The sequence below is a fragment of the Microbispora triticiradicis genome, assembly GCF_005864065.1.
Taxonomy (GTDB): domain Bacteria; phylum Actinomycetota; class Actinomycetes; order Streptosporangiales; family Streptosporangiaceae; genus Microbispora; species Microbispora triticiradicis.
The window spans coordinates 562,720-620,390 of record NZ_VANP01000001.1 but is presented as its reverse complement, the minus strand read 5'-3'; the positions used below and the strand labels follow the sequence as shown (position 1 = coordinate 620,390).

51 protein-coding genes and 2 tRNA genes are annotated in these 57,671 nt (G+C 68.5%); 22 read left to right on the top strand and 31 right to left on the bottom strand.

Annotated features, from left to right (window positions below; genetic code table 11):
* Positions 1–38 precede the first annotated feature (38 nt).
* A complete protein-coding gene (locus tag FED44_RS35590; RefSeq protein ID WP_167521372.1) occupies positions 39–2,357 on the bottom strand; it encodes a DUF2339 domain-containing protein in 2,319 nt (772 codons plus the stop codon).
* Positions 2,358–2,596: 239 nt separating this feature from the next.
* On the opposite strand from FED44_RS35590, the gene FED44_RS37050 reads away from it, so the two are divergent.
* From FED44_RS37050 to serS, 3 genes are all read left to right on the top strand, one after another.
* Positions 2,597–4,018, top strand: a complete 1,422-nt coding sequence (locus FED44_RS37050) for a glycosyltransferase 87 family protein (protein WP_244301675.1) — start codon at positions 2,597–2,599, stop codon at positions 4,016–4,018.
* Positions 4,019–4,154: 136 nt separating this feature from the next.
* Complete coding sequence (gene pheA, locus FED44_RS02960) at positions 4,155–5,075, top strand: prephenate dehydratase (protein ID WP_117409856.1); 921 nt, start codon at positions 4,155–4,157, stop codon at positions 5,073–5,075.
* Positions 5,076–5,113: 38 nt separating this feature from the next.
* Positions 5,114–6,379: a serine--tRNA ligase gene (gene serS / locus FED44_RS02955; RefSeq protein WP_138459641.1), complete on the top strand. Its 1,266-nt coding sequence runs from the start codon at positions 5,114–5,116 to the stop codon at positions 6,377–6,379.
* 261 nt (positions 6,380–6,640) lie between these two features.
* Here serS and FED44_RS02950 read toward each other — a convergent pair whose 3' ends face one another.
* On the bottom strand, positions 6,641–6,844 hold the full coding sequence (locus FED44_RS02950) for a cold-shock protein (RefSeq protein ID WP_041952879.1): 204 nt from the start codon (positions 6,842–6,844) through the stop codon (positions 6,641–6,643).
* Between the two features lie 239 nt (positions 6,845–7,083).
* Here FED44_RS02950 and FED44_RS02945 point away from each other — a divergent pair, with 239 nt between their 5' ends.
* Complete coding sequence (locus FED44_RS02945; RefSeq protein ID WP_117409854.1) at positions 7,084–7,902, top strand: HAD family hydrolase; 819 nt, start codon at positions 7,084–7,086, stop codon at positions 7,900–7,902.
* On the opposite strand, the gene FED44_RS02940 is transcribed toward FED44_RS02945, so the two are convergent.
* Positions 7,893–8,417: a bacterial proteasome activator family protein gene (locus FED44_RS02940; protein WP_117409853.1), complete on the bottom strand. Its 525-nt coding sequence runs from the start codon at positions 8,415–8,417 to the stop codon at positions 7,893–7,895. The two genes, FED44_RS02945 and FED44_RS02940, sit on opposite strands and share 10 nt — an antisense overlap.
* A 65-nt stretch (positions 8,418–8,482) precedes the next feature.
* Positions 8,483–9,445 carry an NAD(P)H-quinone oxidoreductase gene (locus FED44_RS02935; protein WP_138459640.1) on the bottom strand — a complete coding sequence of 321 codons (963 nt, stop codon included), beginning with the start codon at positions 9,443–9,445 and terminating at the stop codon, positions 8,483–8,485.
* Positions 9,446–9,560: 115 nt separating this feature from the next.
* Between FED44_RS02935 and FED44_RS02930 the strand changes: the two genes are divergently transcribed.
* The 3 genes from FED44_RS02930 to FED44_RS02920 all read left to right on the top strand — a co-directional run bounded on the left by FED44_RS02930 (position 9,561) and on the right by FED44_RS02920 (position 14,221).
* Positions 9,561–12,062, top strand: a complete 2,502-nt coding sequence (locus FED44_RS02930; RefSeq protein ID WP_244301674.1) for a nucleotide-binding protein — start codon at positions 9,561–9,563, stop codon at positions 12,060–12,062.
* A 93-nt stretch (positions 12,063–12,155) separates the two neighbouring features.
* A tRNA-Ser gene (locus FED44_RS02925) sits at positions 12,156–12,244 on the top strand.
* Positions 12,245–12,685: 441 nt separating this feature from the next.
* Positions 12,686–14,221, top strand: a complete 1,536-nt coding sequence (locus tag FED44_RS02920) for a pentapeptide repeat-containing protein (protein ID WP_167521371.1) — start codon at positions 12,686–12,688, stop codon at positions 14,219–14,221.
* Positions 14,222–14,373: 152 nt separating this feature from the next.
* Here the strand turns inward: FED44_RS02920 and FED44_RS02915 are convergent, their stop codons facing one another.
* The 8 genes from FED44_RS02915 to FED44_RS02885 form a co-directional block, all read right to left on the bottom strand.
* Complete coding sequence (locus FED44_RS02915) at positions 14,374–15,741, bottom strand: tyrosine-type recombinase/integrase (RefSeq protein ID WP_138459638.1); 1,368 nt, start codon at positions 15,739–15,741, stop codon at positions 14,374–14,376.
* The gene (locus tag FED44_RS02910) at positions 15,738–15,929 is read right to left on the bottom strand and encodes a helix-turn-helix transcriptional regulator (RefSeq protein ID WP_138459637.1); all 192 of its coding nucleotides are present in this window, start codon (positions 15,927–15,929) and stop codon (positions 15,738–15,740) included. The genes FED44_RS02915 and FED44_RS02910 overlap by 4 nt, the downstream gene beginning before the upstream one ends.
* Entirely contained in the window at positions 15,926–17,317 is a 1,392-nt protein-coding gene (locus FED44_RS02905) for a replication initiator (RefSeq protein WP_138459636.1), read from the bottom strand. Before FED44_RS02905 ends, FED44_RS02910 begins: the two co-directional genes overlap by 4 nt.
* A gap of 97 nt (positions 17,318–17,414) precedes the next feature.
* Positions 17,415–17,555 carry a hypothetical protein gene (locus FED44_RS35585; protein ID WP_167521370.1) on the bottom strand — a complete coding sequence of 47 codons (141 nt, stop codon included), beginning with the start codon at positions 17,553–17,555 and terminating at the stop codon, positions 17,415–17,417.
* 21 nt (positions 17,556–17,576) lie between these two features.
* Positions 17,577–17,939 (bottom strand): hypothetical protein, encoded by a 363-nt coding sequence (locus FED44_RS02900; protein WP_138459635.1) that lies wholly within the window; start codon positions 17,937–17,939, stop codon positions 17,577–17,579.
* Between the two features lie 17 nt (positions 17,940–17,956).
* Positions 17,957–18,616: a DUF2637 domain-containing protein gene (locus FED44_RS02895; RefSeq protein ID WP_138459634.1), complete on the bottom strand. Its 660-nt coding sequence runs from the start codon at positions 18,614–18,616 to the stop codon at positions 17,957–17,959.
* An 18-nt stretch (positions 18,617–18,634) separates the two neighbouring features.
* Positions 18,635–19,987, bottom strand: a complete 1,353-nt coding sequence (locus FED44_RS02890) for an FtsK/SpoIIIE domain-containing protein (RefSeq protein WP_138459633.1) — start codon at positions 19,985–19,987, stop codon at positions 18,635–18,637.
* Positions 19,980–20,321: an SCO3933 family regulatory protein gene (locus FED44_RS02885; RefSeq protein ID WP_138459632.1), complete on the bottom strand. Its 342-nt coding sequence runs from the start codon at positions 20,319–20,321 to the stop codon at positions 19,980–19,982. Before FED44_RS02885 ends, FED44_RS02890 begins: the two co-directional genes overlap by 8 nt.
* A gap of 134 nt (positions 20,322–20,455) precedes the next feature.
* Between FED44_RS02885 and FED44_RS02880 the strand changes: the two genes are divergently transcribed.
* Positions 20,456–20,812 carry a GntR family transcriptional regulator gene (locus FED44_RS02880; RefSeq protein WP_138459631.1) on the top strand — a complete coding sequence of 119 codons (357 nt, stop codon included), beginning with the start codon at positions 20,456–20,458 and terminating at the stop codon, positions 20,810–20,812.
* Positions 20,813–20,989: 177 nt separating this feature from the next.
* Here the strand turns inward: FED44_RS02880 and FED44_RS02870 are convergent, their stop codons facing one another.
* Positions 20,990–21,208: a hypothetical protein gene (locus FED44_RS02870; RefSeq protein ID WP_138459629.1), complete on the bottom strand. Its 219-nt coding sequence runs from the start codon at positions 21,206–21,208 to the stop codon at positions 20,990–20,992.
* Between the two features lie 150 nt (positions 21,209–21,358).
* Between FED44_RS02870 and FED44_RS02865 the strand changes: the two genes are divergently transcribed.
* The 3 genes from FED44_RS02865 to FED44_RS02855 are packed head-to-tail and all read left to right on the top strand — an operon-like array spanning position 21,359 to position 23,076.
* Complete coding sequence (locus tag FED44_RS02865; protein ID WP_138459628.1) at positions 21,359–22,099, top strand: XRE family transcriptional regulator; 741 nt, start codon at positions 21,359–21,361, stop codon at positions 22,097–22,099.
* 2 nt (positions 22,100–22,101) lie between these two features.
* Positions 22,102–22,578, top strand: coding sequence for an NUDIX hydrolase (locus FED44_RS02860; protein ID WP_138459627.1), 477 nt, complete (start codon positions 22,102–22,104; stop codon positions 22,576–22,578).
* Positions 22,579–22,581: 3 nt separating this feature from the next.
* Positions 22,582–23,076 (top strand): hypothetical protein, encoded by a 495-nt coding sequence (locus tag FED44_RS02855; RefSeq protein ID WP_138459626.1) that lies wholly within the window; start codon positions 22,582–22,584, stop codon positions 23,074–23,076.
* Positions 23,077–23,085: 9 nt separating this feature from the next.
* On the opposite strand, the gene FED44_RS02850 is transcribed toward FED44_RS02855, so the two are convergent.
* The 3 genes from FED44_RS02850 to FED44_RS02840 form a co-directional block, all read right to left on the bottom strand.
* Complete coding sequence (locus FED44_RS02850) at positions 23,086–23,643, bottom strand: HD domain-containing protein (protein WP_138459625.1); 558 nt, start codon at positions 23,641–23,643, stop codon at positions 23,086–23,088.
* A 64-nt stretch (positions 23,644–23,707) separates the two neighbouring features.
* Positions 23,708–24,187, bottom strand: coding sequence for a GntR family transcriptional regulator (locus FED44_RS02845; protein WP_138459624.1), 480 nt, complete (start codon positions 24,185–24,187; stop codon positions 23,708–23,710).
* A complete protein-coding gene (locus FED44_RS02840) occupies positions 24,171–24,524 on the bottom strand; it encodes a hypothetical protein (RefSeq protein ID WP_138459623.1) in 354 nt (117 codons plus the stop codon). Before FED44_RS02840 ends, FED44_RS02845 begins: the two co-directional genes overlap by 17 nt.
* 167 nt (positions 24,525–24,691) lie before the next feature.
* On the opposite strand from FED44_RS02840, the gene FED44_RS02835 reads away from it, so the two are divergent.
* Entirely contained in the window at positions 24,692–25,417 is a 726-nt protein-coding gene (locus tag FED44_RS02835; protein ID WP_138459622.1) for a phospholipase D-like domain-containing protein, read from the top strand.
* 417 nt (positions 25,418–25,834) lie between these two features.
* On the opposite strand, the gene FED44_RS02830 is transcribed toward FED44_RS02835, so the two are convergent.
* From FED44_RS02830 to FED44_RS02820, 3 genes are all read right to left on the bottom strand, one after another.
* Complete coding sequence (locus tag FED44_RS02830) at positions 25,835–26,794, bottom strand: hypothetical protein (protein ID WP_138459621.1); 960 nt, start codon at positions 26,792–26,794, stop codon at positions 25,835–25,837.
* A gap of 5 nt (positions 26,795–26,799) precedes the next feature.
* The gene (locus FED44_RS02825; protein WP_138459620.1) at positions 26,800–28,395 is read right to left on the bottom strand and encodes an HsdM family class I SAM-dependent methyltransferase; all 1,596 of its coding nucleotides are present in this window, start codon (positions 28,393–28,395) and stop codon (positions 26,800–26,802) included.
* 391 nt (positions 28,396–28,786) lie between these two features.
* Positions 28,787–28,860: transfer RNA gene (locus FED44_RS02820), tRNA-Ile, on the bottom strand.
* Between the two features lie 216 nt (positions 28,861–29,076).
* On the opposite strand from FED44_RS02820, the gene sepH reads away from it, so the two are divergent.
* Together sepH and FED44_RS37045 are read left to right on the top strand one after the other, a co-directional pair.
* A complete protein-coding gene (gene sepH, locus FED44_RS38370) occupies positions 29,077–30,030 on the top strand; it encodes a septation protein SepH (RefSeq protein WP_138459619.1) in 954 nt (317 codons plus the stop codon).
* Between the two features lie 322 nt (positions 30,031–30,352).
* Positions 30,353–30,700, top strand: a complete 348-nt coding sequence (locus tag FED44_RS37045; protein ID WP_244301673.1) for an HAD hydrolase-like protein — start codon at positions 30,353–30,355, stop codon at positions 30,698–30,700.
* A 307-nt stretch (positions 30,701–31,007) separates the two neighbouring features.
* Here FED44_RS37045 and FED44_RS38365 read toward each other — a convergent pair whose 3' ends face one another.
* Positions 31,008–31,859 (bottom strand): endonuclease domain-containing protein, encoded by an 852-nt coding sequence (locus tag FED44_RS38365; protein WP_396697112.1) that lies wholly within the window; start codon positions 31,857–31,859, stop codon positions 31,008–31,010.
* Between the two features lie 902 nt (positions 31,860–32,761).
* Between FED44_RS38365 and FED44_RS02800 the strand changes: the two genes are divergently transcribed.
* Both FED44_RS02800 and FED44_RS02795 read left to right on the top strand, forming a co-directional pair.
* A complete protein-coding gene (locus tag FED44_RS02800; protein ID WP_138459618.1) occupies positions 32,762–35,842 on the top strand; it encodes a tetratricopeptide repeat protein in 3,081 nt (1,026 codons plus the stop codon).
* A gap of 71 nt (positions 35,843–35,913) precedes the next feature.
* Entirely contained in the window at positions 35,914–36,183 is a 270-nt protein-coding gene (locus FED44_RS02795; RefSeq protein WP_208758802.1) for a hypothetical protein, read from the top strand.
* A gap of 282 nt (positions 36,184–36,465) precedes the next feature.
* On the opposite strand, the gene FED44_RS02790 is transcribed toward FED44_RS02795, so the two are convergent.
* Positions 36,466–37,635: an endo-1,4-beta-xylanase gene (locus FED44_RS02790; RefSeq protein WP_138459617.1), complete on the bottom strand. Its 1,170-nt coding sequence runs from the start codon at positions 37,633–37,635 to the stop codon at positions 36,466–36,468.
* 773 nt (positions 37,636–38,408) lie between these two features.
* Positions 38,409–38,879: a lamin tail domain-containing protein gene (locus FED44_RS37040; protein WP_244301672.1), complete on the bottom strand. Its 471-nt coding sequence runs from the start codon at positions 38,877–38,879 to the stop codon at positions 38,409–38,411.
* A 388-nt stretch (positions 38,880–39,267) separates the two neighbouring features.
* Between FED44_RS37040 and FED44_RS02780 the strand changes: the two genes are divergently transcribed.
* Positions 39,268–40,692: an MDR family MFS transporter gene (locus FED44_RS02780; RefSeq protein ID WP_244301671.1), complete on the top strand. Its 1,425-nt coding sequence runs from the start codon at positions 39,268–39,270 to the stop codon at positions 40,690–40,692.
* Positions 40,693–40,757: 65 nt separating this feature from the next.
* Here the strand turns inward: FED44_RS02780 and FED44_RS02775 are convergent, their stop codons facing one another.
* The gene (locus FED44_RS02775; RefSeq protein ID WP_138459615.1) at positions 40,758–41,753 is read right to left on the bottom strand and encodes a helix-turn-helix transcriptional regulator; all 996 of its coding nucleotides are present in this window, start codon (positions 41,751–41,753) and stop codon (positions 40,758–40,760) included.
* A 91-nt stretch (positions 41,754–41,844) separates the two neighbouring features.
* On the opposite strand from FED44_RS02775, the gene FED44_RS02770 reads away from it, so the two are divergent.
* Positions 41,845–42,243 carry a VOC family protein gene (locus tag FED44_RS02770; protein WP_138459614.1) on the top strand — a complete coding sequence of 133 codons (399 nt, stop codon included), beginning with the start codon at positions 41,845–41,847 and terminating at the stop codon, positions 42,241–42,243.
* Between the two features lie 167 nt (positions 42,244–42,410).
* Entirely contained in the window at positions 42,411–42,728 is a 318-nt protein-coding gene (locus FED44_RS02765; RefSeq protein ID WP_138459613.1) for a hypothetical protein, read from the top strand.
* Between the two features lie 127 nt (positions 42,729–42,855).
* Here the strand turns inward: FED44_RS02765 and FED44_RS02760 are convergent, their stop codons facing one another.
* Positions 42,856–43,050 (bottom strand): hypothetical protein, encoded by a 195-nt coding sequence (locus FED44_RS02760; RefSeq protein WP_133306150.1) that lies wholly within the window; start codon positions 43,048–43,050, stop codon positions 42,856–42,858.
* 866 nt (positions 43,051–43,916) lie between these two features.
* On the opposite strand from FED44_RS02760, the gene FED44_RS02755 reads away from it, so the two are divergent.
* The gene (locus FED44_RS02755; protein WP_138459612.1) at positions 43,917–44,822 is read left to right on the top strand and encodes a helix-turn-helix domain-containing protein; all 906 of its coding nucleotides are present in this window, start codon (positions 43,917–43,919) and stop codon (positions 44,820–44,822) included.
* Between the two features lie 382 nt (positions 44,823–45,204).
* Complete coding sequence (locus FED44_RS02750; RefSeq protein WP_138459611.1) at positions 45,205–47,085, top strand: adenylyl cyclase; 1,881 nt, start codon at positions 45,205–45,207, stop codon at positions 47,083–47,085.
* 134 nt (positions 47,086–47,219) lie between these two features.
* Here FED44_RS02750 and FED44_RS37975 read toward each other — a convergent pair whose 3' ends face one another.
* From FED44_RS37975 to FED44_RS02735, 3 genes are all read right to left on the bottom strand, one after another.
* Entirely contained in the window at positions 47,220–50,396 is a 3,177-nt protein-coding gene (locus FED44_RS37975; RefSeq protein ID WP_167521397.1) for an amidohydrolase family protein, read from the bottom strand.
* Between the two features lie 156 nt (positions 50,397–50,552).
* Positions 50,553–51,368, bottom strand: coding sequence for a PIG-L family deacetylase (locus tag FED44_RS02740; protein WP_117409840.1), 816 nt, complete (start codon positions 51,366–51,368; stop codon positions 50,553–50,555).
* Positions 51,369–51,408: 40 nt separating this feature from the next.
* Complete coding sequence (locus tag FED44_RS02735) at positions 51,409–52,650, bottom strand: MFS transporter (protein WP_208758800.1); 1,242 nt, start codon at positions 52,648–52,650, stop codon at positions 51,409–51,411.
* Positions 52,651–52,975: 325 nt separating this feature from the next.
* On the opposite strand from FED44_RS02735, the gene FED44_RS02730 reads away from it, so the two are divergent.
* Complete coding sequence (locus FED44_RS02730) at positions 52,976–53,845, top strand: MBL fold metallo-hydrolase (protein WP_138459610.1); 870 nt, start codon at positions 52,976–52,978, stop codon at positions 53,843–53,845.
* 10 nt (positions 53,846–53,855) lie between these two features.
* Here FED44_RS02730 and FED44_RS02725 read toward each other — a convergent pair whose 3' ends face one another.
* The 4 genes from FED44_RS02725 to FED44_RS02710 form a co-directional block, all read right to left on the bottom strand.
* Complete coding sequence (locus FED44_RS02725) at positions 53,856–54,935, bottom strand: MFS transporter (protein ID WP_138459609.1); 1,080 nt, start codon at positions 54,933–54,935, stop codon at positions 53,856–53,858.
* A 169-nt stretch (positions 54,936–55,104) separates the two neighbouring features.
* Positions 55,105–56,229 (bottom strand): calcium:cation antiporter, encoded by a 1,125-nt coding sequence (locus tag FED44_RS02720; protein ID WP_208758799.1) that lies wholly within the window; start codon positions 56,227–56,229, stop codon positions 55,105–55,107.
* Between the two features lie 217 nt (positions 56,230–56,446).
* Positions 56,447–57,322: an NUDIX hydrolase gene (locus FED44_RS02715; RefSeq protein WP_138459607.1), complete on the bottom strand. Its 876-nt coding sequence runs from the start codon at positions 57,320–57,322 to the stop codon at positions 56,447–56,449.
* A gap of 70 nt (positions 57,323–57,392) precedes the next feature.
* Positions 57,393–57,617, bottom strand: coding sequence for a hypothetical protein (locus FED44_RS02710; protein WP_117410251.1), 225 nt, complete (start codon positions 57,615–57,617; stop codon positions 57,393–57,395).
* Between the last annotated feature and the right edge of the window lie 54 nt (positions 57,618–57,671).

Below are 57,671 nucleotides of genomic sequence, written 5' to 3'. Positions count from 1 at the left end.
GCACCAGCCGGAGGACCTGTCGTGGCGCGTCGACGTGGTCAGGCAGTGGGTGGCGCCGTCGCTTCTGCTGGCGCTGACGATCGTGCTGCTGTGGTGGGCGGCGCGAGCTGGAGGGCGTGTACGGACGCCGCCAGCGCCAGCGGCACCGCGACCGTCAGGGCCATCGCCGGAATCGCGATCCCCGAGTCGTTGATCAGGAACCCGGCGAGGGCGGCGGTCAGCGCGCCGATCAGCCCTGCCCGCAGCTCGGGAGCCTGGGCGTAAGCCAGGCTGAGCGCCGCCGCGCCCCACCGCGAGGGCCTGGCCAGCACGAGGAACAGGAACGCCAGCGCGACCACCGACAGCAGCGTCAGCGGCAGGTTGCCCAGGGTGTGGAGCATCGCCCCGAGCTTGCGGCCGACGACCGAGCCGCCGTCGCCGCCGATGACCTGCTGGACGAACGCCCCGAGATGGGTGCGCTGATCGGCCGGGCGCAGCCAGTCGGCCACCGCGATCAGCGAGATGAGCGCCGCGCCCGCCAGCCCGATCACGCCGAGCCGGAGGACCGACACCCGCCTGCCCGCGGTCATCAGCACGCACACCGCCACGCCGAGGACGAACGACGGCACGCCGCCGAAGTCCGCGCCCCAGGTCGGCCAGCCGTCCCCGGCGATCGCGAGCAGGCCGTACGCCACGCACACGGCCACGGCGAGCCTCGGCCGGCGGCGCAGCGCGTGGGCGACGGCGGCCAGCAGCAGGATGGTGCCGGTCGAGTAGACGGCGAAGGCCATGTTGCCGAAGCCGTAGAACCGGCCGCCGGTCACGGGCTCGTACCCGGCCACGGCGTTCACCTGCAGCCGCGAGCCGGTGACCACGTCGGCGAGGAGCGCGAGCGAACTGACCCCGGCGACCACGGCGGGCGGCCCGAGCACCCGGCCGCGCCACGGCCCCGCGTACGCGAGCCCCGCCACGAGGGCGGCGAAGGCCACGATCGTGCCGAGCAGGGCGGGCATCGGGTGCCGGAGGCTCCACCACGGCACGAGCTGGGCCAGGAAGATCGACACCGGGAGCGCGGCGCTGACCGTGGCGACCACGCGGGTGGCGGTGAGCATGCGCCGGTGACGCCTGACCACGATCGCGGCGAGGGCGTAGAACAGCAGTTGCGCGCTGACCAGCGCGATGAAGAACGGCTCCCTGACCTCTCTGAGCACCTGGCTCGCCAGGTCGGCGTCGGCCAGCCCGCGGGCCGCCTCGGCCGCGGACGGAGCCGCGCCGCCCCCCGACCACGCCCTGCCGACCACGCCCTCGGGCGTGGGGATGCCGAGCAGGTGGGTGACCGTGGCCGTGATGTCGGTGATCGTGACCAGTGCCCGCTGCCGGGTCGAGGCGGCGGTCAGCCATCCGCGCCCGTACGGCCCGCCCGAGGCGATCGCCACGTGGAGATGAGCGACGGAGCCGGAGTCGGAGATCCCGGCCACCAGGACGGTGGCGCCCTGGGGGACCTTCGACAGCACCTCGCCCACGGTCCGGTCGGCCGCGCTCACGGCCTCCCGCCGCGCAGCCCCGTCCAGGTCGGCCGGCTCCCGCTCGGCCCCGGCCGTGGTCGTGGACGGCGCGGCCCGGGCTGGGAACGCGGTGGATTCCGGGGCCGATGCCGTGGGCCGCGCGGGCTGGGTCGTGGACGGCGTGGCCTGGGTTGTGGACGGCGCGGTCGGCGGTGTGGCCTGGGCTGTGGACGGTGTGGATTGCGCGGCCGGGGGGCTCGCCTGTCCGTCGCCGGTCCAGGCTCGGGTGATCTCCCCGGCCTCGGCGACGACCAGTGCGTACGGCGCGAGGTCGGGCAGCGCGGCGGGCGTGGCGGCGTACGCCGCGACCCGCCCGGATCCGTCGGCGGCGGCGAGGGCGGCTCCCGGGCCGATCGCCGCGACCTTCCCTCCGGCAGCGGTGACGGCGTCGGCGAGGAGCCCGAGCCGTGCCCTGAACGGACTCGACTGCTGCGCGGCGACCAGCGCGGGCCAGCCGGGCACCGACGCCGTACCGCCGTCGCCGGCGGCCACGGGTGCGGGGATCGCGCCGCAACCCGGGCCGGGGGAGGCCGCCCGCTGGCCCGCCGAGACGGTCAGCCATCCGGCGGCCGGGCAGGTGACGGGCAGGCCTTCCGGGGGCACCGCCCGCGTGGACAGCGACGCGGTGGAGCCCCTGTCCGCCAGAGCCCACAAGGTGGGCGTCCGCTCCGGATCGAGGTCCGCCCAGCGAAGCCCGGGCACCCCGATCACCACCACCCGCCCCGTCGGCGCGGTTTCGGCGGCGGCCGGGCCGGACGAGGCGGGCACGACGAGGGCCGCGACGAGGAGCGTGAGGAGAGCCGCCAGGAGCACCCGCGTCCCACGGGAACGCCGACCGCCACGGGCTGTCGCGCGCTCCCCGCGAGGACCCGGACCACCATGGGCCGCCACCGAGACCCGGCGAGGGCTTGGGCTCACGGGCACGCCGCCGCGGCCCGGCGGGGCGGCGGAAGGTCCCCGGCCCGGCGCCGGTGCTGGTGCGGATGGCACTGTTCCAGGCTCCCTCATGATCGACGATGGTGCGGCCACGGTCCACGGTAACCTGCCTGGTTGTGACGACTGGCCGCATCGCCGGGGCCCGCCGGCCCGCCTGGGCATGGGCGCTGGCCCTGGTGGCGGTGGCCGCCGCCGCGTCCCCGCTGATCGCCTACTGGCTCACCAATCCGGACGACCAGCGCCTCGTCGACCTCGACGTCTACCGTACGGGCGGCTGGGCACTCCTGCGGGGCCTGCCCGTCTACGACGTGATCACGCCGGCGCCCCAGTTGTTGCCGTTCACGTACCCGCCGGTCGCCGCGATGCTGGCGGTGCCGCTCGCCGCGATGTCCTGGCCGGTCGCGCAGTGGGTGTGGACGATCGCGGTCGTCGCCGTTCTCGCGGTGACGGTCCGGCACGCGTTCCGGGCCTTCCTGGACGGCGTACGCGGTGCCCTGGCCGCGCCCGCGATATTCGCCGTGCTGTGCGCCGCGTGCATGTACCTCATGCCGATCAGGGACCAGGTCAGGTTCGGCCAGGTGGATCTGTTCCTCCTCGCGCTGTGCCTGCTCGACTGCGTGGCGCGCCGCCCGTGGTGGCCGCGCGGGATGCTCATCGGGCTGGCGACGGCGGTGAAGCTGACCCCCGGCGTGTTCCTCGTCTACCTGGCCGTCACCGCGTTCGCCCCTAGCGACGCCGGCCCAGGCCGCAGCGGCACCGCCCCCAGCGGCCCGAGGCAGCGCCACGGGGACACCGCGCAGCATCATGGGGACACCGCACAGCGCCACGGGAGCACCGGGCAGCGCCACGGGAGCACTGGGCAGCGCCGCGGGGACGCCGTGCAGCGCCACGGGGACGCGGCGCAGCGGCGGGCTCTGTTCATGGCGGTGTTCACGGCGGCGGTGCTCACGCTGCTGCCGTTCCTGGTGATCGCCGACGACGCGCGGGACTTCTGGTTCAGGGCGCTGCTCGACTCCGAGCGGCTGGGCGCCAACGCCGCCACCACCAACCAGTCGCTGCGGGGCATGCTGCTGAGGCTCTACCTGCCCGACGCGCTGACCTCGGCCGTCTGGCTCGCCGCCGTCGCTGCCGTCGGCTGGTACGGCTTCCGCCAGGCCCGGCGGGCGTACCTGGACGGCGACACGATGACGGCGGTCGCGCTCACCGGGCTGATGGCGGTGCTGCTGTCCCCGGTGGCGTGGATCCATCACATCGCCTGGATCGTGGTGGTGGTCGCGGCCGTGGCCGGGTCCGGGCGCGATCCGGTCCGGCTGCTGGTCGCGGCCGCCGTGTGGCTGTACTACGTGCTGCCCATCCCCTGGTGGGGAGTGTCGATCAAGGCGCTGGAGATCCCGATCCTCAGCCCGGTCGCCGGGAAGATCGTGCAGAACGCCTTCGGGCTCGGGGCGATCGGCCTGGTCTGGCTGCTCGGGTCCTGGCTGCCGCGACGGCGGGCCGCCGTCACCACCGCTGCCGCGGTCCCCGCCGCGAAGGCATGACTCCGAGAACGCGTGCGCGACGGGCCGTGTGGAGGGCGCGCGCGGCAGCCGGGTGGGCAGCGCGATCGCCTCATGGTTTTCCACAGAAGGTGATTCGGCGCGCTCACGGCCGATACCTGCGGATACTCTGGACGGCATGTCGAAGCTCGCGTACCTGGGGCCGCAGGGCACCTTCTGTGAAGCGGCACTGCGACTCCTGGCGCCCGACGCCGAGCGCCTGCCCTGCGCCAACGTCGGAGCCGCGCTCGACGCCGCCCGCGACGGCGCGGCCGACGGCGCCGTCGTCCCGCTGGAGAACTCGGTTGAGGGGGCGATCACCCAGACCCTCGACGAGCTGGCCAAGGGCAGGTCGCTGCACATCACCGGCGAGGTGCTGCTCCCGGTCGAGTTCGCCCTGCTGGTCCGGCCCGGCACCGAGCTGGCCCAGATCAAGCGGATCATCACGCATCCCGCCGCGCACACGCAGTGCCGGGGGTTCATCGAGCGCGAGCTGCCCGGAGCCGTGGTGATCGCCGGATCCTCCACGGCCGCCGCCGCGCAGGAGGTCTCCCTCCCCGGCTCGCCGTACGACGCGGCCATCAGCCCGGCCATCGCCGGGGAGTACTACGGGCTCGACGCCGTCGCCTCGGACATCGGCGACCGCTCCGACACCGTGACGCGGTTCATCCAGGTGAGCCGGCCGGGGCCGCTGCCCGAGCCGACCGGCGCCGACCGCACCTCGCTCGTCGCCTTCCTGCGCGACGACCACCCGGGCGCCCTGCTGGAGATGCTGAGCGAGTTCGCCGTGCGCGGGGTGAACCTGACCCGGATCGAGTCGCGCCCCACCGGCGACGGCATCGGGCGTTACTTCTTCCACTTCGACCTGGAGGGTCACATCGCGGACGCCAGGGTCGGCGAGGCCGTCTCCGGGCTCCACCGGCTCTGCGGCGACCTGCGCTTCCTCGGCAGCTATCCCCGCGCCGACCGGGTCGCCACCCAGGTCAAGCCGGGTACGGCGGACGGCGACTTCGACGAGGCCGCGCAGTGGCTCGGAAAGATCCGCGCCGGTCTCGCTTGACACACGGGAGCCGCACCGGCTCCGGTAGCCTGTGAGCCGTGATTGACCTGCGAACCCTTCGTGAGGACCCGGACCGGCTCCGGGCGTCGCAGCGCGTCCGCGGCGAGGACGACTCGGTCGTGGAGACCCTGCTGTCGCTCGACGAGCGCCGCCGTGCCGCGCTCAACAACTTCGAGTCGCTGCGCGCCGAGCAGAAGAGCATCGGCAAGTCGGTGTCCCGCGCGTCCGGAGACGAGCGCCAGGCCCTGCTCGACCGCGCGAAGGAGCTGGCCGCGCAGGTGAAGACGGCCGAGGCCGAGGCCGCCGCGCTGGCGGGCGAGCTCGACGAGCTGCTCATGACCGTCCCGAACATCGTCGAGGAGGGCGCGCCCCCCGGCGGCGAGGACGACTACGTGGTCATCGAGGAGGTCGGCGAGAAGCCGGTCTTCGACTTCGAGCCGCGCGACCACGTCGAGCTGGGCGAGCTGCTCGGCGCGATCGACACCGAGCGCGGGGCCAAGGTGTCCGGCGCGCGGTTCTTCTTCCTGAAGGGCGCCGGCGCGCGGCTCCAGCTCGGGCTGCTGAACATGGCGATCCAGCAGGCGGTCGAGGCGGGCTTCACCCCGATGATCACCCCTGTGCTGGTGAAGCCGGAGTCGATGCAGGGCACCGGCTTCCTCGGCGCCCACGCGAGCGAGGTCTACCGGCTGGAGGCCGACGACCTCTACCTGGTCGGCACCAGCGAGGTGCCGCTGGCGGCGTACCACTCCGACGAGATCCTCGACCGGGCGGCGCTGCCGATGCGGTACGCCGGGTGGTCGTCCTGCTTCCGGCGCGAGGCGGGGTCGTACGGCAAGGACACCCGGGGGATCATCCGCGTCCACCAGTTCGACAAGGTGGAGATGTTCTCCTACTGCCGTCCCGAGGACGCGCACGAGGAGCACCTGCGGCTCCTCGCGTGGGAGAAGGAGATGCTGGAGAAGGTCGAGATCCCCTACCGCGTGATCGACGTGGCGGGCGGCGACCTCGGCTCGTCGGCGGCCCGCAAGTACGACTGCGAGGGCTGGGTGCCCACCCAGGGCCGCTACCGCGAGCTGACCTCGACCTCGAACTGCACCGACTTCCAGGCCCGCCGCCTGAAGGTGCGCTACCGCGACGAGGACGGCAGGCCGCAGCACGTGGCCACGCTCAACGGCACGCTCGCCACCACCCGGTGGATCGTGGCGATCCTGGAGAACCACCAGCAGGCGGACGGCTCCGTCGTGGTGCCCAAGGCGCTGCGGCCGTACGTCGGACTCGACGTTCTGGAGCCGGTGTCGCGTTAGGGACGCGCCGCCGGGCGGCCCTCTTCGGCGCCGGGTGAAGGTGCCGGGTGATTGGCCGAGTGGGGGCAGGCGTCAGGAGTGATGTAAATCTCTTCGCCGGATCGGCGATCGGACCCGAAAGAGGCCTCCGTGCGTGAAACTTTCACGCACGGAGGCCTCCTCATGTGAGCGGTACCAGACCTGGCGGCCGGGCCAGCGATTGGGCCCGGATATACGAAAGGCGGGGCTCGCAGGCGCGAGCCCCGCCTTCGTCACGTCAGGTCAGAGACCACGGACGTTCGACGCCTGCGGACCCTTCGGACCGGCGATGACCTCGAACTCGACCCGCTGGCCGTCCTCGAGGTTGCGGTAGCCGCTGCCAGTGATCGCGGAGAAGTGCACGAACACGTCGGGCTCGCCGCCGTCCGGTGCGATGAAGCCGAAGCCCTTCTCAGCGTTGAACCACTTGACGGTTCCCTGAGCCATTACTGCTCTCCCTAAGGAAGTGAATCTTGGGGACCACACCTCGTGGCCCCCGGTGTGTCGCACAGCTCCCCGGGTGGCTCATACAGTCAAACTGGTTTTCGCTACGGGAACAGCTAATACAACGCCTTCACATCTAACACTATGTAGCCCGTTGGTGTTCCACGTCTGGGGCAGATTTCTCGCACCAGGGGTGGTCGAGGGGTGGTCGTGCCGGGTCACGGTGCAGACTGGAACCTGCTATGACCTGCCCCCGCCTCATCGCCACGGATCTCGACGGCACCGCGCTGCGTACCGACGGAACGATCTCATCGCGTACGGCCGCCGCCTTCGCCCGGGTGGAGAAGTCCGGCGGCACCCTCGTCTTCGTCACCGGGCGGCCACCCCGGTGGATGCACAGCGTCGCCGGGACCGTGGGGCACTGCGGGCTCGCGATCTGCGCGAACGGCGCACTCGTGTACGACCTGCACACCGAGCGGATCGTCGAGTCGCATCTGATCGCCCCGGACATCCTGGAGGAGTGCGTCGCCCGCCTCCGGCGGGACGTGCCGGGCCTGACCTTCTCGGTCGAGTACGAGGGTGATTTCGCCCACGAGGCGGCGTACGCCCTCGGCGGCTGGGACTCCCGGGAGGTGTCGTGCGGACGCGAGGTGGGGACCGCCGCGCTGACCTCCCTGCCGTGCGCCAAGCTGCTCGCCCAGCATCCCGCGATGGACCCCGACGAACTGGTCCGCGTGGCCCTGGAGATCGTGGGCGACATCGTGACCCCGACGCACTCCAGTGGCCGGGCGCTGCTGGAGATGAGCGCGTACGGGGTGACGAAGGCGACGGCGCTGGCCACGCTGGCGGAGGAGCGGGGGATCAAGCCGGCGGAGGTGGTCGCCTTCGGCGACATGCCGAACGACCTGCCGATGCTGAGCTGGGCCGGCACGTCGTACGCGGTGGCGAACGCCCACCCGGACGTGCTGGCCGCCGTCGATCACGTGACGGCGGCCAACAACGACGACGGTGTCGCGGTGGTGCTGGAGAACCTCTTCCGGCCTCGCGGCCCTTACAGGTAGGGGCCGCCGGCGCGGTGGCCCTGCTCGTCCGCGGCCTGGCTCAGGCCGCCGGGGAGGGCGCGGCGCATCTGTTCGAGCTGGGCCCGCGCGGCCATCTGCTGGGCGAACAACGTGGTCTGGATGCCGTGGAACAGGCCCTCCAGCCAGCCGACGAGCTGGGCGTGCGCGACCCTCAGCTCGGCGTCGCTGGGCGGGGTGGGGCTCTCGTCGCTGAACGGCAGCGACAGCCGTTCCAGCTCCTCCACGAGCTCGGGGGCCAGACCCTCCTCCAGCTCCTTGATCGAGCTCTGGTGGATGTCCTTGAGCCGCTTGCGGCTGGCGTCGTCGAGGGGAGCGGCGCGCACCTCCTCCAGAAGCTGGCGGATCATGCTGCCGATCCGCATCACCTTGGCGGGCTGCTCCACCAGGTCGGCGACGGAGCGCTCCTCGTGCTCGCCGCCCTTACCGTCGCCGGAGACCGACAGGCCCTGCGGGCCCACGACCACGATCTGCGGCGTGCTCTCGTCTGCGTTCATCGATCGCTTACAACTCCTGACTCACTCCGCTGGGGCACACCGGTGCTCACCCGACCCAACCTAGCTCACCTGACCAGCAGCAGCTTTCCGACGTGGGCCCCCTCCTCGAGCAGGCGGTGCGCCCGTCCGGCCTGGCCGAGCGGAATCCGCTCGTGCACCACGGGCCGTACGGCCCCGGCGGTGACCAGCGGCCAGACGCTCTCCACGACGCCCCGGCAGATCACGCCCTTGTCGTCCACCGGGCGGTGGCGCAGCCCGGTCGCGTGGATCGCCGCCCGCTTGGCGAGCAGCGCCCCGAGGTCGAGCTCGCCCTTGGCGCCGCCCTGCATGCCGATGACCACCAGCCTGCCGCCGGTGGCGAGGGCCCGGAGGTTCCCGGCCAGGTACTTCGCGCCGATGATGTCGAGGATGACGTCGGCCCGGCCCTCGAACCGCTCGGCGAAGTCCTCCTCGCGGTAGTTCACCGCCTCGTCCGCGCCGAGGGTCCGGCAGCGCTCGATCTTCTCGGCCGAGCCCGCCGTCACCAGCACCCGGGAGCCGTACGCCTTGGCGAGCTGGATCGCCATCGTGCCGATGCCGCTCGCGCCGCCATGGACGAGAAGCGTCTCGCCCTTCCGCAGGCGGGCGGTCATGAAGACGTTCGACCAGACCGTGCAGGCGACCTCGGGCAGCGCGGCCGCCTCGTCGAGCGGGAGCCCCTCGGGCACCGGCATGACCTGCTGCCACGGGACGGCCACCCGCTCGGCGTACCCGCCACCCGCGAGCAGGGCGCAGACCCGGTCGCCGGGGGCGATACCCGGAACGTTCCCGCCGACCTCGGCGACCACTCCGGAGCACTCGAGACCGGGGATCTCCGAGGCGCCGGGCGGCGGCGGATAGAGGCCGCGCCGCTGGAGGAGGTCGGCCCGGTTGACGGCCGAGGCGGCGACGTCGATGACCACCTCACCTGGGGCGGGACGTGGATCGGGCACTTCCCGCCAGTCCAGAACCTCGGGTCCGCCGGGTTCGGAAATCACCATCGCGCGCATGTGACCTAAAGTAGCGTGACGGAGAACTAGGGCGGTTGCCCGCATTCACCGGATTACGTGGCGCTAATCTTCAATGTGATTGCTACCCCATAAGCCCATCCCGAGGGGGTACTCGGTGGCGAGACATGATCGTGAGGATCCCCATTCTCTGGAGGACCAGCTCGCGTGGCTGGACGCGATCAAGGAGATGCCCGACGAGGTCGAGATAGCGGTGAGCGCGGTCACGTCCGCGACCCTCGCCTCTCCACCACCCTCGCCCGCCGCCGAGCCCGAGCCCGCCTCGCCGTACCCCGCCGACCCCTGGAGCCTCGTCCCGGCCGAGCCCGCGTCCGGCGGGCTGTTCCGCGCCACGACCGAGTCCGCGTACGGCGCACCGGTCCAGGAGGACGCCGAGGCCCGGGAGGCGTCGTCCACCGGCCCGATCCGCGAGTCCGGTTTCGGCGGTTCCGCCGCGTACGGCTCGGGTGATCAGGGCGGCGACAATGCCGCAACCTCGGCGTACGACTACGGATACGGCACCGATTCGGGATATGGAACCGACTCGGGATACGGGAACGACACCGGATATGGCGAAACGGCCTTCGTCACGCCGCCGGAACGCTCCGATGAACCCTCAGCCGTGACTGAGGAGCGGGAAGAGGGCCCGTCGGTGGAGTCCTCCACCGGGCCCGTGCGGTTCTCCTCGTTCAGAAGTACGGAGACGGAGAGCGGGGAATCGTACAGTTCCTTCGGGACGCCGACCGCGTCCTTCGGCACGCCGCTGGGGACGTCGACCGGGCCCGTCAGCGCTCCGCAGCTCGGCGATGCGGTGGACGCGCCGGCGCCGGAGTCTCCGGCCGCGAGCCGGGACGAGGAGGAGGACGGCGACGACCACTCCAACCCGTCTGGAGGGGCCTTCGGGCGTGGCGCGTTCTCGTCGCCCGTGGACACCGACTCCTACAACATCGGGGCATTCTCGGACACCGAGACGCGCAAGCGTCACACGCCGGACTCGCCGTCCGCGTCGAAGGAGCCGCTGCGGGGCTGGCTGGAGCCGGCGGTGCCGGTCGAGGCCGTCAGGCAGGAGGACGCCACCGATGCCGAGCCGGAGGAGCCTCCGGCCCCTTCGGAGGCCTCGTCGTCGTTCGCACCCCCGCGGTCCGAGCGTACGGACGATCGCTTCACCGGCTCCCTGCGGTCCGAGCACACCGACGATCGCTTCACCGGCTCGCTACGGTCCGAGCGTACGGATGACCGCTTCACCGGCTCTCTGCGGTCGGAGCGTACGGATGACCGCTTCACCGGCTCGCTACGGGACGACCTGGCGGCCGAGGAGCGCAAGCCGTACGAGCCGGGCCCGGCGGCGGCCCTCGCGCCCGAGCAGGCCGTGGCGCCGGAGCCCGTCGTGGCTCCCGAACCGGCTCCGGAACGCCCCGCCGCCTCCGCCTACCCCACCGCCCCCGCTCGTTCCGCCGTCCCGCCTCGCTCCACCGCCGAGGCCGCTCCGGTCATCCCGGATGCTCCGGCTGTCCCGGAGCGGGACGCCTTCGCGGAGCGGGAGGCGTACCAGTCGCCGCGGCGGCCCGCTCCGCCCGTCTCCGCGTTCAACTCACCGGCGCGCGCCACAGGTCCCAAGACGGCGGGGTCCAAGACGGCGGGGTCCAAGCCGAACGCCGACAGTCTCGACCCGGTCGTCCTCCTGCGCGGCCGCAGGAACGCTCCCGCGACGGGCTGGCGGCGGTTGGTCTATAAGGCCTCCGCCGGGCTGATCAAGCCGGGAGAGGCCCCGGAGGTGCGGCGCCGCCGCGAACTCGTCCAGCGCGCCCGTACGCCGGTCGCGACGGGGCATCACCGGGTCGCGGTGCTCAGCCTCAAGGGCGGGGTGGGCAAGACCACGACGACCGTCGGCCTGGGCGCCACGCTCGCGCAGGTGCGCGGTGACCGCGTCATCGCCGTCGACGCCAACCCGGACCGTGGAACGCTTTCCGACAAGGTGGAGCTGGAGACGTCGGCGACCGTACGCGACCTGCTGAACGAACGCGCCCAGATCAATCGATATGTGGACATCCGGGCCTTCACCTCGCAGACGCCCTCGCGGCTGGAGATCCTGGCGTCCGACCGCGACCCGTCGGTGTCGGAGGCCTTCAGCGCCAAGGACTACCACTCGGTGGCGCAGGTGCTGGAGAACTTCTACTCCATCTGCATCACCGACTGCGGCACGGGGCTCCTCCACTCGGCCATGTCGGGCGTGCTGGGCATGGCCGACCAGATCGTGCTGGTCAGCTCGCCCTCGGTGGACGGCGCCCGCGCGGCCTCGGCCACGCTGGACTGGCTGGAGGCGCATCACTACGGCGACCTCGTCCGGTCCGCCACCGTGGTGCTCTGCAGCGTACGGCCGCGGTCGAAGTCGACGGTCGATCTCGACAAGCTGGAGGCCCACTTCGCCGCCCGCTGCCGTACGGTCGTCCGCGTGCCGTACGACCCGCACCTGGAGGAGGGAGCGGAGATCGACCTCGACCGGCTCCAGCAGGCCACCCGGGACGCCTACCTCCGCCTGGCCGCCTCCGTCGGCGACGGCTTCGCCGGCCCGCAGGCACTGGCGGAGCGCAAGTTCTCCGAGATCCCGGATCACCTGTAGCACCATCGACTGATCTTTTTCACCGGTCGCGGTCACGTCCGGGGCGGTGAGAGACTAGTCTGCGGCGTGGCGCCTCGAACGAGGCGCCGCCAGGGAGAGCTCGCCTAGTGGACGATGGCGGCGGTCTTGAAAACCGCTAGGCCGGGTGACCGGTCTCGTGGGTTCGAATCCCACGCTCTCCGCTCTGCCTCTTAAAACGGCGTCTGACCAGCGAATTCGCTCGGTTCAGACGCCGTTGATCGTTCCGGCCATGCGCAGCCGTACGCCACCCTGAGCAGCCCTCGGCCGCTGTCCACGTTATATTCACGGGATGATCTTGAGAGGGTCTGCCCAGGTCGCGCCCTAGTTGATCTGTGGCACGTAGAGGTCACCTCGCCGGGGACGCAACTTGCTCGTTGGGATGTTTCCATGCCGTCAGGCATGGTGGGGAACGATCCGCCAACAACCTTCCCGATCTCCTTCCGTCCCGGAACCGGCCCGGCATCGTAGGAAACATGCCGCGCCTCCCCCGCCAACTTCCGCGCCTGACGCGTCTACTCCCCCTGCCTCGCCGCACACCCCACCCCAAGGGCCTCGCTGAGCCCCGTGGGCTAATGGACTTCCGACGCGCTCTGGCTCTCACCTTGGTCGCCGCCACCCTCCTCGCCGGTGCCTTGCTGGCTGCCGCGCTGGCCTGGATCGGGCTGCCGTCCAAGGTCACGCTCGACACCACCAACCTGCTGGAGATCGTCAAGATCTCGCTGGCCGTGGTCGGCGGCATCGGCGGCGCCGTCGCCTTGGTCGTCGCTTACCGCAAACAATGGTTGGCAGAGGAAGAGAATCACCGTGCCCGGGAGCAAAACCAGCGCGCGAGAGAAGCGGCCCGGCGCGAGGACACGAAGCTGTATGCCGAACGCTTTGACAAGGCCACCGACAAACTCGGCTCCAACGCCTCTCCAGTCCGCCTGGCCGGCGTGCACGCCCTGGCTGCCCTCGCCGACGACTGGCAGGGCGGTCGCCAGATGTGCATCGACGTGCTGTGCGCCTACCTGCGCATGCCGCCCGAACCCGAACCTGTGGCCGATCAGGACCCCGCCGCGCATGCCGCCTGGCGAGCAATGCGGGAGGTACGCGCCACCATTCTCCGTCTGATCGCCGCCCACCTCCGCCGCGATGCCGCTGTCCCCTGGCACGGTCACGACTTCGACTTCACCGGAGTCGTCTTCGACGATGTCACCGACTTGTCCGGCGTGGTGTTCTCCGGAGGCCAGGTCTCGTTCGACCGCGCGAAGTTCTCTGGCGGTATGGTCTGCTTCGACGCCGCGAAGTTCTCGGGAGGCCAGGTCTCGTTCGACCGCGCGAAGTTCTCTGGCGGTATGGTCTGCTTCGACGCCGCGAAGTTCTCGGGAGGCCAGGTCTCGTTCGACCGCGCGAAGTTCTCTGACGGCACGATCTCCTTCGAGAAGGCGTGGTTCACTGGCAGTCAGGTCTCGTTCGGCTACGCGGAGTTCTCCGGCAGCATGGCCTCGTTCCAGCGCGCGAAACTCTCTGACGGCACTGTCTCGTTCCACAGCGCGAAACTCTCCGACGGCACTGTCTCGTTCCACGGCGCACGGTTCTCCGGAGGCACGCTCTCGTTCAAGGGCGCGAAGCTCTCCGGCGCCACCGTCGCCTTCGACCTCGCGAAGTTTTTCGGCGGCACCGTCTCCTTCGAGAATGCGAGATTCGCCGGCGGTGCGGTCTGGTTGCTATACGTACGGTTCTCTGGCGGCACCGTCTCGTTTCTCAGTGCGTGGTTCTCCGGCGGCACCGTTTCCTTCTCGGATGCCGAATTCTCCGGCGGTAGGGTCTGGTTTTTTGATGTGCGGTTCTGTGGCGCCAGCGTCTCCTTCGACCTCGCGGAGTTTTCCGGCGGCACCGTCTCTTTCGAGGATGCGAGTTTCTCCGGCGGCGCGGTTTCTTTCGACGATGCCGGGTTCTCCGGTGCCCAGGTCGACTTCAGCGAAGTTGCGCTCTGGTCTCAGCCGCCTACAGGATTGCCAGCTCAAGCACCAGGGCTACAGTTGCCACTCCAGCCCGCGCCACAAGCCGACTCGCAGCCTGCCGACGAGGATTCCGATCAGAACGAGACAAGCGAACCGGACGAAGAACCCGATAGTGATGCCATAGACCTTCCTTGATAGCAGGGCACGGTCCGTGGATCGTGAAAAGGGGATTGATTGCGCTTTCTATGCCGCCGCTGCGGGGATTGCGAAGGCAAGTGCGGGAGTATGCGGGAAAGAAAAACAAAATGGCCTTGGCATGAGCGAGGCCCTTCGATTCGCTATGATCGCTAGTTTAGAGCTTCCTCGATTCGGCGGTTGGCTACCTCAACCCCGCCATCGATGCACTTGGCGTAGACCCTGAGCAGCACATCCACGCCATGCCCGGCGCGTTCCGCGACCTCGGGAGCGGCTACCCCCGCGTTCAACCAAAGCGAGACCGCAGCGTGTCGTAGGTCGTATGGCCGGGCCGCCAGCGGGGAGGCGACCTGTTCCGGCGTGAAGGCAAGGGTTCGCGCCTTCTGCCACGTCGCGCAGTACGTTCCGATGGAGATCACACCGCCCCTCGATGTACGGAACAGGCGCCCGTCATCGTGGATCCCGAACTCTTCGATGTGCTCGCGGAGGATGGTCACCAGCTCAGGTGGAATAGGGACCGGACGACCCTCATCTTGTGCGCGGTGCTTCAGGCCGCGGTCGTCGTGTGCCTCACCACTGTCGGTCCATCGCTTGTTCGCCTGAGGCTTGGACTTCGCCAGGACCAGGCGCCCCCACCCCGACTTCGGCAAGTGACAGTCCTGCATGCGGAGGCCGAGCGCTTCAGCGGGTCGGAGGCCGGCGAAGTAGAGGCAGGCGAAGAAGGCTCGAAGGTGCCGACCACGGTCGAGGCGGCCCGCGTAGGTCACTGCGGTGAGTAGCTCCCGAGCCTGGGTCGGGTTGACTACTACCCGCCGATCGACAACCTCACGGACTTTCGGCGGCTTCCACGCCTTCACCTTGTCTATCGGGTTCGAGGGCAGCTCTTCCAGGTCCACGGCGTATTGGAGCACGTTGTAGAAGACTGAGCGCTTCCGGGCGATCGTGGTAGCCGCAGCCGCCCCGCCGTCGAGTCGAAGTGTCAGGGCATCGAGGCCGAGCCGCACGTTTCGAACCTTCGCCAAGTCGGCCACGGCGAGCGAGTGACGTTCGAGCCACGCGACAGCCACCGTGATGCCCGCAGGACGCTCCAGTTGCCGAGATGCTGGGGGAAGAACGTACTGGCGCAGCGCTTCCCTCAGGACCATCAGATCCGGCTTGCCAGGGGCTTCCTCGTCGACGAGGGCGGGCGTCACCGTCGCGAGAGCGTCAGTCAGGCTGTCTCGGGTTTTCGCCGCAGCGTGCGGCCACTTCATATCGATGTAGGCAAGGACGAAGGCGAACCAGGTGACGGCCTGCTTGACCTTCACCAGGGAGACGGGAAGCCCTGTTTCCAGGTCGAAGGTCTCACCGCGCTTAGATGCTTGGCGGAGGTCAGACAGGAAGCTCTCGGCCAGGGCCTTGGTCCGAAAGGCCTTGGACTTCTCCTTGGGGCCTACCTTCCAACGAACGATGTAGGAGGGCGCTTTGCTGGTCCGGTTCGGCCGGATGTCCCAGAGCTTCACGTCATAGGAGGTGTTCACGCCGCCTCCCGGAGGGATTCCAGCCAGGCTGCGAGATCGCTCCACCAGACGCGGAGCTCCCCATTGGGGAGCTTCACACACTTGGGCGCGTGGCCGAGCTCACGCCAGCGGTAGAAGGTCCGGCGGGAAACGCCGCCCAGCTCAGCAAGTACTTCAGGCACGGTCAGGAGTCGGTCGTTGCGCTTCATCGGGCGTCATTCCCGACTAGTGACTGCGATGGCAGCATCGGTGAACCCGTGAGCGCGGCGACGAGGGCGTCACCGGGGGAGTAGCCCTTTCCGGCGTACTCCCATTCGCTGATGACGAGGACGATGTCCTCGTCCAGGAGGGGCAGGCGGCCGGTGGTGATGTCCTCGTTGCGAGCGTGATTCTGCCGGTCGGTGCGGATGCCGCCGAGCGTGGTGGAGTAGCGGCGGGATCGGGTGGAGAAGTGGCCGCGGAAGCCGAGCATGTGCGCCCAGTGGATCAGTCGGAGTTCGGCCAGTTCCCCGATGGCGCCGAGGCGGAGGCATTCGGCGATGAGCCGTCGGGCGTGGTCTCGGACGGGCAGGGCGGCCAGGTCCTCGCTGGGGACGATGCGCCGGTCGAGGGTGCCGACGCATTCGGCGGCCTTAGTCGCGTACTTGGCGACATACCCGGCTACGGCCTGGTCGGTCAGCTCACCGTCAAGGGTGATCGGGCGGGCGTCGAGTTGCGTGCCCCAACGGAGTACCCGTTCCGGTTGGTAATCGTACGCGGGCACTTTGGCCGTGACCACGGAGGCGGCGTGCTGGACGGCTTGGGTGAGCAGGTCGAGCGTGGCCCAGGCTGGGGGCGGTGAGATGGGTCCGGCCGGTCCGTCGAGGCGGATCACGGCGTGCAGGTGGACGACGCCGCGCCGCTGGTATTCAGCGACCTTGGCGAAGGAGACGACGAGCTGGTCACGCATGTCGCGGAGGGTTAGGCCGCCGAGCTTGGCCAGGTGCCGGCGCAGGGCGTCGGCGAAGCGCTTCCACAGCAGCGGCGCGACCGCGTTGAACAGCACTGAGCCGGTGTAGTCGTAGCAGTCGGGGCATAGCGGCTCGCCGAGGCAGTCAGCCTCGGGCCCATGCAGAACCGTGCAGGACAGGACGCGCCCGTGTGGGCAGGTTTCGGCGTCGCGTCGGGGGTGGCAGGGCAGGACGCTCCCGTTGTGCTGCCTGCGGGTGTGGACCGGGCCGAAGGACGGCGCGGTGAGGGTGACGAACAGGCACGGGTGCGCGGTCACCGATGCGGGGACGCCTTTGCCGCCGATGAGGCCGGCGCGGATGAGGTGGTAGGTGTCGGCGCGGTAGGTCTCGGCGCAGGCGGGGCAGCGGGAGGCGCGGCGGGTCTTGCACGGTACGCGCAGGATGCCGTCGGGTTCGAGGCGGGTGCTGTAGCGGTGCAGCAGGGTCCCGGTGGCCCTGTCCCAATGTTCGACCTTGCCGCGCAAGTGGATCGGCTGTCGGCAGCCGCCCGTGTGGCGGATCTGGGAGGCGAAGCGGGAGCAGTTGGGGTCGTTGAGCCGGGCGATGGCACCGCGGATGGCGTGCGCATTGGCGGGGGTAACGGGCAAGATGGAGACCTCCTTTCGCTCGATGGGTGAAGGGATGGCCCCCGACCTGGCGGTTGTCTTGGCGGATGTACGGCCAGGCCGGGGGCGCTGACGGGGTTCAGCAGAAGCCGAGCCCGTCACAGTGGCCGCAGGTCTCGCCGTAGGAGTCCAGGCCGCCTCCGCCGCAGTGGCAGCACTGCCACCGACGCGGCGTGATCGGCACCGGAGTCGCGGGCGGGGCCTGCTCGGTGTCGGGCATGGGCGTCACCTCCTTTCGTGGTCAGGCGGCGTGCGCCGCGTTCTGGTCGGGGATGGGGTCGGGCTGGATGCAGCCCTCGTAGCTGCGTTCGGCCTCGTACTGGGCGCGCCGGGCCGCGAGGATGGCCACGGCCCGGTACTCGACGGGGCCGAAGCGGACCGAAGCGGCGTAGTGGCCGGACTCGCGCTCGCGCGGGTCGATCGATATGCCGAGCAGTTCGGCAATGTGGTCGACGTCGGCGCATATCTCGGCATCGGTGGCGCGGGGCGGGAAGTGCAGGACGTTGACCGAGTACGGGATGGGGACGGCCGGGTTGGCGTCCAGGAAGTCGGCCAGGGCGCGGAGTCCGGTGGTGAGGGCGGAACGGTGGTCGTCGTTGGTCATGTGGTGATCTCCTTTCGTCAGACGGGTTCGGATGCGGTGCGCAGGGTGCGCAGCAGGTCGGAGGCGAGCTGGTTGGACACGCCCAGACGTGCGCGCAGCAGGTCGCGGGTGATCGGCTTGCCGTGCTTGGCCTCGTGCTCGTCGGCGACGCGGCGGGCGTAGTCGACCAGTGCCGGGGACGGTCCCGGCTCGCCGTCCTGCCCGTCCTGCGTGGCCGGGACGAGCGCGGGGGAGGGGGACGGTGAGGACGGGACGGCATCGACGGTCAGGACGGGCGCGGACGGCGCGGGACGAAGGGCGGCGGCGCGGCGTTCGAGCATCGAGACGGCGATGAGGAACGCACCGGCAGGGGTGGCGGCCGTCAGCCAGCCCCACACGGTCGGTTCGGCCTGGTGCAGGTTGGCAGCCAGGGACAACACGATCCCGCCGGCCAGGACGAGCGTTGGCCAGGACACGAGGCCGGTCCGTTGGCGGCCGGTCTTCTTGTCCCGCTGGCGTTCGCGGGCGGCCATGACGCAGGTGAGGTCGACGCAGACGGCCACGGCCCACGACATCCAGCCGGTCTGTCCGTGGTCGGTGGCGGTGTCGCGGATGTGGGTGAACGATCCGGCACCCGCGATGGCGGCCAGGACGAGAACCGGCCCGGTGTCGAGCAGCCATGAGGCGAGGCGTCGCATCGTTACCCCCTTTCTCGGTCAGGCGAACAGCAGGTCAGACAGCTCGGCCTTGTCAAGGCTGGTGGCGCGGCCGGGCTGGGCGATCTCGGCCCACGCGGGTGTGAGCTGGGACCAGTGCCGGGCGGTGTGTTCTGCGGTCTGCTCGGAGACGTGGAAGGAGCGGGCGCGGTACCACTGGCCGTCCTGGGAGGCGACGATCGCGACGCCGGGGGTCTCGGCGGGGATGGCGCGGGCGGAGACCAGGGCGGCGGGGTCGAGGTCGCCGAGGGTCATGGTCGCCGTCTCGGGATCGTTGACTCGGTGGCAGATCCGCCCGGAGCACTGGGCGCGGAGGGCGGTGACGCCGGGGCCGAGGTCGGAGCCGATCCGCTGGCCGGACAGGAACAGGTAGATGCCGAATGCCCGCCCGAGCTGAGCGATGCGCAGCAGTACGGTGGAGATGTGGGCGATCTCGTCTTTCTCGGACTTGTCGGCCATCAGGTACAGCTCGGCCAGCTCATCCACGAGCACCACCACTGGGAGCGGACGGACTCCGGGCGGCAGCTGCCAGATGTTGCGGGCGCCGGCCGTACGGCACATCCCCATCCGGTCGACCATCACGGCCGTCAGGTCATCGAGCAAGGTGACGCTCTCGGCTCGCGTGGTGGCCAGGGCCGACAGGCGGGGTGCGTACGGGGTGAACTCGACGCCGCCTTTGAGGTCGATGCCGACCAGGGCGACCGGTTGCGGGGCGAGCCCGACCAGCAGGGCGTTGGCGAGGTTGGACTTGCCCGATTGAGTGGCTCCGGCGTTGATCCAGTGCGGGACAATCCGGAAGTCGATCGTCCACAGCCCACCGGTCTCCAGCCGCCCGACGTTGACGGTGAGGAGCTCGCCCGCGGCCGGGAGGTGGTCGAGCCGGACGAGTGGGTCCCGCACGGTGGAGGCCAGGACTACGCGACCGGGCCCAGGGGAGGAGACCCGTACGGCGTGGACCCCCCAGGAGTGCGCGAGCCGTTCGGCGGCCTGGGCGTAGTCGGCGGGGATCTGCCCTTCCAGGGTGTGGACGGTGACGCGCCAGCCGTGCCGGGTCGGGCGGGGTAGCCACATGAACGGTTTGGTGTCGACCGCGACCCGCTGGAAGCGCCGCCGTACCCTCACGATTCCGGTTGAGGCGATGGCGCCGGGGACGGTGGTGAACCACCAGCGTTGCCGCTTCTTGGTCAGGCCGCAGCCGAGGGCGACCTTGCGCCAGGTCGCCCAGATCGTGACGGCCATGAGCGGGAAACCGACGAGCAGCCAGTACGACCGGTAGTGCAGGTGCCGCCAGGCCCACAGGCCGGCCGCCGAAGCGGCCAGGCCCGCGAGCAGGATCAGCAGGGCGTCACGCATGGGCGGTCACCCCTGCCGGGACGATCGAGCTGGCCCGGTAGCTGATGCCCCAGCGGGCCTCGCCGCCCCGGGACATCTCCCAGACGTAGCCGACCAGGCCGACCGGGTTGACGTCCTGCCCGGCGGCCACCTGGGGCTCGCCGGAGGTGCCGACTTTGACGAGTTCGATCCGGCCGAACTCGTCCTCCACCGACAGGACGATCTCGTAGACGGTGTTGCCGTTCTTGTCGGTCTTGATCTCACCGGTGTCCTGGTTGAGGACGCGCGGGCGGGGTGCGCGGACGCAGACGAACTGCAGTTTGGTCACGTCGACCGGGATCGGAATGGTGCGCATGTGTGAACCTCCTTAGCTCGATGCCAACATAGTTAACTAGGTTGGCCTGGTTGTCAATGTTCTCTCGGTTGGCTTGGTCGTCTTCCTGTGCTGAGATGTCATGTGGGCACGTAGGCCCTCAGGGCAGGAGAGGGATGGTCAAGAAGACGGGACGGCCCGGTTACCTCCAGATCGCCGACGATCTGCGCGAGCAGATCCGCGGCGGATCTCTGCCGCCCGGCTCCCCGTTGCCGTCGACCACCCAGCTCGCCGCGCAGTACGACGCCTCACTCAGCGTCGTGAAGCTCGCGGTCGGGATCTTGCGGACCGAGGGCCTGGTCATCGGCCAGCAGGGCAAGGGCGTGTTCGTCCGGGAAGACGTCCCGGACACCGACCCAGGGCCGGCGGGCGACTTGGCGAGCGAGGTCATCGCGCTACGCACCGCCGTACAGGACCTGGCGGGACGCCTGGCACGAGTCGAAGCGACCTTGTCTCAGCGATCCGAGAGTTAGGACCGCCGTCCCGGACCGTTAAGCCGGTGACATGGCGGGCCAGCCGCGCGGACGCATCCCCGGAGGTGACCCCGCCGCGCATAGCCTTGTCCTCCCGCCGGATCCCAACCAGGACCGCCACGAAGCCGACGGCTACGACCGCGCTGAGCGCCAGGGCGATGATCAGAGGCAGCGCGCTCACGACCAGATCACCCCCAGGGCGGCGGCGCCGAGCGGACCACGCGGGGGACGGCGGGTGATGGCGCGACGCCGAGCGGCCCTACGCCGGGCCTTCTCGCGCCGCTCCCAGCGCTGACGGGCCAGGCACTTGCTGCAGTGGATCTGTCCGGGCTCCAGGAGCGCGCCGCAGACGCAGCCGGGGCTCTCCTCCGGTGGGGTAATCGTGCTCTCTGTCATGGTCTGTTCTCCTTCCGTCGCAGGTAGTGGTGCGTTGTGACACCGAGAGTGCGACGGAAGGGCAGGACGAGATCACTACACGACGGGACATGTTCAAGACGTCCCGTCTACGATTGCCACGTCCTTGGACGTCCCGACGCGGCAGGTGAAATGGCCAACGAGCGACTACGCGCGGCCCTTCTGGAACGCGGGGTGAGCATCGCCGAGCTGGCGACCGCGATCCAGGTGGACCCCAAGACCGTCGAACGCTGGATCACCAAAGGCCGCGCACCGTACCGAAAGCACCGGTACGCCGTCGCCACCCACCTGGGGATGGACGAGAGTTACCTGTGGCCCGAGGCCCTGACGCGGGAACAGGTGGCATCGGCGTCCGAGAGCGAAATCGTCACTGTCTACCCGCACCGCTGGGCCGTCCCTCGGGACGCCTGGGGACGTCTGTTCGCCCAGGCCCAAAACGAGATCGGTATCCTCGTCTACAGCGGGCTGTTCCTCGCTGACGACGCCGGCATCGTGCGCATGCTCGCCGAGAAGGCCGCAGCCGGAGTGAGGGTGCGGATTCTGCTCGGCGACCCCGACAGCCCCCAGGTCGCCCAGCGCGGCGCGGACGAAGGGGTCGACGACGGCATGGCCGCCAGGATTCGCAACGCCCTCGTGCTCTACCGACCCATCCGCGGCCTTGCCGGCGTGGAGATCCGGCTTCACTCCACGGTGCTGTACAACTCCATCTACCGCGGCGACGATCAACTGCTCGTCAACACCCACGTGTACGGCGTGCCCGCCGGCAACGCCCCCGTCCTGCACCTGCGCAAGGTGTTAGGCGGGGACATGGTCACCACCTACACGGAGAGTTTCGAGCGGGTGTGGGAGCAGGCCACGCCGGTAGGGTCGTGATCGTGGCCCGCCGGATTGACTATTACGACGACTCTGACGCACCCAAACCGAACAGCCTGGTCCCGTCCGTCAACGTCGTCGTCACCAACGACGCCGGAGACATCCTCATGATCCGCCGTAGCGACAACGGCAACTGGGCCGTCCCCGGTGGTGCCATCGACCTCGGCGAATCCCTCCCCCACGCCGCTGTACGCGAGACCCTCGAAGAGACCGGCATCGTTTGTGAGATCACCGGCCTCGTCGGCACCTACACCGACCCTCGCCACGTGATTCTCTACACCTCCAACGGTGAGGCCCGTCAGGAGTTCTCCATCGTCCTCACCGCCCGGGCCGTCAGCGGCGAGCCTACGCCGAGCAGCGAGTCAAGCGAGGTCCGATGGGTGCCCTGTGCCGAGGTCGAGACGCTGCCGATGGACCGCTCGATGGCCCTGCGCATCGGCCACTACCTCGCCGGCACCGCCCTGCCACACATCGGATAAGCCATGACCTTGCTCGTGCACCTCACCCCTGCCAAAAACATCCGCTCGATCCGGAGGGTGGGCATCCGCGCCGTCAGCGTGGGGTGGAGCGATGCCACAGGCGTCTATTGCTTGCCGGTGTTGCCCTCCTACCAGATCACCTATCAGTGGGGCCGTGAGCTGCGGCGTAGTGGTCACCGCACTCTTGTTGCCGTCCACTTCCGCATCCCTGACGACGAGCCGGTGTTGGTGGGCCACTACAACGCCCCGCCGGTCGAACTCGGCAGTGCCGCAGCCGCGGCCCTGATCGCCGAGCAACAGGACGCCCGCGGATACGAACTCCTGGTCCCGCGCCCGATCCAGGCCAGCGAGATTCACAGCATCAGGGGCGTGAATCAGGTCACCGGGTGGCGCTATATGCCCAACGCACACGGCATGCCGCCCTGCGGATGCCCGATCTGCAACCCTCGCGGAGCGTACGGCGCAGCCAAGATCCGAAAGGCATACATGGCTGAGTGAGCCTGTTGGTCAGCGGGCCGACAGTTCGCGCAGTTTCGTCTCAACTGCGTCAACAGCCGCCAGGATGCAAGGCGTAGACGTCGTAATTGATCGGCTCACCAGGTGGTCCGGGCCATAGCGGGAGTGGATCTCAGCCAGGCGCTCGTGTGCGTCAAGGTGCCGGCCGTCCGGGCCTGTGGTCATGTCGCAGTAGGTCAGCGCTTCCACCAGCTCCGGCCGTTCCTGGGCGAACTCGGCGTTAAGGATGTTAAGCAGGCCGCGTTCGGTGGCTTCGTTGACCGCGCAGGAGTGATGGGCGACCAGGCGGCACAGTCGCTCGTCGGCGCCCGCCACATCGCGCAGGTAGCGGGCGCCATCGAGGGGGTGAAACCCGGTGTCGATGAGCTTCGGAGAGTAGCCGATGTCGTGCAGGTAAGCGGCCGCGGTCAGGATGTCCGCCTCGTCGCCGAGGATCGGGGCCAACGATTCGGCTCGCGCTGCCACACCCTGAGTGTGTGCCCAGCGCCGAGGGAGCGGCTCGGCAAGGAGTCGTTCGGCCAGATCACGCGCGCACTCGGCTTGTCCCATGAGACAGACGATAAGCACTTCGCGGCCCCGACCTAGAGCTCCAACCCGGACGTCCCGAGACGTCTCACTCCTGATGCTGCACGAATCGGCCCTTGCCCTGTTGAGACACAATCAGCCCTTCCCGCTCCAGCTCCGCGAACGCCTGCCGCACCGTGTTGCGCGACGCCTCATACAGCCACCGGAGTTCGGCTTCGCTGGGCAGCAGGTCGCCAGGGCTGAGGTCGCCCCGCTCGATCCGCCGCCGTAGCTCCCGGGCGATGACCTGGTAACGGTAGGAGGCGTCGACAGGCTGATCAGCGCCTTGTACGAGCCGCGCCTTCGACGGGACTGTCACGATCAACCCCTCAGCCTCTAAGGCCCGCAACGCGCGACGCACTGTGTTGCGGGCAACACGGAATTCCGCGGTCAGGGCGATTTCCGAGGGCAGCGCTCGCCCTGCTGGATAGACACCCGCGCGAATCCGCTCGCGCAGCCGCTCGGCCAGCTTGCCCGAGACGCGCTGCCCGGTCAGCCACGCCTTGCGCCGCTCAGGAGCGGTGCGCATCGACGATCTTTGCCAGGTCGATGCCGAGTTCGCCCTGTTCGCCCTCGGGCCAGCCCTCGCGCGCCGCCTTCTCGATCCGGTCGGCCGCTGGCCCCAGCTTCAGGCATGACACCCGTTCGTCGTGTTGGTCGCCCCAGTAGAACCACAGGAACGCCAGGTGGACGTAGACCCGGCGGGGCCGAAGCCGGTTGTCGGTCACGTCCAGCGCGGGGCGATTCTTCTCATCCACTATCAGGACTGCTGTGATCCCCCGCTGCTCCAGCTCGTCCCGCAGCTCCGTCAAGAGCTGTTCTTGATACTCGCGCTGTCGCTGGCGAATCGGCCGCATCGGTTCCATGCCCGGATCGCGCTCCTTTCGGCGTTGACGGTGGGCGGTCAGTCACGCCCATGCCGAACGAGCTTCCGCCGAGGCAGGGGAACCTCTACACCGCGACTAAGGGACGTCTAGGGACGTCTCGTGTTAACGTCGCAGGCAGAGCCGCCGCCCCCAGGAGGTGCACCCCCGTGAGCGACACCCTGCGTCACGCCCTTGCCCGGGCAAGACTCGAGACCGTCGACGTCGCCGCCGCCCTCGAAGTGGACCCCAAGACCGTCGACCGCTGGCTCAAAGGCCGCATCCCCTACCCACGCCACCGCTGGGCACTCGCCGACATGCTGCAACTCGACGAGGGCGACCTCTGGCCTGACGTCGCCCACCCACGGCGAACCATCTCCCACGAAGTGAAGGCCGTCTATCCCCATCGCTGGGCCGTACCGCAGAACATCTGGCGGCGGCTCTTCCAGGGCGCAAGTCGCGAGATCGACATCCTGACCTACAGCAGCCTCTTCCTCGCCGAGGACACCGGCATGATCCGCCTGCTCGCCAGCCAAGCCCGCGCAGGCGTGAAGATCCGCATCCTTCTCGGCGACCCCGACAGTCCCGAGGTGGCCGCCCGAGGAGCCGAAGAAGGCATCGGAGCCGACGTCATGGCTGCCCGAGTACGCAACGCCCTCATGCTGTACCGGCCGCTGCGGAAGGTCGATGGGGTGGAGATCCGCCTCCACCGCACGACGCTCTACAACTCCATCTACCGGGCCGACAGCGAGCTGCTCGTGAACGTCCACGCCTACGGCACACCGGCAGCCCAAGCCCCGGTTCTGTACCTCACTGCCACCAAGGACGAAGACAGCACAGCCGTCTACCTCACCAGCCTCGAACGCGTCTGGGCCACAGCCGAACCACTTCGCTAACGACCGTCCTGCCGCGGGAAGCAACTTTTCTTCTCGCTATCAAGGGCGAGCCGCCTACGGCGGCCCGCCTCGCGCGCCGGTCGGCCAGCCGGCCGGGCTGCGGCTCTTCGGCCGGTCCCGGCCGGCGCCGCCCGCGCGCTGCCGGCCACCAAGACGAACGCCAGACAATAGAAGACCCACCGCGGCCAGGACGAAAACCAGGGCGACGCGATCCAGCTCGCGGAGGCGATCCGGAGGGAAGAGCCGCAATGGGCTCCGCCCCTTGCACCCCCGGCCCTCCTCGAAGATGAGCCGGGACGGGGGTAAGTTGCCGAACCCTCCGGTCTATGGGAGAGGTAGGGATACCGTCCCGCCAGCCACCGGCCCAGGCAAGCTGGCGACCAGGGCCAAGGGGACGGGATAGCGGAGGAGTGGAAGCTAAGCCTCAGAATCTTCTTCTGCGGCTTCCTCGACAGCTTCGACGCTCGACAGGAATACGTGGTGTCGATCGTCCTCGGCTAGGTACTTAAGAAAAGCATCCCTAATCTTCTGTGATTCGATGTAGTAGGTTCTGAACGCTTGAGATGCCGTTTCTGCGTCACCAGACGTAGGGGCAATTGGAATCTCTATTTCACGGTAGCGAGGCCCGACATCTTCCCGGTTCGTCTGCATGAAAATCACGCGGCCCCACTGACGGCGGACGGCCTTCAGCATCATGGCCCAAAGAAGATAGAAGTTGTCAAACGGGGCGTCCTCAGTGGCGCGAAGGACAAGCATCTCCTTCGTAAGAACCACCCGTTCTTGGCCGGGCATCAACACGGCGAATTCGCCGATGTTCTTTGAAGTTCGGATGGGGGTGATAAGATCCCAAGCTCGCAAGCCGGATTCCTGATCCCCCCAAAAGCGTTCCGCAACGACACTGGATACGCGGTTGCTCGGATTGATGTTGACCTGGCCAGCCCGAATATCGCTGACCTTGATATAGGGAACCTCACCAGTGCGGAGGTCAGCTGATGGGCTGCCATGGCCCGCGCTAGCCCTTACCCAGCCCTTATCAATTAGCTCACCCAGCGACGCGCTCGACCAGCCCTCAAAATCCTCGCCTTTGAGTAGGGCTTCAAACTCTCGTTGTGGCCGTTCGTCGAAGTAGACAGGCACGGCCAGGAAGGGTTCCTGGGGACCGCGGCTAATCCACCTAGCAGTGTCCTCGGTGCTGGGCGTGAGTCCCGAGAGAAGCCGGTCAATGTCGTCAGCCATGCGGTCGTCGATAACGTTCGTCCGCTGTCCCGTCTCAGAGTCAACAACGTACAGCTCCTCGCCGTCCTTGTTGATACCGCAGGTGGGGGCGTAGGAGACGAAGACCTGGTCATCGCGGAACCAAGCTGGCTTGTGTACCACCCCGCTTACCTCTTTTCTAGGACGTAGAAATTTGTTTTTGCCCGACAGAATCCCTGGAACGCCTCCATAGGGATATTTACAACGCCTCGCAGGATGAATCTTTCCTCTAACCAAGCCGTAAACCAACGGTACGAGGACGAGAAGAAGTAAGTCTCCGGTAGGATGATTCCTAGGCGTCCACCCGCCATAAGTAGCTGATGGGCCCGCTCTACGAACACCAACCCAATCTCTATGTCCTTGTGTTCGCGGCTCCCTGCCTTAGTTACCGTGTAGCCGTTGCGCTTGCCGTCATTCTTAGCGACTTTGAGGTTCTTGCCGAACGGTGGGTTCGTGATGACAACCGAGAAGGTGCCGTCCTGTACCGACGCGGGAAGGTGCGGGTAGTCTCGCTGCCAGCGATCTTTGAGAAGAGAATCACCAACATGTATGTGGGCTGAACCGTCGCCGAGGATAACCATCATAGCTCGTGTCAACTTGACGTTGATCGAGTCCTTGTCGACGCCAAATACATTGCGGTGAGCCCATGTCCTAGCGGCGCCGGGATTGGCACCGATTCCCATCTCGCTAATCTGTTTGAAGGCCTCGACCAAGAAACCGCCGGTTCCGCAGGCAGGGTCAATTATCTTGTCCCCTGGCCGAATATCCATCAGTCGCACAGCGCTCATGATTACCCTTTGAGGGGTGAAGTATTGCCCCTCGCCTGCCTTCAAGTTTGCTCTACGGAACACTTGAAAGGCCGAGGAAACTGCTTCGGTGCCGACCTCTAGAAGGTTTAAATTACTGAGCTCGTACACGGCCGCTTGGATTGTATGGTCATCCAGGTACAGGCCAGGCTCGTTGTCATTTGCGAAGACGTCCCCATACGTAGCGCGAAGCTGGTCGAATTGGCTTCGGATTCTTCGTGCGGTCGCCTCTTCCGATGCCGCCAGCTGGAATGCGAGGGGTTCGCGGGGTTCGAAGGACCCCTGCGTATCCGAGTCAAGCTTGAGCAGTAGGAGATTGCACAGCTGGTTTAGCTGTCCGTCTGATCGAGTCGATTTGCTGTCGCGAGCAACGACGGCATCGAGCAGTCTCTTAAATACCGCCTTGAGTTTCCCGGCTTCGGGGATCACCAGGTCGCCGAAGGTCAGCGGTTTCTCGCTGGGCCGCTCGAAATTGTCGCCGGGTTGAGGAATCCCGCCGTTCCTATGATGCTGAAAGGTGCCGTCTGCTCGCTTATGGACAGTAAGGGATTCGGTGCCGTTACTCCAATAACCAGCCCGGGCTCTTGGCTCCCTCGCCAGGTAAATCTCTAGCTGGGAGGCACCTTCTGTCAGGGTTGGCGCCTTGAACTCGCAGATGACCAGTAGGTGCTCCCACTGCCCCGTCGTGCTGACATCATCGAAGATCGCCAGGTCGACGGGCCAGCCCGCAAACGATCGGCCAGCCTCTCGCTTGGCGGCATCATGCGGTGACTGCGGCACTCTCCACTCGGGTTGCCACTGAAGCTGTGACCGGTCCCACCCCGCCGCAACCAGCGCGTCTATTGTGGGGACTCGGACCCGTAGGTGCTCGGGTCCCGCTAGCGCCCCTCTGGGCTGTCTCGCTTCTGCTGCTACCACGAGCGGTGAGCCTACCGACTGCGGGCGTCAGACGACAGGAGCATCGATCTTTGGAGAGCAAGAATGGCCGACACGCCGGCCAGACGTCGAGGAGAGCAGCCCAGCGTGCCATTAGCGTCCCATTGGGCTAGGGCAGCAGGGGCTAACCGAGGCCACGAGAGACCACCGAGACCAGCCCGCCCGCACGATTGCCAGCAGAACATCGACAATTCTCCAAGCTGCAGCGCGAGCTCGGTTTCCGTCACCAATGCCTTCCGGAGGCGCTCCGGCTCCGGATGATCACCAAGGGCCTGCTACACACACCTTCGAACAGACGTTCCAATGAGGTTAATTGAGCGTGGCTGGGTGTGGGGACATCGTGCAACCTGCACGGGAGTTCTCGCTTTTCTCGTAGGGCGGGCGGGACTTGAACCCGCGACCGACGGATTATGAGTCCGATGCTCTGACCGGCTGAGCTACCGCCCCGCAGTGTAAGGAGTTTTGCACAGATGCCGGGCCGAGCCTAATAGATCTTGCAAGCTCGTGGGAGCGTGTCCGTCTGAAGTGATCGATCGTGACTGTGCCGATACCCTGAGTGCAAGTCGGACGACCCTTTGGGTCGGCACTCGGTAGGAGGTGGCCGCGGCTGGAAGGTGGGAGGTTCGGGGTATAAGCAGGGGTCACGGCGACGAAGGGACTCCGATGCAAGAACTGCGAGTGGTTGCTGTCAGTAGAAGTCGGGATTGCCTCGTCTTGGCCGTTATTGGGCAGGAAGGGCGCTATGTGCTTCCAGTAAGTGATCGTCTGCGTGCCGCCTTAGATGGTAGCCCTGCTTGCCGTACTCGCCACGAGATTCAGGTGGACAAATCTCTGAGTCCTAAGGAGATACAGGCTCGCATGCGTGCAGGACATTCCGCAGAGGAGATTGCGGCTCTCGCCGGCATCCCTGTGGAACGAGTCCGGCGATACGAAGGGCCGGTGCTGCACGAGCGCGATTATATGGTTGTACAGGCCCAGCGCTCGGCGGTCCTCCTCCACCCAAAGGGAGAGAGCAGGCAGACGCTTGCTGATCTCGTGAACGAGTGTCTCCTCAGATATGGCCTAACAGCTGGAGCCGTTGAGTGGGACGCCGCCAAGCGTGATGATGGGCTGTGGCTCGTCAAGATCCGCTTTCTCTGGATGGGTAACGTCCAGGTTGTCGAATGGCTCTACGATCCGCGCCGTCAGCAGACGGTGCCGGCTGAAGAGGGGGCACTCAAGTTCTGTTCAGGACCCGCAGGTGCCCCACCTACGGGGACGCACGACCTATCGATTGCGTCCGCGCCAGCCGACGACTTCCCGTCAGTGGAGCCCGAGGCCGGGCAAGTGGTGGAGGGGGCGTCCGGGCCTACGGACGAGCCTGACCGTTGGGTCGGACCGGCGCCAGGCTCTACCAATGACGCGGTCCGCGCAGGTTCCTTGCATCTCGAAGATCTCCCTGATTCGCGGTCGGAGGTGGAGACGCCTAGTGTTGAACGGCTAGTCGGGCGTGCGGATGCGACCTCCAAACCGGAGAACGTCGCTCCTGCGAAGGGTGCCCTAGCAAAGAAGCGAAGGCAACGTGCGTCTGTCCCTAGCTGGGATGAGATCATGTTTGGCCCGGCTCGGGATCGCTAGTTTTTCTGCGAGCTACGACATGCAGCCAAACCGATTGGCATGTAGGTGCTCTGGAACGAGCGCTGGCAGGTGTCCTTTGACCACGGAGCCAGGCTTGCTTGGATGAGCCAGTGGCCAACTTACCTCGAGATCTTCCACAACCGCCAACGACGTCACAGCGCCCTGGGGATGCGCACCCCGATCGAATACGAGATGCTCTACGCAAACACCCAGCTGGCATGACGGCCAACCAAGCCGACTCCACGGAACCCGAGGCACATCAATCGAGGGCATTCGAAAGCCGGACCGCAGGCTCTTCAACATCGCTGCCGAACGGTGCGGCATGACTCTCGACGCCGGAGGCTGGGTGATCGGAGATAACCTCATCGCAGACATCGCCGGCGGACGCGCAGCCGGACTCCGCACGATCTGGATCGACCGTGGGGCATGGCCGGACCAGGAACACGACGCGGACCCATGTTGTTACCGACGTGCTCCAGGCGATGGAGATCTTGCGCAGTGTGCCCTGATGGAGGGGCTCCGTCACAGGTCACGGCAACTGCTGTACAGCAGCGCCGTACAGCAGCGCCGTACAGCAACAGCCCCATACGTGATCACACTCCACCGGCCCGCACCTACCGCCCCAGCAGGACTGCAAGGCCTCAACCAGGAGCCTGCCCTTCCCTCGTAACGGGGTGGTCAGTTGTCGGCGCTTTCTGATGAAACGGACGTGGCGGTTTCCGGCTGGAGTTCGTGAGCGTTTGGTGGCTCAAGCGTAACGAGACGTATTCCCTGTCCGCGTTGTAGGTTCCTCAAACCCTTGCGGGTGCTCTTTTGCAGTCGGGAACGCCTCCAGTGGAATGATATTCACCTTCCTGAAAGTGTTGTCCCTGCGGGCTGCCCCGCCCTGTGTGTCAGTCCTTGGAGCACTGCGCTCCGGATGGTCGGGCCTTGCTGTCGAATGGCGTGCTGAACATCAGTAAAAGAAATTCGGGTTCCTATGACAGCCATGTCAAAGGGTTCTCGTTGCCGCACCAACGGTCGAGAAAGTCGCTGGTCCTGCGACGGAGGATCAGGTCGCGCACTAGGAGAAATTCGGGGGAGTGGGGGCGATCGGGATTTACGTATTCGGATATTGCGTATCGGATGTCTGATAGATTGGCTTTTTTTGCCGCTCCGATCACGACCATAATGGCCTTTAGGATGTGTGCGGGCGATACGCGCAGTAGGGGTGGACAGTCACATTCATTCTTTGGGGGTGCTCCACATCCAAGGCATTCCCGCGGGCCGTCTTTCGCCCAGGGATTGAAGGACCCGCGAGGTGAGGCGAATTCTCGAGCAGCGCGTTCCCAGTATCGGATCCTTACGCCACAAATGCTTGTGGGAGTCCAAGATCTGTATCTATTCCATACCGGCGAATCGTCTTCATTCGAGTTGCAGCTAGTGCAGAGCCATCCCCTCACTAATCCGGTATCGTGATCGTGATCACATACCAGCGTGGCTTTCTCGCCACAAATGGCGCAGACCCCTCTTTGCCAGTCCCGCAGTCGTAGGGCAGCTTGGCGCTCTGAATGAGCGTCACCGGGCAATATCTGGATGCCTGGCGTGGGTGCCACCCAGGTCCAGCAGGCTGGCTCTCTGCGCGCCTGTTCTGCTTCCGCAGTCGCAAGATCTTCAGCTAGAAGTCTTTCGTAGGTAGCTCGATCTTCAGGACTCAGGTGCCGCTTGCAGGTGCCGGCCACGGATCTAGGGGGCCAATGATTCGGCCACTCTGACCATGATGGCAGCCTACATGGAGCCCCTTTCTTTGTTCGCTGCCCACAAGCAGCCTGTTCGACGTCGGAGATCATGAGGCCATAGCGTAGACGGCAGAACTGACACTATTGCTGGTCCTGCTGGAGTTGTGTCGGGGATCAGACACTCCGGAGACCCCACTCGGCCCCTCCGGCTCGCCGGTCTCCGACCTCGTGTTGACGACATCAGTGACGACAACGTCAGCCACCAGCAGCGCATGGCGACATCCGTAGAGCACCGCTGACCTCGTGCCACAGAGTAGGAGCAGGGTGATTGTTCCGCCTGGCTGAAAAGCGGACGGTCATGATTACCCAGCCCATTGACGGACGACATCACCCCTTGGACTGTGGATAGATGAAATCCACCATCCTCAGGATCTTCCAGGGCCACGACCCAAACCGGTTCCCCAACGATACGGACGGGGCCGCTGGACGGTGCAGTGCACATGGGCAAGCGGGGGCATGCGGCGGAGTCGGCAACCATGATGTGCTACTCGAAGAGGAGGACGGAACCCCTGTGCACTGGGCTGTCTGCACAGGATGGACGCGAACCCAGCCCGACGCGGTGGAGCACCTGCGACGCCACGGATTCACCAGCTGATGGCACTCCTGCGGTCCACACGCCGGCGGACAGGCAACCAGCGCAGTTACCTCACCTGTACCGGCTTGCCGTACATCGTTAGCGCCGGTCCACTGCGGGATATGTGCGGGATGATCTTCCTTGGCCATGCCACTGCGGGAGGCTGACGCGCAGGTCAGAGCTGGTGCGGATGTAGGAACCGTAGTGTTCTTGAAAACCGCTAGGCCGGGTGACCGGTCTCGTGGGTTCGAATCCCACGCTCTCCGCTCAACCAGCCAAAACGGCGTCTGACCAGCGGTTTCGCCCGGTTCGGACGCCGTCGCTAATTCCGGCCGTGTGCAGCTGTACGCCACCAGGCGGCGCGCTGGAGGAGCGGACGATGAGTCGTCGAGGTCAGGGCGGTTGGCAGCCGTCGCCCGTCGTCGTCATGCTCTTGGCCGCCCTGTTGGCGGTGATGCTGAACCTCGCCACCGACACCGTGGAGGTGCCCTGGAGGTGGTGGCCGTTTGTGGTGTGGCCGCTCGCCATCGTGGTGCTGGCCGTTTCCGGGTTGGTGGAATGGCGGCGCCATCGAGCACCACGCGGCGATGACAAGGCGTTGCGAGAAGCGGCCCTCAGCCTGGCCAAGCGGCTGGTGGTGGCGTACGGAGAGCAGGAGCGCCGCTATGGCGTCAGCCGTTCCGTTCCTCTGACACTGCGCTTCGCGACACCCGGAGGAGCGGAGAGCGACGTCCACCAGATCGCTCAGGTGTGGCGCCTGGAGCTGTCGCGAAGCCAGCTCGTCGTGGTCGGCGAGCCTGGCGCGGGCAAGAGCGTGCTGGCCTTGCTGTTGTGCCGACAGCTACTCGTGGAACCCCGCGCCGGAGAGCCGTTACCAGTCCTGGTGTCCGCCTCCTCCTGGGATCCACGTGCTCAGTCCCTCACTGCGTACATCGCCCGGCGGCTCGCCGAGGACCACCCGTCACTTCCGCACATCGACCAGTTGGTGAATGAACCGCGCCTCAGACCCGGCAAGCCGATCTCCCACTGGGTGTTCCCCGTCCTCGACGGACTGGACGAGCTACCGGTCGCACTCCGCCGGCGTGCTGTGGCCCGGCTGGAGGAGTTCGCCACCTCGGCGGGGGGCCGTCCCCTGGTGGTGACCTGCCGCAGCAGGGACTACGACAAGAACCTGACCATGCTGCCTCACGCCGCCATGATCGAGCTGCAGGCCGTGGACGTCACCGAGGCCGTGCGCTTCCTGACCCGGTCGGTCCTGGACCCGGCGCGGTGGGAACCCGTCCTCGCCGAACTCACGCGAGCGCCGTCCGGTCCACTCGGCCGGACCCTGCGCACACCGCTGATGCTGGCGGTGACGCGCGTGGTCGGCCGGAGCTCGTATGCCGATCCCGCGGATCTCCTGCGCCTACCGACCCCTGGCGCCGTGTCCTACTGGCTGACCGAGCGGTATCTGCTGGCGGCCTACGATGCCGAGGATCCTGTCCTGATAGCCGGTCAGGACCTGCCGCGTGCTTACCGCGCCGAAGCCGCGCTCCGCTGGCTCAGATGCCTCGCCTTCCAGCTCCACCAGGACGGCGCCCGCGACATGCGCTGGTGGCGACTGTCGATGACACTTTTCGATCTGCACCCGATCCGGTCGATGAGGTTATGGGCAGTTGGTCTGTTCGTGGGCGGTGTGGCGGCAGCTACCAGTACGGCGGCGCTAACGCTCGGCCCGGGAGGTGGCTCCGGCACCTTCTGGGCCTGCCTGCTGCTGGCCTGGCCGGTGGGTCGGAGCTGGTTCAGGTCCCTCTGGCCCCGCGCGATCGATCCGGTGCGACTACCGGAGGAGCGCTTCTTCCCCGGTGCGGCGCCCCTGCCCCGGTGGCTCAAGCACCTGGCCTTCGGCGTGCTGTACGGCATCGCCGCCGGTCTGGCGTCTCAGGCGGGGTGGCTGGGGCCGGCAGGCGGGCTGCTCTGTGCAACGACCAGGGTGGCGATAGATCTCGTCACCGGTACGCTCCGGCACGCCCCGCCGGACGCCGGTGTCTCGCGGACAGAAGTGCGCAGGTCCGTCCTGGCCAACGCGCTGGGCTACGGGTTCCTGGCCATGGGCTCGTTCGCGGTGACCGCCACCCTGTTCGCCCCGTCGGCGAACCCAGTCCCGATCGTGGCCGCAGGCACGGTCACCTTCGCCGCCGGAGCCGCTCTCGGCTCGGGCGGGCGCGCTCTACTCACCTTCCGGCTGGCACACTGGCGGCTCGCGGTGCTCCGGCAGCTGCCGTGGCGGCTGTCACGGTTCCTCGAAGACGCTTACGACCGTGCGATCCTGCGGAAGAACGGTCCGCTGTGGCAGTTCCGCCACGCCAGGATCCAGGATGATCTCCACGCGAAGGTGCGGTTGCGCTGGTTACGCACGCTGGCGGAGCGCGGGGAGCCGGTGGAGCAGCAGTTACTGACCCTCCTGGAGCGGCTCGACCCCGGCCAGGCCATCGCCTTGGCCCGGCGCCGGCTGGACGAAGGGGCCCCGGATGCCGTGGTGGCCCTCGCCGGTCTCCTGCGCAGGCAGGGCGACATCGACGGCGCGCTCGCCCTGCTGCGCGAGCACGCCCAGACCGATGTCGAGTCCCGCGAACTGCTGGTGCACATGCTCCGTGACAGCGGGAGCATCGAGGAGCTGCGGCGCATGGCCGATGCCGGTCGCGGTGGGGTGGCCGAGGAGGAACTGGCCAGATGGCTGTGGGAACGCGGCGAGAAGGCGGAGGTGCGGCGCCGGGCGTCGGAGAATCCAGCGATCGCCGAAGTCCTCGTCGACCTCTCCCGCGAGCAGGGGGACCTGGACCTGGCACTCGCGATGTTCGGCCGCCACCTCGATGCCGACTGGTATGTGCGCCGGTACATGAACGTGCTGCGGGAGCGCGGCGACCTTGAGACGCTGCGGCGCCACGCCGAGGAAGGGCTGGGGCACGCCAAGAACGCGCTGGTCGTGCTGCTGAGAGAGCAAGGACACATTGAGGAACTGCGCCGCCGCAGCGCGGCGGGCGACAGCTCGGCGGAGCGCGAATACGCCCTATGGCTACGCGAGCAGGGAGATCTCGAAGCCCTGAAGAGCTGGGTGGCCTCCAGCACCACCCCCTACGAGAACTGGGATGCCAAGTGGGAACTCGCCACCCTGCTGTGGGAACGCGGGGAGCACCGAGACGCGATCGAGGTTCTGCGTGGTGTGGCCTCGGCTGAGTACTGGGACAACGGCTATGGCTACGCCGGCAGGCAGGTCGCCCGGTGGCTACGCGAGCTCGGTGATGTGGATGAGCTTCGTCGACGAGCGGGCGCCCATCACGACGACGCCGCCTACGAACTGGCCGAGCTTCTGTGGGAAACGGGTGACGTGGACGAGGCTGTCGCGGTGCTGCAGCGTTTGGCGGACGAGGGAGACAGGGGAGCGCTGAGGCGATTGGCCGAGTTTCGCGAGGTGGACTGACCGTCCGATACCCATACCGCGACCACGTTGTCATGGTCTGTGGTCACCGACGGCGGCCCGAGTGCGCGACGATGATGCTCGCGATCCCCACCATCCAGGTCAGGCTGACCGGTTTCGCGCCCGACGCCCCGACCCTGATGGGCGCGCTCAACCTGGCCGCCCTCAATCTGGCCAACTCCCTCGGCGCGATCGGCGGCGCGGTCACCCTGGATGCCGGCTGGGGCGCCTTGTCCACGGTCTGGGCCGGTTTCGTCCTCACGTCGGCGGGTTTGCTCCTGTACGTCGTTGCCATCGTCCGGCGGCGGCGCCGCCGCTGTGACGGAGATCATGCCTCGTGCTGACCAGGGTGAGCATCCCTGTCGTCGTGGCGGCGAGGACGGCGACGGCGGGCTGTTCCAGGTGCGCGAGCTCGGCCCGCATGGCCAGTCCGCAGTCGTACCGGGCGGCAGGCAGGAGCCACAGCGCGAAGGCGAGGAGCCGCCCCGCGCGTCGCCTCTGGGGCGGCTCACCAGGCACCGCGCAGTGAACCCTGTGTGCCGGGCCTGTCCTGCTCGGCGGCCGAGCGCGCGGTACGGCGAATGGGGCCGCACTCGTGGAGTGCGACCCCATTCCTGTCGGTACGGTCAGTGGCCGGCGCCCGGGCCGTTCCGGCGCGGCGCGCCCGCGGCCAGTGCCAGGTCCTGCTGGATCACGTAGTACTGCGACTTGGGCTTCAGGTCCGCGTCGTACAGCAGGGCGGCGCCCTCCTGCGGGTTGTCGAACCAGCCGGGGATCCAGGAGTACGTGTCGCCGAAGCCCCACGGGGTGAACGAGATGCACTCGCGCACCGCCAGGCAGGCCTTCAGGGCGCGGGACCAGTAGCTCTCCTGGGCGTACGGGGCCAGCGGGTCGGTCGGGGTGTTCACGTTCGGCGCGGCCTGCGTGAACGTGCGGACGTCCACCTCGGTCTCGGCCACCTTCAGGCCGAGGTCCGCGAAGCGCTGCAGGTTGTTCTGCAGGTCCGGGAAGCCGTACTGGGTGTCGAGGTGGCCCTGGAAGCCGACGCCGTCGATGGGCACACGCTGGGCCTTCAGCGTCTTGACGAAGTCGTACACCGCGTTGCTCTTCGGCCCGGTGAACTCGAGGTTGTAGTCGTTGTAGAACAGCAGGGCCTTCGGGTCGGCCTCGTGCGCCCAGCGGAAGGCGTCGGCGATGTAGCCGAGACCGCCCCACGCCTTGTACCAGACGGTCTGGCGGGGCTTCCCGTCGTCGTCGAACGCCTCGTTGACCACGTCCCACTGCCAGATGTCGCCCTTGAAGTGCTTCACCTGGTCCTGGACGTGCTTCTTGAGCAGGGCCTTCAGCTCGTCGTTGGACAGCGTGGTGGTGTAGCCGTCCGAGGAGAGCCAGGTGGGCAGCTGGCTGTGCCACACCAGCGTGTGGCCGCGGATCAGCTGCTTGTTCGTCTTCGCGAAGGCGACCAGCCGGTCGGCCGGCGCCCAGTCGTAGGTGCCGCGGGTGGGCTCCACCAGCTGCCACTTCATCACGTTCTCCGGGGTGACGCTGGAGAACTGCTCAGCCGTGATCTTGGTGTAGTCGGTGTTGCTGCCGAGTTCGTCCATGTTCACGGCGGTGCCGATGCGCAGACCGATCCGGTCGCCGAGGGCGCGCAGCGAGTCCGCGGGGTAGCGGACGGCCTTGGACGGTGCGGCAGCGGCGGCGCCCGGTTCGGCGGAGGCCGAGCTGGTGAGAGCCACCCCGCCCAGCAGGACCGTGGCGCTCAGGACGCCGATGGACAGTGCGGAACGAACCACAGGAACTCCTCGGGTTGGATACAGGGATCTGATGGCTGTTGTGGATCAGGTCAGCCCCGCCGGACCGGTGTCGGCAGGTGCGCGGGTGGCGACGCTCGTCTCCAACAGAGCCGCGCACGATCGCCCGACGGGCACATGACTGCGCTCACGCGGCGCTCGCGCGGTACGGCGAGCAGGCGCGGCCGACCGGCGGGAGAACCGTCGCGGCCGGTGGAGCTGCGAGAAGACGTGGCCCACGTGGACGCCGGCTTCGGTTGACCACGACGACTCCATCTTCGTACGGAGGATGACCGAAAGTTTCGAGGTTGTTACGAAAGTAATGCAGACCATAGGAAGTGGCTTGTTGTACGTCAAGAGCCACAACCACCAGTGGTTTCGCTTCCGGTGCGCCCTGGGGGAGGTAGGAGTGCGAGAGTCGGCCCTCCGCCTGCGGCTAAGCCGGCGGCAGGTTTTTCGAAACTTTTCGAAATTCCCCGCCCTGACTGGGAAAGAGGGCGATCACAAGAGATGGCTTGCCGCCAGGGCCGCTGCGGCGTCGTGGGGAGGAACTCGGAAACCCTGGGAGCTCGGCGAGCGCAGGCGGGATCGGCGGCCCTCAGACGGACGTGGGGTCCGATGGCGATTCACCGCTACTGGTGTAAATTTCACGGCCGCCGCCGCCCGCGGGCCCGCAGATGTCGTCACCGAACTCGACTTGCTGCCTGCGGGCGGATCAAACGGGTCGTACGGGATCGCGAGGCGCGTGGCTGGGCAACCGTGCGCGGCCCGCGCGCTCAGCAGTTGACGAAGGCCGCCCGGCTGTTGTTGTACGAGCAGGAGTCGATGAGCTTGCCGCTGGGGTTGCGCAGGTAGGCGGTGTCCTTGTCCTGGTTCCAGATGTAGGCGAAGGTCCCGCCGCCACTACGTCCCCAGTAGAGGGTGGTGGAGGTGTCCTTGCCCTTGCCGGTGCGGAGGACGATCGTCTTTCCGGCCTTGAGGGTGACCGCGCCGAACGTGTAGACGTGGCCCGCCTGCTTCGTCTTGTCGCGCATCGTCCATCCCTCCAGGCTGACGGCCTGCCGGGTGGTGTTCCTGATCTGCACGTACTCGCCGTTCAGGCTGCTGTTCGAGCCGTGGTCCGGCGAGCCGGGCGAGTTGTAGTAGATCTTGGTGATCTGGACGGCAGGTGTGGCGGCCTGGGCGGGCGCGGCGAGCAGGGGAACGGTGACGGCGGCGACCAGCAGGCCAAGGGGGACCGGACGCAAGATGTGCTCACTCCTGATGTATGGGACGCGACAGATTGTTGACGCCGCGCTCGGGGTTCCGGTTGACCGATCGACGGTTCTGCCGCTCGGCTGAGGTCGCGTACGGCGTGAGCCGCCTGGCTCGGCGCGGGCGGTGCCGCGGCGCCGAAGGCGTCGCCTGCGCGGTGCCGGTGTCCGCCGCCAGGTGAAAACCGGGTGACATTTCGCGTCACTTGCCGGAATGCTGGACGCGGGCGATGAGTTTTGTCGGTGGTGTCCGTCAGGCTTTCCATGAACGCAACTTCTTGCGGAGCCCAAGGCTGGGGCTCCAGCCATGCCCGCGTCATGTTCCGACGACCCTGATCGAGGTACCGTGTCAATCGCTCAGACTGATTCACCCGCCAAGCCTGTGACCGCCGCGGCTCCGGGGCGCACCCCGCCCGTGATCCGGCTGCTGGTGCTCGCCACGTTCGTGGTGATCCTCAACGAGACGCTCCTGATCAACGCGATTCCGCGGCTGATGGGCGCACTGCACATCACGGAACAGACGGCGCAGTGGTTGTCGACCGCCTTCATGCTGACCATGGCGGCCGTCATCCCGATCACCGGGTGGTTCCTGCAACGGGTGTCCACCCGGGGTGCGTACGCCACCGCGATGGGATTGTTCCTGCTCGGCACGGCGCTGGCCGCCGTCGCGCCGTCGTTCGAGATGCTGCTGGGCGCCCGCATCATCCAGGCGTCCGGGACGGCCGTGATGATGCCGCTGTTGATGACGACGTTGATGCAGGTTGTGCCTGAGTCGGACCGCGGCCGTGTGATGGGCAACGTCACGCTGGCCATCTCGGTCGCGCCCGCCATGGGCCCGGCGGTCTCGGGGGTGATCCTCCAGCTCGGGTCCTGGCGGCTGCTGTTCGCCGTGGTGCTCCCGATCGCCGCGTTGATCGCGTGGAGCGGTCTGCGGCAGCTCAGGAACGTCGGGGAGACCCAGGCCAGCGCCATCGACTGGCTGAGCGTGGTGACAGCCGCCGCCGGTTTCGGCGGCCTGGTCTACGGGCTCAGCCAGTTCGAGGGCGGCGACGCCCGCGTGGCCGCCTCGATCGTGGCGGCGGGCCTGGTCGCCATCGCCGTCTTCGTCGTCCGCCAGCTGTCGTTGCAGAAGCGCGGCGTGCCGCTGATGGACCTGCGCACCCTGCGGCACCGCACCTACACGATCGCGCTGATCCTCATGTCGGTCTCCTTCATGGCGATGCTGGGTGCGATGATCCTGCTGCCGCTGTACCTGCAGAACGTCCGGCAGTTGAGCCCCCTGGAGACCGGCCTCCTCGTGATGCCGGGCGGCCTCGCGATGGGGCTTCTCGGCCCGACCGTCGGCCGCCTCTTCGACCGGTTCGGCGGCCGGGTTCTGGTCGTTCCCGGCGCGGTCGGGATCATGTTCGCGCTCGCCGGCTTCACCCAGGTCACGATGACCATGCCGTACTGGCAGCTCCTGGGCCTGCACGCGCTGCTGATGGTGAGCCTGGCCGCGACCTTCACCCCCGTGTTCACCCTCGGGCTCGGCGCGGTTCCCCCGCACCTCTACTCCCACGGCAGCTCGATCCTGAGCACGTTGCAGCAGGTCGCCGCGGCCTTTGGCACCGCGCTCGTGATCACCGTGATGAGCGCGCGGGCCGATGCCCTGAGGTCCGCGGGAACGACGGAGGTGCTCGCCAACCTGGGCGGCATGCGGCTGGCCTTCGTCATCGGCGCGGTGCTGTCCCTGGCCGTGGTGATCACCGCCGTGCTCCTGCCGGCCCGAGCGGACGCCGGAGCCGAGTTCCAGGGACACGGCCACTGAGACCGGCCTGACGACGGGGGGAGCGAATCTGCCGGGTGGGTCGTGCCTGCCCGGCAATCAGCGGATCAGGCCCGCCGGCCGGCGGAGGCCGCGAGCCGATCGGCGAGGGCGATGACGAGGGTGCGCAGCTCATCCGGTCGCTCGATGACGAACCGCCGGTCGAGTGACGCCAGCAGCGGAGGCAGCCAGTCGAGCCGTTCCGCCCGCACCTCGACGCGGAGCCAGCCCTCGGTCTCCGAAGCCACGCCCCCCGTCGGCGGCGGCTCCTCCACGATCGCGACACTGGCGGGAAACCTGGTGCGGATCTGCTCGACCGTCCCCTGGATTCTGAGGGTCACCTCGTGCCGGTAAGGGGCCTTTGCGAGCCCTGACAGGACGCGCTGCGCCGGATCGATCCCGGCGGTCGGCGGCTCGAACGAGCCGGGCAGGGTTCTGGCGTCCGCGATGCGATCCAGCCGGAAGGTCCGGTCCTCGCCGGCCCCGGGATCCGCACCCGTCACGTACCACCGGCCCGAGTGGGCGACGAGCCCGTACGGGTGCAGCGTGCGTTCGCTGCGCCGGCCGTCGGCGGCGGTGTACCGGATCGAGATCGGCCGACGGTGGCGCACCGCATCGGCCACGGCGAGCAGGACCGTGGCCTGCGGGGCGGGGAACTCGCCGGGCGGAGCCGTGAAGGCGAGGGATTCGAGCACGGCGTCGACCTTACGGGCGAGCCGCTCGGGCAGTACCCGCCGGATCTTCGCAGCCGCCGTCTCGCTCGCCGTGCCCGTCGTCGTCACCAACCCCGCCCGGCGGGCGGCGACCAGGCCGAGCAGCACGGCGAGGGCTTCGTCGTCGCTCAGCATGAGTGGAGGCATCCGGTATCCGATGGCGAGCCGATATCCGCCGTATCGGCCGCGCACCGACTCGACGGGCACGTCGAGGTCGATGAGGTGGTCCACATACCGGCGCACGGTGCGTTCATCCACGCCGAGCCGATCGGAGAGTTCGGCCAGCGTCCGGATGCCGCCCGACTGCAGGAGTTCGAGCAGGGTGAGCACGCGCTGAGTGGGCCGGGCCATACACACAACTTAGTGCCGATAGTGGGCCGATTCTGTCCAGTATTCGACGTAACTTCTCCTGCGTAGGCCCCGCAGACCAAGGAGATCTCTCATGGATTTCGTCTCGATCCGCGTCATAACAGGCGACCTCGCGCGCCTCGTCGGCTTCTACGAGCGGGCAACGGGTGTGCGGGCCGACTGGTCCGGCGAGGACTTCGCAGAGATCAGGACCGGGTCCGCCACCCTCGCGATCGGTAGCACCCGCACCGTTCCGTTGTTCGCGCCCGGAGCGGCCCGTCCGGCCGTCAACCACTCGGTGATCATCGAATTCCTCGTCGACGATGTGGACGGCGTGCACCGGAACCTGGCCGGGTCCGTCGCGGAGCTCGTGAAGGAACCCACCACGATGCCGTGGGGCAACCGGTCGCTCCTGGTGCGCGACCCTGACGGCAACCTCGTCAATTTCTTCACCCCTGTCACGCCGGCCGCCATCGCGAAATTCGCTCGCTGACGTGGGAGAAGCGACCGCCCGGCAGGCCGCTGCAGGGTGAATCGCACCGATAACGCTCGCGGAAACGGCTCAGTCCTGCATTCTGTTCAGGCGGATGACTCCGTACGACAGTGCTTTTCCTATAACGGATGGACCGGCCGGGTGAATGCGGCCGGGACGGAGGACTGATGGGATCGTCTCCCAACGCCCGGGCGTTCACCGCCGGACTGCTGGTGAGTAACAGCGCACCTCATCTGGGGACGGCGGTGACGGGACGCCGGCACCTGACACCGTTCGGCAGGAATTCCGGTCCGATGGTCAACCTTGTTTGGGGGCTCGTCAATCTCACCGGTGGCCTGTTGCTGCTCCGTACGGTGGTGCAGGCCGAAGGGACAGACCAGAAATGGTATTCGCGGCTCGTCGCATTCGAGGGCGGCTGCGCCGCCTTCGCGATGTGGATGGCGGTGACCGAGAAAGCCCTCTCGATGATTCACACCCGGGACTGACCGCGGCTTCCGGCGATTTTTCAGGTCGGGACGGCGTCTGGCCGGTCAGCCGGACGCCGTCGACCGCTACCGGCGGTGGATCAGCACCAGCCGTACCCTCTGGCCGATGCTCGGGCGCCGAGCGCCCTCAGGAACCTGTCAGCCTGTGCAGGAGCGCCAGCGTGGTGAGGGCGACGCCGATGGGGAGCGCGAGCGCCGGGCTGACGGCCACGGTCGCCCCGGTCTGCACGGAGACGAACACGAGGAGGAGAGCGCGGGAAGAGAGCAGTGCCGGGGGACGTCCCTCATAAGGCCCGCTGCTCTCCACGCGCCTGCGCATCACCCGGCATCTCCGTTGGCCCATGGCCTCATCGGTCCTTCCACCGGGATGGTCCGTCGTTCCCGGCGGTGTCCTGTGCCGGGGACTCACGAGGCCGCGCCCGAGACCCTGGCCGAGATCCCGGTCGAGATCCCGGCCCGTGTTTTCAGCGATATGGCCGGTGGGACGCACACCGGGGCGCGCCGAGCGCGAGCCACAGGGGGTATCTTCATCATCGTTCATGTCCTTTCGTGCGGTGGAAGCGCGGGGACTGATCGGGAACGGCCCTCTGTCTGACCACGGGGGGCCGTTCGTTTTTGCATGGCTTCGACACGATGCCACGCTCGATGGCGCTTATCCTCCACCAGCGATCACCTCCGTGCAAGCGCCATCTGCACGTGAGTATGACCGCCCACATGCACGTGCATGACCTTCTCTATCAGACCGGAGAGCTTTCCGGATTGCCGCCCTGAGCCTGATCGACCTTGGGCAGAGTTCCGTCTTCAGGCGAATTCCCAGCTCATAACGGATGAGCGAGGAACAGCATGTGGGGCGAGGGCGGATGCCTCGCGGTCGGGTCATGCGTCCCTCTGTCCTCTGTGCCGAACACGGACAGGCCGTTCGTCGATCCGCTCGGCCTCACCCTTCCTTTCACCTTGTGCTTCTCCTGGCGCCGCGCTCGGCCGAGGGGCGCTGTCAGGCCCGTCAGTGGTTTGCACCTGCTTATGAGCGGCTATATGCACGTGCACGACGGTTGGCGCGGCAGACTCGGTTACCATGGGCGCCGGACAATTCGATGGCGTACTGTCGAGCCCGGGACGGTTTGACGTGCGCGGACCCTCATAGAGGCATGGTTTCCCAGGTCAGGTCATCTGCGCGGGAGAGAGTTGATGGCGGCGGTACTCGCAGGAAGCGGATGGCCGGCCGACGGGGATCGCGGTCATTCGGGAAGCGGACCGACTGTCCTGCGCATCACACTGGGCGCCCAGCTACGTCGGCTGCGTGAGGCGAGAGGCATCTCCCGCGCCGCGGCGGGACATCTCATCCGAGGCAGCGAGTCCAAGATCAGCCGTCTGGAGCTCGGCCGGAGCCCCTTCAAGGAGCGGGACGTCGCCGATCTCCTGACGTTCTACGGCGTGACGGACGCCGAGGAGCGCGCGGCACTCCTCGACCTGGTGAAGCAGGCCAACAACCCGGGCTGGTGGCACAAGTACAGCGACGTCCTGCCGCATTGGCTCAACGCCTATCTGGGGCTGGAAGAGGGAGCCTCGGTGATCCGGGGCTACGAGGAGCACGCCGTCCCCCCTCTCCTGCAGACGGCGGAGTACGCCAAGGCGTACCTGACGCTTGCCAATCCGGGCGCGCCTCCGTTGGAGATCGACCGCCGGGTCGACCTGCAGCGAGAGCGTCAGCGGATTCTGTCGGAGGCCGAAGGCCCGAGAGTGTGGACGGTGATCGACGAGAGCGCTCTCCGCCGCCCCACAGTGGGAAGCGAGACGATGCGGGGGCAGTTGCGGCGTCTCATGGAGATGGGGCAACGCCCCAACGTGACCCTCCAGGTTCTTCCGTACGGTGCCGACGCCCATGCTCTGGTCGGTCACTCGTTCACCATCCTGCGGTTCGGTGAGCCGGACCTTCCCGATCTGGTCTACCTCGAACAGCTCAACAGCGCGCTCTACATCGACAAGCGCGAGGACGTCGACCTCTACACAAGCGTGATGGAGACTCTGTGCGCCCAGGCCCTGCCTCCTTGGACAACGGCTGAGCTGTTGCGGGAGCTGCACGACCTCTTGTGACGCCTCACGCCGCGGGGCCGTCGCCGCCGCCGGGAGCGCGCGACGGCCCGGGACGGCAACGGGCCGCGCGCCTCGCTCCGGCAAGAGGGGCGGCCGTGGACATAGCGCCGGGAGGGGTTGGCGAGGTACAAACGACCCAACACATTTTTCGCGGCTTGATACAAGCCCGCCCACCCGAGAGAGCGCTCTCACGGGCTCCGTAGGGAGGCGGCGGTGTCGGGCCGTCCACCCCCTGAGTAGGCAGGTCGATGACGATCGTGAGCCACCCCGGCACGCGAACGGGCCACCGAGCCCGTCGAGGGACCCCGCACGCGGCGCCCGCATACCCGCCGTCCATCCCCACGTCCTCCGCATTCGGCATGGAGCGGGAAGGGCGGCCCGCATGACGCCCCAGCCTTCCGGCCGCCGCCGGGTCGGCCTCGTGTTCGCCGCCGGCCTCCTGATGACGGCCGCCGCGATGTCCGCGGCGTCCCCGGGCGCCGTGGCCGCCCCGTACAAGCCGGGTGCCGCCCCGCACAACCAGGGCGCCGCGAACCTGGGCCCGAACGTCACCGTCTTCGACCCGAGCATGCCGGTCGCCGACATCCAGGCGACCCTCGACGCGGCCAACGCCGCCCAGGTCGACAACGAGATGGGCACCACCCGGCACGCCTATCTCTTCAGACCCGGCACGTACGGCACGGCGGAGCATCCGCTCCAGATCAAGGTCGGTTACTACACCGAGATCGCCGGCCTCGGCGCCTCTCCCGGGGACGTCGTCATCAACGGCAAGGTCGAGGTCTACAACCGCTGCCTGGAGAACAACGGCACCGGCAACTGCCTCGCGCTCGTCAACTTCTGGCGAACGCTGTCCAACCTGTCGATCAACGTCAACGGAGCCGGGCAGGACGACTGCCGCAAGGGGGCGAACTTCTGGGCCGTCTCCCAGGCCGTCTCGATGCGCCGTCTCAACGTCACCGGCGGCACGTTGTCGCTGATGGACTACTGCACCGCCGGCCCGCAGTACGCCAGTGGCGGTTTCATCGCCGACTCCAAGCTGCCGTCCGTCACGAACGGCTCACAGCAGCAGTGGCTGACCCGCAACACCGAGATCGCCGGCTGGTCCAACGGCGTGTGGAACCAGGTCTTCTCCGGGGTCGTCGGAGCGCCGGACGAGAGCGGTTTCCCCAACCCGCCGTACACGACGCTCGACACGACGCCGATCAGCCGTGAGAAGCCGTACCTGTTCGTGGACGCGCAGGGCAGGTACAACGTGCGGGTGCCCGCCGCGCGGAAGAACACGCGAGGCGTCTCCTGGGCGAACGGCCTGACCGTGGGCCGTACGCTGCCGATCGGCGACTTCTTCGTCGCCAGGCCGTCGGACTCCGTGCAGACCATCAACAGCCAGCTCGCCCGGGGCAGGCATCTGCTGCTCACGCCGGGCGTGTACGACATCGCGCGGAGCATCGAGGTCAAGCATCCCGGCACGGTGGTCCTCGGCCTCGGGCACGCCACGCTCACCGCCGTCCACGGCTCGACCCCGATCGACGTCGCGGACGTCCCCGGCGTCGTCGTCGCGGGCGTGACCATCGACGCGGGAACGGAGAGGTCTCCGGTCCTGCTGCGGGTCGGCAGGGGGCACGGCGGGCACCGGACCTCGGCGAACGACCCGACGACCCTGTCCGACGTGTACTTCCGCGTCGGCGGGCCGCACGTCGGCAAGACGGACGTCGCGCTCCAGGTCGACAGCGACGACGTGCTCATCGACCACACGTGGGTGTGGCGCGCCGACCACGGCGTCGAGGGCTTCACCGACACGCAGCGCTGGCAGACCAACATCGGCCGTTACGGCGCCGTCGTCAACGGCGACCACGTGACGGCGACCGGCCTGTTCGTCGAGCACTTCCAGCGCTACAACACGGTCTGGAACGGCGACGACGGTACGACGATCCTCTACCAGAACGAGCTGCCGTACGACCCGCCGACCCAGGCCGACTGGATGAACGGCAAGGTCGAGGGCTACGCCGGTTACAAGGTCGGCGACCGGGTGCGGACGCATCGCCTGTACGGCGGCGGTGTCTACGTCTTCAACCAGAACAACCCGTCGATCCACACCGAGAACGGCTTCGAGGCGCCCCGGACCCCGGGCGTGCGGTTGCACCACATCATGACGGTCAACCTCAGCGCGGGCACGATCGACCACGTCGTCAACGGTGTCGGCGACGCGGCCGACACGACCAAGGTCGGCGCACCGGTGTACATCTCCGACTACCCGGCCCAGTAACAGGAAAAGGAACCCCGGAAAAGGCCGAGGCGGTGTCCGGCCGGCGGCTCGCACCGGCCGGACGCCGTCGATCGTTCCGGCCGTGTGCGGACGTACGGCCGCACACGGCCGGTGGGGAGGTCAGCCGGTCACGTCTAGTGGTCGTGGCCGCAGGAGGTGCGGGCCTTCTCCAGCTCGTCGGCGTCGTTCCACCAGAAGGCCGCGGTGCTCGGATGGGCGGGCACGCGGGCCCTGACCTTGCCCCGGGGCGCCGAGGCGGCGGGTGCGGCGGCCTGGTCGGTCGTCGTCGAGGACGGGTACGGGGCGAGTAATTGCTCGACCGTGTGGTGTCTCCCGCCGACGACGACGGCGGTGACGTTCGCGGCGTCCTCGATGCGGGACAGGGGATCGCCGTCGACGACGGACAGGTCGGCGTACATGCCCCTGCCGATCCTGCCCAGCGGCTGGCCGAGGAACGTCCCGGACGTGCTGGTCGCGGTACGCAGCGTCTCCAGCGGCGTCAGGCCGTACTTGACCATGGCCCTCAGGTTCATGTGCAGGCTGACCGCGAGGTGATCGATCGGTGAGTCGGTGCCGGCGGTGACGACGCCGCCGCCGCGGATCATCGCGGCGAACTGCGCGACGTGATTGGCCAGGGCCGCCCGGAGCACCGTCTGATCGGTGGTCTGCGCCGACGTGACGGACGCCTGGAGCGCCGCCATCCGCCAGTTCGGGTAGAGCCGGCGGACCCGCTCGTCGGTGACCAGCGAGGTGTCCTCCTTGTAGAGGGTGCTGCAGTTGAACAGGGTCGGGGTTCTGGCCATCTTGGACGCGTTGAACATGGAGATGACGTCGGAGTAGGCGGAGCCGACGTTGGTGACGGTGCGCGAGTAGCCGAACCGGTTGGTGGCGCCGTAGTGCTCGGTCTGGTCGCCGCCCATCGCGATCGCCGGATAGTGGTAGTGGGACGTGACTGGTTTGCCCTTGCGGTGGGCCCATTCGATGATTTCCTTGTGCCACACGACCGGCAGCCGCACGTACGCCTTCATGAGGTCGTAGTCGAGGCTGGCGGCCCGTTCGAGCTCCAGCCGCAGTTGCTGGTGGGAGAACGTCGGGCGCATGAAGTTGTAGTAGATGCGCGGCCCGTCGATGGCCTCCCCGGTGGCCAGGTAGCGCGGTGCGAGCCGGGCGCCGGACTGGACCGACTCGCGTTCTTCGACCATGTGGTACGCGGGCGAGCCGGGTGAGCGGGTCGTCGTGATGCCGAGGGCGAGCCACAGCGGCCCCTGGCGGGATCCGTAGGCGTAGCCCTGCATCTCGCGGTGGTGGTGGATGTCGATCAGGCCGGGCATGACGAACTTGTCGCTCGCGTCGATCAGCGTGCCGGGCCGTCCGTCGCGGTGCGGCTCGACCGCGACGATGCGCTGGCCGCGCATGATGACGTCGACGTCGCGGGCGACGCCCGCGGAGACGCCGTCCCACATGCGGCCGGCGTGGACGACGACCTGGTCGGCGGGACCGGGGTCGTTGCGCCAGGTCAGCGGTACCGGAATGGATCGTCCAGGCCTGCCGTCGATGCGGACGGTCTTCAGCCGCCCGCCGTTCAGGTAGAGCAGGGAGGCGGAGTCGCCGGCCCATGCCGGGGCGTCGGACAGCTCCTGGGTGACCTGGCGGGCGGGGCCGGTGGGCCGTCCGGTCTTGTCGACCGGCATGACCCATAAGAGCGATTCCATGGCGAAGGCGAGCATGGTGCCGTCCGGCGACCAGACGGGGCCGTCGTCGCCGCGGGTCTGCAGCGACCGGTGCGGGGCGGGGTCGACGTACGTGCCCGCGCCGGTGGCCCGGTCGACGAGGAGGATCTTGGACAGCCCTTCGCGGTACCGTCGCGAGTACGGCACGACCGCGGCCAGGGCGATGGTCTTCCCGTCGGGCGACCAGGTCGGCCGGCCCGGTTCGAAGGTGGCGCCGAAGACCTTCTGGATGTCGCCGGTGCCGACGTCCAGGACCCACAGCGCGCCGTCCTGGTCCAGGTAGGCGATCTCCTTCCCGTCGGGTGACCACCGGACCGACAGGGCGGCGGAATCGGTCAGGTGGGTCAGCTGCCGGTCGGTGCCGGCGGCCAGATCGCGGACCCAGATGTTGAGGGTGCCGGTGCGGTCGGTGACGAACGCCAGCCGCCGCCCGTCCGGGGAGAAGTCCGGGTCGGCCTTCCACCACCGGTCGCGGAACAGCGGGACCGGCCTGCCTCCGATCCGCATCGTGTAGATGTCGTTGAGGGCGCGGAACGCGATGGTGGACCCGTCCGGGGACACGGCCGGGCTGCCGATGCCGACGACCGGGAACGACCCGGGCGCGTCGAACACGCGGACGTTCTTCTTGTACTTCGGGGTGGTCACGGTCAGCGCGGCGGTGAAGCCCACCGTGCCGGCGGACGTGGAGCCCAGGCGGCGGGTCCGGATGGTGCCGCCGGAGGTGTAGAAGTAGCGCCCGTCCGCGGCGAACCGCGCCCGGAACGGGAAGACCTCCTCGCCGGTGACGAGCGGGCCCGCGGTGCTGGCCAGGGAGTTCACGCCGGCGTTGAAGAGGTGGTAGGCGATGTCGGTGCCGTTCGGCATCCACGACGGCTGGTGGACGACCTGACCGGTGGGCACGGTGACCGCAGTGCTGCGGGCGCCGGTGGCGACGTCGACGACGTCGATCCTGGTGTCCGAGACGACGAACGCGACTTTGGTCCCGTCGGGTGACCAGACCGGCTCGTACTCCTCGGCGGACGTGTCCGCCAGCGCGCGGGTGGCGCCGGTGGCGACGTCGAGCAGGTGGATCCCGTAGCTGCCGCCGGCGTCGGAGGAGTAGGCGATGGTGCGTCCGTCGGGGCTGTACCGGGGCTCGCGGTGGTCGTACGGGCCGGTGGTCAACTGGGTGATCGCGGATCCGTCGGACCGGATCTTCCACAGGTTGAACACACCGTCGCGGTACGACTGGAACACGATTGTGGATCCGTCCGGAGACCAGTCGGGCTGGGCGATGTCGTACAGGTCGCTGGTGAGCCGGCGGGCGGTGCCGCCGGAGGCGGAGCAGACCCACAGGACGCCGAGCATGTCGATGGCGAGCAGGCGGCCGTCGGGTGAGGGGGCGACGGCGAAGTCGGTGCCGGAGGCGACGGAGGTGCCGCCGCCGTTCCGGGCCCCGTCCGCTCGGGCGCGGGTGGCTGTGGCGGGGATCAGCGAGGCGGCGAGGGCGGCTCCCGCACCGGCCAGGACGGCCCGGCGGGACGGACGGAAGGGCGATTCAGTGGAGAGAGGTGCGTCGGGAGATGCCGGGGTGGGGGGCACCGACAACTTTTCCTCCTACGTTTCGCGTCGTCGATCAGCTTGTTGCGATCATTCGAATCATGACCTTTGACGCGGATCTTTCATAGGAGTCAGAGAAATTCGGTGCTATGAGCGGGCGAAGGACGTTATGGGGTTCTCGCGCCCGCTCAGCCGAAGTCAGCGGAGGCCGGCGAAGAGGTCGTCCTCCTGGTCGGGGGTGGCCACCCGGGACGTCTTCCTGATGAAGAACTCGTGCGAGAAGGCCTGGTGCTGGGCCTCGGGGGACATCTGCAGCATGGGGATGTTCTCGCCCTGGCTCGCGTGGGCCCGCAGGGCCTTCATCTTGCGCTCCACGTACGGCGAGACCTCGACGACGGAGGTGATCAGCTCCTCGGGGGTGCCGAAGTCCTCGGGGATCTCGAAGTCCTCCGGGGCCATGCCGCTCTCCTGGAGGAACTCGAACATCCGCTGGATCCGCTCACGCGGCACGGCGATGTAGTACAGCTTGTCCGGGATGCCGGTCAGCTCGGCCGCGGCGACCGCGATGCGGTGGGCCTGGATGTGGTCGGGGTGCCCGTAGTTGCCGTTCTCGTCGTAGGTGACGATCACCTGGGGCCGGTAGCGCTCCATGAGCGCGGCGAGCCGGGCGGCGGCCGTCTCGACCGGGACGTTGGCGAACGCGTCGGCGTGCCTGTTGCCCTCCCATCCGACCATGCCGGAGTCGCGGTAGCCGAGCAGTTCGAGATGGTCGATGCCGAGGTGGGCGACCGACTCGCGCAGTTCGCTCAGCCGCTGCTGGGCCACCGCCGCGTCGTCGTGCCCGGGCTCGCCCGGCTTCACGCCGCCGGGGCCGTCGCCCTGCTCCCCGTTGGTGCAGGTCACCAGGACCGTACGGATGCCTTCCTGGGTGTACTTCGCCAGGACGCCGCCGGTGCCCATCACCTCGTCGTCGGGGTGGGCGTGCACGGCCATCAGGGTGAGTCTCGAATCCATTACATCCCCCGTGGTGTCGTTTACCGTCACCTGGACGACCCTATATCTCGGCTTGATCCTCAGAGCGGGAGGGAACCGCCTCATCGGCGGCCGGGCGGGGCGCCGGGGTCATGCGGCCCGCCACTAGCCACCAGACGAGGAGCAGCGCCAGGGCCAGGACCACGGCGAAGGGCGGCAGGGTCCACACGCCGACGCCCTGCGCGATCGCCCCGGCCAGCCAGGGGAACACGGCCCCGCCGACCACCGACACGCCGTTCAGCAGCCCGATCGCCGTGGGCACCAGCCGGGGCACGGTGAGCCGGGGCGCCACGGCCATCGTCGTGGGGAACACGGGCCCGAGCCAGAAGCCGAGCAGCACGAAGCTCACGCTGGCCACGGCGGCGCCCGGCGCGATCCAGGCCAGCAGTGCGCTCACGGTGATGCCGGCCAGGCACACGTAGGTCATCCCGGTCGCGGTCATGCCGAGCCTGGTGGCGGCCGGGCTGATGAGGAAGCGGCCGAGGGCGAGCCCGAGCCAGTAGCCGGAGACGGTGTATCCGGCGATCAGGTCGCCCTGCCCGTGCTCCTCCACCAGGAAGCTGAACCCCCAGTTGCCCACGCTGATCTCCAGGCCGACGTACACGGCCAGGAACACGGCGCCCAGCAGGACGGCGGGCTGCCGTGAGACGGCGGTCAGCAGGCCGGGACGCTCCGCCGGTTCCCCGTCCGCGGCGGGCAGCGGGATCTCGCGGGCGGGCAGGGTCAGCCAGAACCCGGCCAGCAGTGGCAGGCTCACCAGGGCGAGGACCAGCCACACGGCCGTCCACGGCAGGAAGCTCAGGATCCAGGTGGCCAGCAGCGGCCCGAGCAGCGCGCCGACGCCGAAGAACGCGTGCAGGCGGTTGAGCAGCGTCGTCGCCCCGGGCCGTTCGGTGAGATAGGCGTTGAGCACCGATTCGAGGATGCCCGTGCCGTACCCGGCCAGGATCTGGACCGCCACGAAGGCCGCGAACGGCGGGCGTACGGCGGTGTAGAGGCCGGCCAGGGCGAAGACGCCGCCGCCGACGACGAGCGAGGTGCGCACGCCGAACCGGTGGATCAGCCAGCCGGCGGTCGAGCCCGCCAGCATGAACCCGGCCGAGAAGGTGAAGAACTGGGTGCCGACGGTGGCCTTGTCGAGGCCGTAGTCGTCGATCTGCGCGGGCAGCAGCACCCCGCCGACGCCCGCGCTCAGGCCGACCAGGACGAAGGTGGCGTAGGCGAGGGCGACCGGCACCCACGAGTCACGCCGCAGTGCGGACACCCGACCTCCCGCGATTGACGAGCAGCCTGCCGACCACCCGCGGCGCGGGAGCATCGGTCCGTGATCACCGATGATCCCGTTGCGGCGAAATGTTACTTGCCATACCCGTCGGCTTTAAAGGGGTTATGGGCGGTTATGTGGTGAAAGCTGAAACCGGTGTCAGCGGGTCGCCGGCAGCGCGAAGAGAGTGAACCCTCGGCGGCCGGCCTGGCGGGGCCGTCGCCCTGGCCCGCGCCGTCGCGCCGCGCGCCCGTCAAGCACCCCCCACTTTCGGGTGATTTGTGGTGGTTTACGTAGCCTGAAGTCCTGGGAGAGGGGAGTCGCCATGCCCGATCCAGCGGACGCGACCGTGTTCTTCGTGGGTAACGCCACCATGATCATCCGATCACATGGGTTCACCCTGCTGACGGATCCGAACTTCCTGCACCGGGGACAGTGGGCCCGTCTCGGCTACGGCCTGCGCAGCCGCCGGCGTACCGAGCCCGCGATGCAGGTCACGCAACTGCCACCCGTGGACCTGGTCGTCCTGTCACACATGCACGGCGACCACTGGGACGCCATCGCCCGCGACGGCCTCGACAAGGACCTGCCTATCGTCACCACCCGCCACGCCGCGCACCGGCTGAGGCGCCAGGGGTTCCATCGGGCCATCGCCCTCGACCCCTGGGAGTACCACTTCGTGCGCCGCCACGACGCCACGCTGACGGTCACCGCCACACCCGCCCGGCACGCCCCGGGTCCCGTCGACAGGCTGATGCCGCCGGTCATGGGCAGCGTGCTCGACTTCGCCCACGCCGGGGAGGTGGACATGCGCATGCACATCAGCGGGGACACGATCATGGACCCGTGCCTGGCCGAGATACCGCGCCGCTTCCCGGACATCGACGTGGGCGTCGTGCACCTCGGCGGCACCCGGATCCTCGGCGTCACGGTGACGATGGACGGCCTCCAGGGCGCGGAGTGGCTGCGGCTGATGCAGCCGGAGTCGGCCCTGCCCGTGCACTACGACGACTACGAGGCGTTCGCCTCGCCCCTCAAGGACTTCCAGCAGTACGTCCGGCGGGCGGGGCTGTCCCACCTCGTGCACTACCTCATGCGCGGCGAGACCTACCGCCTGCCCGTACGGCAGGCCGGCCTGCGCCCGCACCGCCCGGTGACCGGTCCCGGCCGGGGCGCCGGCCCGCCGTACGGCTGAGCGCGCGGCGTCACCTGCGCTCGGGACGGCGTACGGCGAAGGCGATCACGAGGTAGGGCACGGCCGCGACGGCGAAGAGCGGCCCGGGGCCCGCCCACATCGATCCGGCGGCGTAACCGCCGTAGACCGTCAGGCAGACGATCTCGACGCCGACTCCGGCCATCGAGGTGACGGTGGCCCGGGCGCCGTCCGAGATCTCGTCCTGGAGTCTCGCGTCCAGCGTCGCCGAGGCCCACTGGACCAGGCCGAAGGCGACGGCCACCAGCGTGACCGCCGCGGGGTGGCGCGCCGCGGCCCCGGCCGCCCCGGCGGCCAGGCAGACGGCGGCGAGCACCAGGGCCGGTGCGAGCGCACCCTGTCCGCGCCCGGCGAACCACCCGCCGGCCATGCCGCCGATGCTCACCAGAAGCACGAGCAGCGGCACCGCCCCGGCGGACACCCCGGTGGCCTGGGCGAGCAGGGGCAGGTACTCCTCCATCGCCCCGATGACCGACATCACCGACAGGACCGTGATCGCGCGGCGGATCGCCGGCCCTTCGCGCACCTGGGCGAGGCCCTCCCGCAGGACGGCCACGGGGTTCGCCGGACGAGGGCTCTCGTCGCGGCGGCGGGACTCGGGGAACGTCAGTGCCACGACGGCACAGAGCAGTGTCACGAGCACACTGGCCAGACCCGCCGCGCGCAGGCCGCCCGCGGCGAGCACCGGCGCCGCGAGCGCGGTGGCCGCCGTGATCGCCGTCGTGCCGACCGCGGCCGACCGGCCGACGAGCACCGGGTAGCGGTCCGTCCCGCCGTGCCGCCCGAGTTCCTCGTACACGAGGGCCTGGAGGGTGCCCGAGCGCAGCGAGCTCCCGGCGCCCCACAGCACGAAGCCCAGCGCGAACGACCAGTAGGAGGGGACGAACGTCCACAGGGCGTAGCCCGCGCCCGTGAGGAGGGGCGCGGCGGTGAGCAGCGCCCGGCGCGAGACGAGGTCGGCCCACACTCCGGACGGGATCTCCAGCACGAAGCCGGTGACGGACCAGATCACGAACAGCGAGGAGATCTGGGCGGGCGACAGCCCGGTCTCGGCGAACAGCAGGGCGTACACCGGATAGAGGACGATGAAGTCCTCGAAGAACGCGTAGGCGTACAGGCGGGCCGCGAGGGCCCGTTCGGGTGAGCGTCAATGTCGCCAGGTCATGCCCGGCACCCTAAGGTCACGCCGATCCGCTCCGCATCGGGTTTTTCCGGACCGGGTTTTTCCGGCGCGGACCCGCTCACGGGCTGACGGCCAGGAGCAGGAACGCGGCGAACAACGTGAGATGCACTCCGGCCTGCAGCAACGTAGCCCGGCCGGGCACCACGGTCAGCGTGGCCACGACGACCGTGAGGCCGAGCAGCACGATGTGCGTCGGGCCGAGACCGAGCAGCAGGGGCCCCTCCAGCCACAGCGACGCCGCGGCGATCGTCGGGATGGTCAGGCCGATGCTCGCCATGGCCGAGCCGAACGCCAGATTCAGGCTGACCTGGACCCGGGCCCGCCGCGCCGCGCGTACGGCGGCGAGGGTCTCCGGGAGCAGCACCAGCAGCGCGATCACCACGCCCACGACGGCCTGCGGAAGCCGGGCCGTACGCACGACCGTCTCGATGGCGGGCGCCTCGATCTTCGCCAGCCCGACCACCGCGATGAGCGCCGCCAGCAGCAGCGCCAGGCTGACCATGGCCGCGCGGTTGGAGGAGAGATCCGCGTGCTCCGCCTCGCCCCCGTGGCTGCCCCCCTGCTTGCCGCCGCGCTCGCCGGTGGTCTCGACGGGCAGGAAGTATTCGCGGTGCCTGATCGTCTGGGTGAGGACGAACAGGCCGTACAACGTGATCGAGGCGACCGCGGCGAACGCGAGCTGGGCCGGGGCGAAGGCGGGGCCCGGCACGGTCGTGGTGAAGGCGGGCAGCACGAGGCTCAGCGTCGCGAGCGTGGCGACGGTGGCCAGGGCTCCGCCGGTCCCCTCCGCGTTGAAGACCGCCACCCGCCGCCGCAGCGCCGCCATCAGCAGTGACAGCCCGACGATGCCGTTGCAGGTGATCATCACGGCGGCGAACACCGTGTCGCGGGCGAGCGACGACGCGGCCGGGCCGCCGGACACGGTGAGACTGATGATCAGCGCCACCTCGATCACCGTCACCGCCACCGCGAGGACCAGCGACCCGAACGGTTCTCCGACCCGATGCGCGATGACCTCCGCGTGATGCACGGCCGCGAGCACCGCGGCCGCCAGGAAGATCGCCGCGATCGCGACGATGAGGGGAGGGATCGTCCGGCCCCATGCCAGGGCGAGCACGATCACGGCGAGAATCGGAGCGGTCGTCGCCCAGGTGGTGGCCAGTCGGCGGAAGAACAGATTCACGCTCTTCATCCTGCCCAGATGGGGCGATTTACGATGATTCGTCCATGTGTGTCCGATGTAGGGCTGAAGGCCGGTCCGCCGCCGGTGCGGGCGGGTGCCGAGGCGGTCCGGGCTCACGGCCGTGCCGGCCCGCGCGGCGTACGGCGGTGTGGGTCAGAGTTGTGCGGTGACAGAGCCGTCTGGTGTCAGAGCCGCGTGGTGACAGAGCTGTGTGATGTCAGAGCTGGCCGAGCAGCCAGCGTGGTCCGGTGACGAGGGCGCCGAGGGCCGTCACCCGCTCGCGCAGCCCGCGGTCGGCGGTGACGACGAGCGCCGTCTCCCATGGCCGCACGTCGCGCACCGTCTCCACGATCGCGTCGTCCCCGCTGCCCCCGGCCAGTACGACCGACATGTCCCCGTTCACCGGCCCGGGGTCGGCGGCCCTGGCCGCGGCGCCCTCCAGCACCGCGAGCATCCGGGGAAACCACCGCGTCAGCGCCGGCACGCCTTCCGGCATGTCGCCCACGCCCCGCGCCGTCAGCGCGATCAGCTCGTTGAGCAGGCGGTTCGCGGCGCCCGCCCGGTCCTTCCACCAGCCGTGCTCGGCCCGGGCCCCGATGATGTTGGCCACGTCGAGGACGACCACGACCGGGCTCAGCGCGGCCCGGATCAGCGGCCAGGAGCCGGCGAAGCCCGGATGCAACCGCTTGGCGGCGACCTCGTCCGCGGCCACCCACCGCATGTCCAGGCTCTCGCCGTTCGCGGGCGCGGCGTCGAGCAGCCCGTCCGCCTCCGCGATCACGGTCTGGAACGACCAGCCGCCGTGGTCGTCGACGTAGAGTCCGCGCACCCGGACGAGATCGGCGCTCAGCGCCGCCTCCTCCCGCGCCTCGCGCAGCGCGCCGGTGACAGCGTCCTCGTGGCTATCGCGGGCCCCGCCGGGCAGGCCCCAGGTGCCGCCGTGATGGCTCCACCAGGCCCGCTTCTGCAGCAGCACGTACGGCATGCCGTCCAGCGTGTGGTGGACGGCGAGCAGACCGGCGGCGCCGTGCAGTCCCCAGTGCTGGTGTCCCAGCGAGCACAGGGCCCAGCCGTCGCCGTCCATCGCCGCCATGTCCCCATTTTGGCGCAGCCAGGGAAAGCCCCGGTCATGCGGTGCGGAGCCGGGCTCACCGCTCCCGGCGTCACCAGTGGTCGACGGGCACCTCCACCCCGGCGGACAGGTCGAAGAGGGTCGCGCCGTCGGCGAGGCGGATCACCTGGATCTGCGTCGCGAAGCGGAGACCGCGAAGGCGGATGGCGGCCTCGTGCGCCCTGCGCGGGAAGTGGTAGCGGTCGGCCGCGCGGCCACCGGGAGCGGGCCGGACAGAACGGACTTCGAACCGGTCGGGGGGCCATAGAGGGGGCAATGGAGCAGATTGCTGCCAAGCGGACATGTCTCTCCTGTCTCGCCGTTGAGAACA

Bases quoted from the DNA above. Each gene is read 5' to 3' on its own strand.
- FED44_RS02715 (WP_138459607.1), bottom strand. From the start codon at position 57,322: ATGGCGGCGATGGACGGCGACGGCTGGGCCCTGTGCTCGCTGGGACAC.
- FED44_RS02755 (WP_138459612.1), top strand. From the start codon at position 43,917: ATGGCGGCGGTACTCGCAGGAAGCGGATGGCCGGCCGACGGGGATCGC.
- FED44_RS02865 (WP_138459628.1), top strand. From the start codon at position 21,359: ATGGCCAACGAGCGACTACGCGCGGCCCTTCTGGAACGCGGGGTGAGC.
- FED44_RS02770 (WP_138459614.1), top strand. From the start codon at position 41,845: ATGGATTTCGTCTCGATCCGCGTCATAACAGGCGACCTCGCGCGCCTC.
- FED44_RS35585 (WP_167521370.1), bottom strand. From the start codon at position 17,555: ATGCCCGACACCGAGCAGGCCCCGCCCGCGACTCCGGTGCCGATCACG.
- FED44_RS02840 (WP_138459623.1), bottom strand. From the start codon at position 24,524: ATGGAACCGATGCGGCCGATTCGCCAGCGACAGCGCGAGTATCAAGAA.
- FED44_RS02910 (WP_138459637.1), bottom strand. From the start codon at position 15,929: ATGAAGCGCAACGACCGACTCCTGACCGTGCCTGAAGTACTTGCTGAG.
- FED44_RS02775 (WP_138459615.1), bottom strand. From the start codon at position 41,753: ATGGCCCGGCCCACTCAGCGCGTGCTCACCCTGCTCGAACTCCTGCAG.
- FED44_RS02885 (WP_138459632.1), bottom strand. From the start codon at position 20,321: ATGCGCACCATTCCGATCCCGGTCGACGTGACCAAACTGCAGTTCGTC.
- FED44_RS02750 (WP_138459611.1), top strand. From the start codon at position 45,205: ATGACGCCCCAGCCTTCCGGCCGCCGCCGGGTCGGCCTCGTGTTCGCC.
- FED44_RS02845 (WP_138459624.1), bottom strand. From the start codon at position 24,187: ATGCGCACCGCTCCTGAGCGGCGCAAGGCGTGGCTGACCGGGCAGCGC.
- sepH (WP_138459619.1), top strand. From the start codon at position 29,077: ATGCAAGAACTGCGAGTGGTTGCTGTCAGTAGAAGTCGGGATTGCCTC.
- FED44_RS02900 (WP_138459635.1), bottom strand. From the start codon at position 17,939: ATGACCAACGACGACCACCGTTCCGCCCTCACCACCGGACTCCGCGCC.
- FED44_RS02935 (WP_138459640.1), bottom strand. From the start codon at position 9,445: ATGCGCGCGATGGTGATTTCCGAACCCGGCGGACCCGAGGTTCTGGAC.
- FED44_RS02940 (WP_117409853.1), bottom strand. From the start codon at position 8,417: ATGAACGCAGACGAGAGCACGCCGCAGATCGTGGTCGTGGGCCCGCAG.
- FED44_RS02795 (WP_208758802.1), top strand. From the start codon at position 35,914: ATGATGCTCGCGATCCCCACCATCCAGGTCAGGCTGACCGGTTTCGCG.
- FED44_RS02945 (WP_117409854.1), top strand. From the start codon at position 7,084: ATGACCTGCCCCCGCCTCATCGCCACGGATCTCGACGGCACCGCGCTG.
- FED44_RS02800 (WP_138459618.1), top strand. From the start codon at position 32,762: ATGAGTCGTCGAGGTCAGGGCGGTTGGCAGCCGTCGCCCGTCGTCGTC.
- FED44_RS37045 (WP_244301673.1), top strand. From the start codon at position 30,353: ATGACTCTCGACGCCGGAGGCTGGGTGATCGGAGATAACCTCATCGCA.
- FED44_RS02895 (WP_138459634.1), bottom strand. From the start codon at position 18,616: ATGCGACGCCTCGCCTCATGGCTGCTCGACACCGGGCCGGTTCTCGTC.
- FED44_RS02730 (WP_138459610.1), top strand. From the start codon at position 52,976: ATGCCCGATCCAGCGGACGCGACCGTGTTCTTCGTGGGTAACGCCACC.
- FED44_RS02765 (WP_138459613.1), top strand. From the start codon at position 42,411: ATGGGATCGTCTCCCAACGCCCGGGCGTTCACCGCCGGACTGCTGGTG.
- FED44_RS02850 (WP_138459625.1), bottom strand. From the start codon at position 23,643: ATGGGACAAGCCGAGTGCGCGCGTGATCTGGCCGAACGACTCCTTGCC.
- FED44_RS02740 (WP_117409840.1), bottom strand. From the start codon at position 51,368: ATGGATTCGAGACTCACCCTGATGGCCGTGCACGCCCACCCCGACGAC.
- pheA (WP_117409856.1), top strand. From the start codon at position 4,155: ATGTCGAAGCTCGCGTACCTGGGGCCGCAGGGCACCTTCTGTGAAGCG.
- FED44_RS02890 (WP_138459633.1), bottom strand. From the start codon at position 19,987: ATGCGTGACGCCCTGCTGATCCTGCTCGCGGGCCTGGCCGCTTCGGCG.
- FED44_RS02950 (WP_041952879.1), bottom strand. From the start codon at position 6,844: ATGGCTCAGGGAACCGTCAAGTGGTTCAACGCTGAGAAGGGCTTCGGC.
- FED44_RS38365 (WP_396697112.1), bottom strand. From the start codon at position 31,859: ATGATCTCCGACGTCGAACAGGCTGCTTGTGGGCAGCGAACAAAGAAA.
- FED44_RS02855 (WP_138459626.1), top strand. From the start codon at position 22,582: ATGACCTTGCTCGTGCACCTCACCCCTGCCAAAAACATCCGCTCGATC.
- FED44_RS02880 (WP_138459631.1), top strand. From the start codon at position 20,456: ATGGTCAAGAAGACGGGACGGCCCGGTTACCTCCAGATCGCCGACGAT.
- FED44_RS02870 (WP_138459629.1), bottom strand. From the start codon at position 21,208: ATGACAGAGAGCACGATTACCCCACCGGAGGAGAGCCCCGGCTGCGTC.